At 46.2% G+C, this 57,671-nt stretch carries 48 protein-coding genes (2 of these 48 running past the window's edge); 33 read left to right on the plus strand and 15 right to left on the minus strand.

All coding sequences use genetic code 11. From position 1 onward, the window contains the following. The 3 genes in view from B9Y77_RS02050 to B9Y77_RS02060 are tightly spaced (at most 5 nt apart) and all read right to left on the minus strand, a layout consistent with a single transcriptional unit that may run on beyond the window. On the minus strand, positions 1 to 725 hold the 5' portion of the coding sequence (locus B9Y77_RS02050) for a lysophospholipid acyltransferase family protein (RefSeq protein WP_254899887.1). Its footprint begins 52 nt before the window's first position; the window shows 725 of its 777 coding nt (coding positions 1-725); its start codon is at positions 723 to 725; the stop codon falls past the left edge of the window. Positions 726 to 730: 5 nt separating this feature from the next. Further along, a complete protein-coding gene (locus tag B9Y77_RS02055) occupies positions 731 to 1,423 on the minus strand; it encodes a beta-ketoacyl synthase chain length factor (protein ID WP_085490275.1) in 693 nt (230 codons plus the stop codon). A 2-nt stretch (positions 1,424 to 1,425) separates the two neighbouring features. After that, positions 1,426 to 2,523 (minus strand): methyltransferase, encoded by a 1,098-nt coding sequence (locus B9Y77_RS02060; RefSeq protein ID WP_085490276.1) that lies wholly within the window; start codon positions 2,521 to 2,523, stop codon positions 1,426 to 1,428. 103 nt (positions 2,524 to 2,626) lie between these two features. Here B9Y77_RS02060 and B9Y77_RS02065 point away from each other — a divergent pair, with 103 nt between their 5' ends. The 14 genes from B9Y77_RS02065 to B9Y77_RS02130 all read left to right on the plus strand — a co-directional run bounded on the left by B9Y77_RS02065 (position 2,627) and on the right by B9Y77_RS02130 (position 16,583). Beyond that, positions 2,627 to 2,902 (plus strand): phosphopantetheine-binding protein, encoded by a 276-nt coding sequence (locus tag B9Y77_RS02065; RefSeq protein WP_073424313.1) that lies wholly within the window; start codon positions 2,627 to 2,629, stop codon positions 2,900 to 2,902. A gap of 3 nt (positions 2,903 to 2,905) precedes the next feature. Then, positions 2,906 to 3,160 (plus strand): acyl carrier protein, encoded by a 255-nt coding sequence (locus B9Y77_RS02070; protein ID WP_085490277.1) that lies wholly within the window; start codon positions 2,906 to 2,908, stop codon positions 3,158 to 3,160. Between the two features lie 545 nt (positions 3,161 to 3,705). Continuing rightward, complete coding sequence (locus tag B9Y77_RS02075; RefSeq protein ID WP_254899888.1) at positions 3,706 to 5,508, plus strand: ApeI family dehydratase; 1,803 nt, start codon at positions 3,706 to 3,708, stop codon at positions 5,506 to 5,508. After that, the gene (locus B9Y77_RS02080) at positions 5,501 to 6,268 is read left to right on the plus strand and encodes a glycosyltransferase family 2 protein (protein WP_085490279.1); all 768 of its coding nucleotides are present in this window, start codon (positions 5,501 to 5,503) and stop codon (positions 6,266 to 6,268) included. Before B9Y77_RS02075 ends, B9Y77_RS02080 begins: the two co-directional genes overlap by 8 nt. Position 6,269: 1 nt before the next feature. Beyond that, positions 6,270 to 7,265 (plus strand): LpxL/LpxP family acyltransferase, encoded by a 996-nt coding sequence (locus B9Y77_RS02085; RefSeq protein ID WP_085490280.1) that lies wholly within the window; start codon positions 6,270 to 6,272, stop codon positions 7,263 to 7,265. A gap of 15 nt (positions 7,266 to 7,280) precedes the next feature. Continuing rightward, positions 7,281 to 8,807, plus strand: a complete 1,527-nt coding sequence (gene hutH / locus B9Y77_RS02090; RefSeq protein WP_085491415.1) for an HAL/PAL/TAL family ammonia-lyase — start codon at positions 7,281 to 7,283, stop codon at positions 8,805 to 8,807. 14 nt (positions 8,808 to 8,821) lie between these two features. Further along, entirely contained in the window at positions 8,822 to 9,250 is a 429-nt protein-coding gene (locus B9Y77_RS02095; protein WP_085490281.1) for an acyl-CoA thioesterase, read from the plus strand. Next, positions 9,243 to 9,899 carry a LolA family protein gene (locus B9Y77_RS02100; RefSeq protein ID WP_085490282.1) on the plus strand — a complete coding sequence of 219 codons (657 nt, stop codon included), beginning with the start codon at positions 9,243 to 9,245 and terminating at the stop codon, positions 9,897 to 9,899. Before B9Y77_RS02095 ends, B9Y77_RS02100 begins: the two co-directional genes overlap by 8 nt. A gap of 15 nt (positions 9,900 to 9,914) precedes the next feature. Beyond that, positions 9,915 to 12,248 (plus strand): MMPL family transporter, encoded by a 2,334-nt coding sequence (locus B9Y77_RS02105; protein WP_085490283.1) that lies wholly within the window; start codon positions 9,915 to 9,917, stop codon positions 12,246 to 12,248. Between the two features lie 37 nt (positions 12,249 to 12,285). Next, positions 12,286 to 12,909, plus strand: coding sequence for a DUF3261 domain-containing protein (locus tag B9Y77_RS02110; RefSeq protein ID WP_176221696.1), 624 nt, complete (start codon positions 12,286 to 12,288; stop codon positions 12,907 to 12,909). Further along, positions 12,906 to 14,141, plus strand: a complete 1,236-nt coding sequence (locus tag B9Y77_RS02115; protein ID WP_085490285.1) for a beta-ketoacyl synthase N-terminal-like domain-containing protein — start codon at positions 12,906 to 12,908, stop codon at positions 14,139 to 14,141. The genes B9Y77_RS02110 and B9Y77_RS02115 overlap by 4 nt, the downstream gene beginning before the upstream one ends. 1 nt (position 14,142) lies before the next feature. Continuing rightward, complete coding sequence (locus tag B9Y77_RS02120; RefSeq protein WP_085490286.1) at positions 14,143 to 14,613, plus strand: hotdog family protein; 471 nt, start codon at positions 14,143 to 14,145, stop codon at positions 14,611 to 14,613. 15 nt (positions 14,614 to 14,628) lie between these two features. Beyond that, positions 14,629 to 15,357 carry a 3-oxoacyl-ACP reductase FabG gene (gene fabG / locus B9Y77_RS02125; RefSeq protein WP_170861518.1) on the plus strand — a complete coding sequence of 243 codons (729 nt, stop codon included), beginning with the start codon at positions 14,629 to 14,631 and terminating at the stop codon, positions 15,355 to 15,357. Next, positions 15,354 to 16,583 (plus strand): beta-ketoacyl-ACP synthase, encoded by a 1,230-nt coding sequence (locus tag B9Y77_RS02130; RefSeq protein WP_085490287.1) that lies wholly within the window; start codon positions 15,354 to 15,356, stop codon positions 16,581 to 16,583. The genes fabG and B9Y77_RS02130 overlap by 4 nt, the downstream gene beginning before the upstream one ends. Before the next feature lie 48 nt (positions 16,584 to 16,631). On the opposite strand, the gene B9Y77_RS02135 is transcribed toward B9Y77_RS02130, so the two are convergent. Together B9Y77_RS02135 and B9Y77_RS02140 are read right to left on the minus strand one after the other, a co-directional pair. Then, entirely contained in the window at positions 16,632 to 17,147 is a 516-nt protein-coding gene (locus tag B9Y77_RS02135; RefSeq protein ID WP_085490288.1) for an adenine phosphoribosyltransferase, read from the minus strand. A 98-nt stretch (positions 17,148 to 17,245) separates the two neighbouring features. Beyond that, positions 17,246 to 18,130, minus strand: coding sequence for a tRNA modification radical SAM protein MnmL/YtqA (locus tag B9Y77_RS02140; RefSeq protein ID WP_254899889.1), 885 nt, complete (start codon positions 18,128 to 18,130; stop codon positions 17,246 to 17,248). Between the two features lie 299 nt (positions 18,131 to 18,429). On the opposite strand from B9Y77_RS02140, the gene B9Y77_RS02145 reads away from it, so the two are divergent. Both B9Y77_RS02145 and B9Y77_RS02150 read left to right on the plus strand, forming a co-directional pair. After that, the gene (locus B9Y77_RS02145) at positions 18,430 to 20,082 is read left to right on the plus strand and encodes an endo-1,4-beta-xylanase (RefSeq protein ID WP_085490290.1); all 1,653 of its coding nucleotides are present in this window, start codon (positions 18,430 to 18,432) and stop codon (positions 20,080 to 20,082) included. An 81-nt stretch (positions 20,083 to 20,163) separates the two neighbouring features. Further along, positions 20,164 to 20,343, plus strand: a complete 180-nt coding sequence (locus B9Y77_RS02150) for a hypothetical protein (RefSeq protein ID WP_085490291.1) — start codon at positions 20,164 to 20,166, stop codon at positions 20,341 to 20,343. 45 nt (positions 20,344 to 20,388) lie between these two features. On the opposite strand, the gene B9Y77_RS02155 is transcribed toward B9Y77_RS02150, so the two are convergent. Beyond that, positions 20,389 to 22,389, minus strand: coding sequence for a thrombospondin type 3 repeat-containing protein (locus B9Y77_RS02155; RefSeq protein WP_254899890.1), 2,001 nt, complete (start codon positions 22,387 to 22,389; stop codon positions 20,389 to 20,391). Between the two features lie 380 nt (positions 22,390 to 22,769). Here B9Y77_RS02155 and B9Y77_RS02160 point away from each other — a divergent pair, with 380 nt between their 5' ends. From B9Y77_RS02160 to B9Y77_RS02190, 7 genes are all read left to right on the plus strand, one after another. Then, entirely contained in the window at positions 22,770 to 22,985 is a 216-nt protein-coding gene (locus B9Y77_RS02160; protein WP_015732474.1) for a hypothetical protein, read from the plus strand. Positions 22,986 to 23,035: 50 nt separating this feature from the next. Continuing rightward, on the plus strand, positions 23,036 to 25,354 hold the full coding sequence (locus B9Y77_RS02165; protein ID WP_254899891.1) for a LysM peptidoglycan-binding domain-containing protein: 2,319 nt from the start codon (positions 23,036 to 23,038) through the stop codon (positions 25,352 to 25,354). A gap of 108 nt (positions 25,355 to 25,462) precedes the next feature. Continuing rightward, entirely contained in the window at positions 25,463 to 26,203 is a 741-nt protein-coding gene (locus B9Y77_RS02170) for an ankyrin repeat domain-containing protein (protein ID WP_085490294.1), read from the plus strand. 88 nt (positions 26,204 to 26,291) lie between these two features. Continuing rightward, positions 26,292 to 27,122, plus strand: a complete 831-nt coding sequence (dapB, locus tag B9Y77_RS02175; RefSeq protein WP_085490295.1) for a dihydrodipicolinate reductase — start codon at positions 26,292 to 26,294, stop codon at positions 27,120 to 27,122. Then, positions 27,123 to 28,139 (plus strand): ABC transporter permease subunit, encoded by a 1,017-nt coding sequence (locus tag B9Y77_RS02180; protein WP_014545089.1) that lies wholly within the window; start codon positions 27,123 to 27,125, stop codon positions 28,137 to 28,139. A 116-nt stretch (positions 28,140 to 28,255) separates the two neighbouring features. Continuing rightward, positions 28,256 to 29,278: an aminoglycoside phosphotransferase family protein gene (locus tag B9Y77_RS02185; protein ID WP_085490296.1), complete on the plus strand. Its 1,023-nt coding sequence runs from the start codon at positions 28,256 to 28,258 to the stop codon at positions 29,276 to 29,278. Beyond that, complete coding sequence (locus B9Y77_RS02190; protein WP_085490297.1) at positions 29,278 to 29,700, plus strand: PTS sugar transporter subunit IIA; 423 nt, start codon at positions 29,278 to 29,280, stop codon at positions 29,698 to 29,700. Before B9Y77_RS02185 ends, B9Y77_RS02190 begins: the two co-directional genes overlap by 1 nt. Before the next feature lie 38 nt (positions 29,701 to 29,738). On the opposite strand, the gene B9Y77_RS02195 is transcribed toward B9Y77_RS02190, so the two are convergent. The 7 genes from B9Y77_RS02195 to B9Y77_RS02225 all read right to left on the minus strand — a co-directional run bounded on the left by B9Y77_RS02195 (position 29,739) and on the right by B9Y77_RS02225 (position 37,999). After that, the gene (locus B9Y77_RS02195; RefSeq protein ID WP_085490298.1) at positions 29,739 to 31,169 is read right to left on the minus strand and encodes a hypothetical protein; all 1,431 of its coding nucleotides are present in this window, start codon (positions 31,167 to 31,169) and stop codon (positions 29,739 to 29,741) included. Continuing rightward, positions 31,169 to 31,888, minus strand: coding sequence for a MauE/DoxX family redox-associated membrane protein (locus tag B9Y77_RS02200; protein WP_085490299.1), 720 nt, complete (start codon positions 31,886 to 31,888; stop codon positions 31,169 to 31,171). The genes B9Y77_RS02195 and B9Y77_RS02200 overlap by 1 nt, the downstream gene beginning before the upstream one ends. Before the next feature lie 9 nt (positions 31,889 to 31,897). After that, a complete protein-coding gene (locus B9Y77_RS02205; RefSeq protein WP_139829238.1) occupies positions 31,898 to 32,092 on the minus strand; it encodes a hypothetical protein in 195 nt (64 codons plus the stop codon). A 63-nt stretch (positions 32,093 to 32,155) separates the two neighbouring features. Then, positions 32,156 to 34,228 carry a methionine--tRNA ligase gene (metG, locus tag B9Y77_RS02210; RefSeq protein WP_085490301.1) on the minus strand — a complete coding sequence of 691 codons (2,073 nt, stop codon included), beginning with the start codon at positions 34,226 to 34,228 and terminating at the stop codon, positions 32,156 to 32,158. 116 nt (positions 34,229 to 34,344) lie between these two features. After that, positions 34,345 to 35,445, minus strand: a complete 1,101-nt coding sequence (locus tag B9Y77_RS02215) for a BspA family leucine-rich repeat surface protein (RefSeq protein ID WP_085490302.1) — start codon at positions 35,443 to 35,445, stop codon at positions 34,345 to 34,347. Positions 35,446 to 35,448: 3 nt separating this feature from the next. Next, positions 35,449 to 36,093 carry a hypothetical protein gene (locus B9Y77_RS02220; protein ID WP_073424285.1) on the minus strand — a complete coding sequence of 215 codons (645 nt, stop codon included), beginning with the start codon at positions 36,091 to 36,093 and terminating at the stop codon, positions 35,449 to 35,451. Positions 36,094 to 36,127: 34 nt separating this feature from the next. Next, positions 36,128 to 37,999: a BspA family leucine-rich repeat surface protein gene (locus tag B9Y77_RS02225; protein WP_085490303.1), complete on the minus strand. Its 1,872-nt coding sequence runs from the start codon at positions 37,997 to 37,999 to the stop codon at positions 36,128 to 36,130. Positions 38,000 to 38,236: 237 nt separating this feature from the next. On the opposite strand from B9Y77_RS02225, the gene B9Y77_RS02230 reads away from it, so the two are divergent. The 9 genes from B9Y77_RS02230 to B9Y77_RS02270 all read left to right on the plus strand — a co-directional run bounded on the left by B9Y77_RS02230 (position 38,237) and on the right by B9Y77_RS02270 (position 53,941). After that, positions 38,237 to 38,758 carry a nitroreductase family protein gene (locus B9Y77_RS02230; protein ID WP_085490304.1) on the plus strand — a complete coding sequence of 174 codons (522 nt, stop codon included), beginning with the start codon at positions 38,237 to 38,239 and terminating at the stop codon, positions 38,756 to 38,758. A 32-nt stretch (positions 38,759 to 38,790) separates the two neighbouring features. Further along, positions 38,791 to 40,374 (plus strand): bifunctional metallophosphatase/5'-nucleotidase, encoded by a 1,584-nt coding sequence (locus B9Y77_RS02235; protein ID WP_085490305.1) that lies wholly within the window; start codon positions 38,791 to 38,793, stop codon positions 40,372 to 40,374. Between the two features lie 730 nt (positions 40,375 to 41,104). Beyond that, positions 41,105 to 44,383: a helicase-related protein gene (locus B9Y77_RS02240; RefSeq protein ID WP_085490306.1), complete on the plus strand. Its 3,279-nt coding sequence runs from the start codon at positions 41,105 to 41,107 to the stop codon at positions 44,381 to 44,383. Positions 44,384 to 44,392: 9 nt separating this feature from the next. Next, positions 44,393 to 45,049 (plus strand): DUF4391 domain-containing protein, encoded by a 657-nt coding sequence (locus B9Y77_RS02245; protein ID WP_085490307.1) that lies wholly within the window; start codon positions 44,393 to 44,395, stop codon positions 45,047 to 45,049. Next, positions 45,021 to 46,877 carry a site-specific DNA-methyltransferase gene (locus B9Y77_RS02250; RefSeq protein WP_085490308.1) on the plus strand — a complete coding sequence of 619 codons (1,857 nt, stop codon included), beginning with the start codon at positions 45,021 to 45,023 and terminating at the stop codon, positions 46,875 to 46,877. The genes B9Y77_RS02245 and B9Y77_RS02250 overlap by 29 nt, the downstream gene beginning before the upstream one ends. 17 nt (positions 46,878 to 46,894) lie before the next feature. Beyond that, the gene (locus B9Y77_RS02255) at positions 46,895 to 48,061 is read left to right on the plus strand and encodes an HAD family hydrolase (RefSeq protein ID WP_085490309.1); all 1,167 of its coding nucleotides are present in this window, start codon (positions 46,895 to 46,897) and stop codon (positions 48,059 to 48,061) included. A 19-nt stretch (positions 48,062 to 48,080) separates the two neighbouring features. Further along, positions 48,081 to 51,161 (plus strand): type III restriction-modification system endonuclease, encoded by a 3,081-nt coding sequence (locus tag B9Y77_RS02260; RefSeq protein WP_085491416.1) that lies wholly within the window; start codon positions 48,081 to 48,083, stop codon positions 51,159 to 51,161. Between the two features lie 181 nt (positions 51,162 to 51,342). Next, the gene (gene purB / locus B9Y77_RS02265; RefSeq protein WP_085490310.1) at positions 51,343 to 52,785 is read left to right on the plus strand and encodes an adenylosuccinate lyase; all 1,443 of its coding nucleotides are present in this window, start codon (positions 51,343 to 51,345) and stop codon (positions 52,783 to 52,785) included. A gap of 301 nt (positions 52,786 to 53,086) precedes the next feature. Beyond that, on the plus strand, positions 53,087 to 53,941 hold the full coding sequence (locus B9Y77_RS02270) for a TIGR02172 family protein (RefSeq protein ID WP_254899892.1): 855 nt from the start codon (positions 53,087 to 53,089) through the stop codon (positions 53,939 to 53,941). Between the two features lie 6 nt (positions 53,942 to 53,947). On the opposite strand, the gene B9Y77_RS02275 is transcribed toward B9Y77_RS02270, so the two are convergent. Then, a complete protein-coding gene (locus B9Y77_RS02275; protein ID WP_085490311.1) occupies positions 53,948 to 55,231 on the minus strand; it encodes a glutamate-cysteine ligase family protein in 1,284 nt (427 codons plus the stop codon). 9 nt (positions 55,232 to 55,240) lie between these two features. Further along, positions 55,241 to 56,743 carry a RimK family protein gene (locus tag B9Y77_RS02280; RefSeq protein WP_085491417.1) on the minus strand — a complete coding sequence of 501 codons (1,503 nt, stop codon included), beginning with the start codon at positions 56,741 to 56,743 and terminating at the stop codon, positions 55,241 to 55,243. A 148-nt stretch (positions 56,744 to 56,891) separates the two neighbouring features. Here B9Y77_RS02280 and mfd point away from each other — a divergent pair, with 148 nt between their 5' ends. Next, on the plus strand, positions 56,892 to 57,671 hold the start of the coding sequence (mfd, locus tag B9Y77_RS02285) for a transcription-repair coupling factor (RefSeq protein WP_085490312.1). It continues 2,619 nt past the right edge of the window; the window shows 780 of its 3,399 coding nt (coding positions 1-780); it begins with the start codon at positions 56,892 to 56,894; its stop codon lies off the right edge, out of view.

Consider the following 57,671-nt stretch of genomic DNA (forward strand, 5'->3'; position numbering starts at 1 on the left):
ACGATAGCACTTTTGGTCATAGGGACGTCCTCAAATTCCTTTACCGAAATCGGATCAAGGACCTTAAGGTTGTACTGGTAGCGTTCTGTGGGGTGGTACTGCAATATTTTATCGTGTTTGCGGATGCCAATTTTTTCATTCCCGCCAAAGAAAACAGGAATTATATCATTTTTTGAGTAAAGAGCAAATCTGGCAGCACCTTTCTTAAATTCCCAAGGCTCATTGGGTTTTGAACGGGTACCTTCTGGGAAAATGATGAGGTTATTGCCCTCTTCCATCGATTTTTTGGCAAGTTCTAGCTGGTCGTCGAAAGGAATGTTGTTTGGAATATAGAGGTTTCTGATGATCAGTGAAACGAATTTATTCTTGACGAGATCGCCTTTGACAATGCAATCGGCGTTGGGGACGAGCGAAAACAAGATGACAACATCGAGGATGGAGGGGTGGTTTGCGATGACGACTTTGGAACGGAGGTTGGCGAGGGCTTCCTTGTTTTCGACGCTTACGCGGATGCAGCCGATAAAGCTGATGATTTTGATGTAAATGATGAAAAATAAATGATTTAGCTTGCGTGCTATGGTCTTGAAACGCTTTTCTGAAAAGCCTGCAAAAACGTGCATAATCGGAAAACCGAATACTGCAACTAAAAGGCTAAACGAGCCAAAAAGTGCAAAACTGAACAGTTTGGCGATAACATGCCAGACGTAGTGGATCTTTTGAATCATCGTGGCTAATTCCTTTGCATATCGATAGCGCAGAGGAATGCTATCGCCTGTTCTGCGGCGGTGTCGAAATTGTTCTGCAACATCTTGAGCTGTGCAAGCTGGTTTGTAACATCGACATTCTTAAGAGCTGGGTCAGCCTTAGATTCGTCGGTGGTCAGTCTGAGGGCGAGGGCGCAAACGGCGTTTGGGTAGGGTACTCCTGCAACGGGAGCGTAAGTTTCGGGGATAAGCTCGTCTGCAAAGATGAACGTGCGGGTGTCGCTAGGCTCGTTTTCGAGGGCGGCTAAGCAGTCTGTCAGTCCGGTGGTAAAAGCGTCTTTTCCGGAAAAAACGGCGGAGTAGCCTGCGGTGTTTGTTTCGAGAATGGAGGCGTTTGCGACAGCGGCGTTAAATACGGAAAGGCTGAAATGGGCGGGCGAGACCGTTCCCGTGTCGATGAGCGTTTGGGAAATTTTCAACTGCTGGCTGATTTCGCCAAATTGCGATGCAAATGTGACTTTGCTGGGGGTGAGCTTGTTTCCGTCTTTATCTTGAGAAACCTGGTCACTGACGAGAACGACCATACGAGAAATGTAGCTCAAACGACGTCTTGTGAGCATCGGGACAAATGAAACATCGGGCTTTGGTTTTGCCTCTGTCGGTACAAAACTTGCAATCTTTTCGATATAGATTTTGGGATGAATGGTGTTGTCTGACATGGTTATGCTTGCTTTATGCGGAAACGGAGGAGGGAATGTGTGCTTGGACCAAGGTTGTGGTGAGCCTCTTTGAGTTCGAAGCCCGCGCTTTCTATGGCGTTTTTGAGTTCTGCATAGCGGTACATTTTGCTGTTGCCATTGGCGATACAGGTAAAGTAGAGTGATGTTGCCTGTAATGAATAGGCCGCCGCTTCAAAGCGTTGCTTATCCCAAAGAGTTTCCAATACGTAGATATCTGTTTCTGGCGTGATTGCCTTGCGTATTTTCGTCAAAATCAGTTTAATCTGGTCCAGTGAAAAACAATCCAGGAACTGGCTCATCCAGACGACGTCTGCACCTTGAGGGAATTCGGTGGCGTTGTCGAGGACGTTACAAGGGATGGCGTCGATACGGTCGGCAAAGCCTGCTTCTTTAGCGTTCTTTTCGGCGACAGCGGTCTGACTAGGGAGGTCGATGATGGAAACCTTCACATCCTTGTTGTACTTGCAACAGGAGATTGCCCATTTGGCGGTATTTCCGCCGATATCAAACAGGTGTTGGATCGGCTTTTCGAATACAATGGGAAGGGCGTCGGGAAAGGATTGGTCCGAATAGAAATGGTCAAAGCCGAACCAGCTCTTTTTTTGCTGATCTGTAAGCTTAGATAATCCTTCGTATACGGTTTTCCACGGTCCGAGATGCGGGAGTCCTGCGGGCTTGTCTTCACGGATGGATTCTTCCAGGTTTTCTGCACCGCGGTAGCAGATATTTTGCGAAAAATCCATATTTACTTGAGTCATTTCATCAAACAAGAGAAAAAAGCCGATTTTCCCGAGCGTAAAACGTTCCTTGTTATCTTCGGAATCCTTGTTGATTTTGACAACTCCCATGCCAAGTCCCATCTCGACAAGAACCTTGACACCGTATTCCGAAACGCCTGTTTTTTGCGAAAGCTCCGAAATCGTTATGCCTTTTTTGCGGGCGTTGCTGATTTCGCCAAGAATTCCCATGTTCTTAAGTGCGCGGATTGCCTGAAAACTTAGTGGGGAAAAAGCAATCTTTTGCGCTTCGAATTTGGCGTTCACTGCATCAATGGAGTCGTCTTTGTAAAATTCAAACATTTTAACAATTACAAAATAGAAGTTTTCTATGTTGTAAATTAATATAAAATTAATTTTCTATATTGCGGTACGTGAAATAAAGATTAATTAAGGATAAAAACACATGTCCGATTTGAACAACCGCATTAAGGATGTCATCATTGAATCCTTGGAATTGGAAGATATCACACCTGATGATATCGTAGATTCTGCTCCGATTTTTGGCAAGAACGAAAAGGGTGAAGGTCTTGGCCTGGATTCCATCGACGCCCTTGAACTGGGTATTGCCATCAAGGAAAAGTTTGGTGTCACTTTTTCAACGGTAAAAGAAGAAACGAAGAAGCATTTTGCTTCTGTAGATGCTCTTGCTGCTTATATTTCTGAACATTCTAAGGGTTGATTTATGGAAAAACAGGAAATTTTTGAAAAAATCAAGGCTGCTCTTATCGAAGATTTCGATATTGACGAAGCAAAGCTCGTGCCGGAAGCCAAACTTTACGAAGACTTGGAACTGGATAGCATTGATGCCGTTGACTTGATTGTCAAGTTGAAGTCCTTTTTGCCGAGAAATATTGATCCGGAAGTGTTTAAGGCCGTTCGCACGTTGCAGGATGTGGTGGACGCTATCTACAACTTGATCCACTCGGAAAGCAAGTGATGAAATCGATCGCGGGAAAGGTTCTCTTTACCGCAATTTCTGTTCTGTACCCGTTAATCGTTTATTGCGGGTTAGAATTTTGGGGGCTCTCGCCAAGGCGATTGAGCCTCTTGCTTTTATCGCTTGCGTTTTTTCATTTTCTGAACTTTACGCGCAATTCGTCAAAGTTGGACCGCTTACGCATGGCTGTGCTTATTGCACTTGTACTTGTGTGCGCGGTTATTGCATTTTTTGCAGATAACATTTTATTTGTCAAGTTTTACCCAGTACTTGTCAACTTGAGTTTGCTTGCGTTTTTTGGATTTACGCTTTGGCGGACTCCGAGTTTTGCGTTTCGCATGGCGATGCTTGGGAATAAAAATCTGAAAAATTCTCCGTCGTTAAAATCGGTGGAACGTTATTGCAATAAGGTGACTTTGGCGTGGTGTGTTTTTTTTGTTGTGAATGCATCCATTTCAACAACCACCGTTTTTATTGGGTCTGATAAAGTTTGGTCGTTATATAACGGATTAATTTCCTACATTTTAGTTGGAATTTTTTTTACAGTGGAATTTGGGATTCGAAAAATGGTGCAGAGCAAAATGCAGTCATACGTTCCTGTATGTGATTTGGAACAGGATTCTCGCCCGGATGGAGCGCTTGTCGCTGATGGCAAAACCTGGGGCGATTTCGTGAGCGATGTTTCCAAGGTGCGTTATTACCTTGAAGCTCGTGAAAATACACCATGGATTTTGCATTGCGAAGATTCGTATTTCTTTACGGTATCGCTTTTGGCTATGCTCCAGAGCGGTCGCAAGGCGCTTGTGACGGCGAATCGCCAAGATGCGTTTATCAAGGAAATCAAGAAGCCTGAATACGGATTCTTGACGGATGAACCTTTTACGGGTGATATCGCAGGAATGCCTGCGACGATGATTCAGGATGTGCTCGTTAGTGAAAATGTGCACTGCACGGATGGTGACATTTCTCGCGAAATTAAGTTCGGCAAGTTCGACAAAACCAAGGCTGAAATGGTAATGTACACGTCGGGCACGACAGGAGAGCCGAAAGCCGTATTCAAATTGTTTATGCAATTTGAAAATGAACTTTTTGAACTCGTGAAAGTCTTTGGAAACGACTGGGTTGATCGCAAAGTCTTTAGTACTGTAAACCACCATCATATTTACGGTTTGTTGTTTACGGCGCTTTTGCCTATTGCGACTGGACTTCCGTTCTGTAGGTATCGTATCGATTTCCCAACTGAACTTGCAAACATTGCGGGGGCGGCGGCGGTTGTGGCTTCGAGCCCTGCGTTCTTGAAGCGCTTGGCTGCTGAAGCGGATAAGCCGATTGATTTTAAATGCCCGCCGATTATTTATTCTTCGGGTGGCCCGCTCCCTGTGGAGGTGGCTCAAAAAGCAAGTGAACTCGTTGGCTATTGGCCGATGGAAATTTATGGCAGCACCGAAACTGGTGGCATTGCTTATCGCCAGTCCAAGAATGGCGCTGTTTGGAAACCGTTTGAAGTTTGCAAAATGAGTGTTGCCGAAAATGGATGCTTGAACATCAAGTCGAGCTACATTTTGGAAGCTGAAGGTTTCACGACGGGGGACTTGGTGGACCTTTATGACGACGGTCGTTTCTTGCTCAAGGGACGTTCGGATTCGATTGTGAAAATTGAAGAAAAGCGAATCTCGCTCCCTGAAGTGGAAAATCGCTTGAAGCAGACAGGCTTGGTTCAAGATGTGCGCGTGGTTCCGATGGTGGGCAAACGCCAGTACTTGGCTGCCGCGATTGTGCTGAACGAGGTTGGACGTGAAAAGTTTGCAGGCTTACCGAAACTTGCCATCAATAATTATTTCCATGATTATTTGCTCCAGTTTATAGAGAATACCGTTTCTCCAAAGAAGTGGCGCTATCTTGAAGAATTGCCGCAGAATACCGAAGGCAAAATCCGCATGCGCGATATCCAGGCTTTGTTTAATTTGCCTGAAAGTCAGAACTTTAAGATTTTGAAGTTCCGTCGTGAACCGGGGGCTTTGACAGCAAAGCTTTTGTTCCCGGCGACGAGCGATTACTACGATGGACATTTTCCGGAGTTCAAGTTGCTCCCGGCAGTCGCTCAAGTGGATATGGTGCTTCGCCTTGCCCGAAATTTCTTGGATGTGCCTAAAAAGCTTTCTAAAATTCATCGTACCAAGTTCGCAAGCCCCATTTTGCCTGATGTTCCTGTGATGCTCAAGGTTTCTTATAATGCTGATGCCGCTAAGGTGACGTTTAGCTTTACAAGTATGCCTGATGCACAGGGCAACGAAAAAATGCATTCAAGCGGTTCGTTCACGATGAATCCGGAGGAATCCCTTGGCTAAAGCTGATGCAAAAAATGTCGAAGTTCGACTTTGTGCGATTGTACCTGTGTACAGGCACGAAAAGGCGTCCCGAGCAGTTGTCGAAAAGCTTGTCTCTTACAATTTGCCCGTGATTCTTGTTGATGATGGCAATGCTCCAGAAGGTCATGAAATTCTGGTGCAAATCACCAAGGAATTTCCGAATGTGGAACTTGTAACACACAAAGTCAATCGCGGTAAAGGCGGTGCGGTGCGCTCTGGAATGGAAGCTGCTGTCGCTGCTGGCTATACGCACGCCCTTCAGGTCGATGCCGATGGTCAGCACGATATGGAGGCTATTCCGTTTTTCATGAAGGCGGCGAAAAAGCACCCTGCTGATATGATTTGTGGATTCCCGCAGTACGATGATTCTGTTCCAAAATCTCGTGAAAACGGCCGTAAGGTCACGAATTTCTGGGTGGCTGTCGAAACGCTTTCGAAGGACATTCCCGATGCCATGTGCGGTTTTCGCGTGTACCCGCTGGCAACATCATGGAAAGTGGTTCGCCGTTTCCGTAACAACCGCATGGGCTTTGATATTGAAATTCTGGTGCGACTCTCTTGGGCTGGCTTAAAGATGCGTTTTTACCCGATCAAGGTAAGCTATCCGGAAGACGGAGTCTCGAACTTTAGAATGTTCCATGACAATGTCGCTATTTCGCTCACGCATTCGATGCTCTTCTTTGGCATGTTGATTCGACTGCCTTTGATTCTGGCTCGCCGTCTGTTTAAAAAGAAATAACATGGACGCGAATACCCCAAATTTGAATACAAATGATGTCTTGAAGGCGCATTGGGCGGACATCAAGGAAGTGGGCGGTAGCATGTGGCATTTCCGCTTTATGCTTTGGATGGTATGTCATCTGCCGCTGTTCATGGTCGAAATCATTACGGCTGTGGTTTGCTTCTTCTTTTGGCTGGGAGCGAAGCCTGTTCGTGTTCGTTCTAAAGTTTATCTGGAACATGTGTTCAAGGCGAACGGGAAACGCGTTGATTTATTGGGGACGTATAAGCATATCTATTCGTTTGCCCTTTCGATGATGGAAAAATTGCTTGGCTGGAAGGGGGCTATCAAGCTGAACCAAATTGAAACGCAAAATGATGATTTGCATTCGTTGATGGACGGTTTCGAAAATGGGCAAGGCGCTTTTGCCATTTGTTCACATTTAGGGAATATGGAAATGCTTCGTTCGTTGACTGGGTATGGCGAATACATGACGAAGCGAAAGTTTGAAGTTTTCCCGGTACTTGATTTTTCGGTAACTTCAAAATTTAACAGCCTCTTGCGTGAATTGAATCCAGAATTGATGGACCATGTAGTGGATGCAAACCGCATTGATGTGAATACTGCGGTGTGGATGAAAGAACAAATTCACAATGGCAACTTCGTTGTAATCGCTGGGGATCGCACGTCTGCTAATTCAAGAAATCGCGTGATTGAAACAACGTTTTTAGGGGAACCTGCAAATTTCCCGGAAGGCGCGTTTTCATTGGCGGGCATCCTTGATGCTCCTGTTTATTTCATTTTTGCGATTCGCAAACACGATTTTAATATCCGCTCTGCATATGAAATGCATGTGGTGCGGGCTAAAACGTCTTTAGACTGCTCACGTAAAGAGCGGCCGGAGCGTTTGAAAATGCTTTTGCAGGAATACACTGAGTTGTTGGAAAGGCTGTGCAAAGAACATCCTTATCAGTGGTACAATTTCTACAACTTTTGGGAAAGATTAGAAAAATAGGTGGAGAACAATCTCATGAAAACTGTCGTTATCGGAAGCAAAAAATTAACTATTGAAGATGTGGTCGCTATAGCGAAAAAGCAGGTGGCTGTTGAACTCGATAGCTCTATTGAATTTCAGAAAAAGATTGATTCGGGTGCTGAATTCCTGGATGAAGCACTTGCTGAACACGGCGGCATTTATGGCGTGACGACGGGTTATGGCGATTCCTGCACGCAGGTGTTGCCGCCGGAGCATTATTACCAGCTCCCCATCAACTTGACGCGTTTTCATGGTTGCGGTCTCGGCGATTACTTTGATGCTGAAACGACTCGCGCTATTATGGCGGTTCGCCTGAATACGCTTGCGCAGGGCTTTTCGGGCGTGAGCTACGCTCTTTTGAAAATCATCATGCAGTTCTTGCAGAATGATATCTTGCCGCTGATTCCGCAGGAAGGTTCTGTGGGTGCTAGCGGCGACTTGACTCCGCTTTCGTATTTGGCAGGTGCCGTGATTGGCGAGCGCGATGTGATGTACAAAGGCGAACGCCGTTCTTCTCTGGACGTGATGAAGGAATTGGGAATTACTCCGCACAAGTTCCGCCCGAAAGAAGCAATTGCCATTATGAACGGTACGGCGGCGATGAATGCGGTTGCTTGCATGGCTTATTCCCGTGCCGAATACCTTTCGGATTTGGCTTGCCGCATTACGGCGATGATTACGGTTGCCATGAAGGGCAATGCCTATCACTATTATGAACGCTTGTTCGAAGCGAAGCCGCATCCGGGTCTTGGACTTGCTGCCAAGAAGATGCGTGAAGCCTTGAATCTCGAAGTCGTGCAGAACGTTGTTCCTGAAAAAATTCAGGATCCGTATTCACTGCGTTGCGCTCCGCATGTGATTGGTCTTTTTTACGATTCCAGTGCTTTCTTGCGCCAGCTGATTGAAATTGAACTCAACAGTGCCAATGATAACCCGATTGTCGACCCGTTTACGAAAAACATTTTCCACGGTGGGCATTTCTACGGCGGACACATCTGCCTAGCGATGGATACGCTCAAGAATATGGTTGCAAACATTGCAGACCTTTTGGACCGTCAGCTCGCCATGATTGTCGATATCAAGTTTAACCGCAACTTGCCGCCGAATCTTGCGGGTAGCAAGGGCGATTACGATATCAACCACGGCTTCAAGGCGGTTCAGATTGGCGTTTCTGCTTGGACCGCTGAAGCTTTGCATTTGACGATGCCGATGAGCGTGTTTAGCCGTTCAACGGAATGCCACAACCAGGACAAGGTCAGCATGGGTACGATTGCAGCCCGCGACTGCATCCGCGTATTGGAACTTTCGGAACAGGTGGCAGCGGCAACGCTTTTAGCTTCTGCTCAGGCACTTCGCATCCGCTTGGAACGCAAGGAAATTTCGGAAGACCGCATCAAGAATCTGAAGGATACTTATGATCAGGTGTTCTCCAAGTTTGCGCCGCTAGAATGCGACCGTCAGCTTGAAAAGGATTTGCGTAATACATTGGAACTCATCCGCAATAAATTTTACGCGGTATAAAGGACCTAATTCGTATGGCTGTAAAGAAAATCAAGGAAACGGTTGAATTCCAGATTGAATTTTACGATGTCGATTCCATGCAGGTTGCATGGCACGGCAATTACGTGAAGTTCATGGAAGTTGCCCGATGTGCGTTGTTGCGTAAAATCGGTTACGATTACAACGAAATGACGCGTAGCGGTTACGTTTGGCCCGTTGTGTATATGCATATCAAGTATATCCGCCCCATGATTTTTATGCAAAAAATTCGTGCCGTCGTGACTCTCGAAGAATACGAAGTCTGCATGAAGCTCTCTTATAAATTTATGGATGCTGAATCGGGAACTGTGCTTACAAAGGCTGAAAGTACCCAAATGGCGGTCGATATGCAGACTAAAGAATCCCTTTGGGCATGCCCGGCGTGCTTTGTTGAAAAAGTTAGGGCACTTCTTGAAAATGGCTAGAAGCATTTTTTGTAGATTAAATAGGATGATTCTATTACTTGTCCTAGCTTTGTCCATGTCTTTATCCATGGCTGCCGTTTTTGACCATCCTGTGAACGCAACGTCGAAACAGGAGTTGTCGAGTGTACTCCTCCAAATGACTCGCCATGATGTCGTGACAGGAGATTTCAAGCAGACGAAGTCTATAAAGAAGCTGAATCGTGATTTCGTTTCGACGGGGACGTTCCGCATTTCAAAAACTTCAGGCATTGTCTGGAAGACCCAAAAGCCGTTTCCATCGGAGTTGACAGTTTCTGATGCTGGTATTTCTGAACGAAACGTGAACGGTCAGGTTCGTGTCATTTCTTCGAATGATAATCCTGTTTTTGCTCAGTTTTCAAAAACTATTCAAGCTGTTTTTTCTGGAAATCTCTCAGAACTAGAAACGAACTTTAATATATTTTGTGAAAAGACGTCAAATGGATATACGGTAGGGCTTGTTCCGCGAGAAAAAGCGGTGCAAAAAGTCATTGCTAACATTGTGATGGATGTATCCGAAAATTTGGAAAAAGTCGTTATTACGGATGGTGAGGGGTCCCCTGTGGTATACGAGTTTTCAAATCAAAAAACATCAGATAAAAATTCGGCAGAACAGCCGGGGGCTCCGTAGTACAGGATTCTTATTATGAAAGTTTGGGCTCTTGTTCATATTGTTTTGATTGTTCTCGGCATATCAGTTCCGTGGAAACTTGATTCTAATCTGTATTCCATCTTGCCGGATTTCAATGAAATTCAAAATGTGAGCGAGGCCGAAAATGCCCTCAGTAACCGCACGATGAGAAATATTACGGTTCTCGTCGGGCATGAAAATTTTGAGGTTGCCCGCAAAGTCGCTGTTTCGCTAGATAGTCTTTTTAAGGATGATCCCTCCTTAACGGAAACTCGACTTTTTGTTGATGAAAATACATTGGGCGAGACTCGCAATTTCTTGTTTGACCATCGTTATACAATTCAGGGCGATGATGTCCGAGACGCTCTTTCATCGGGAAATATTGAATCGTTGAAGCTTAGCGCCCTCCAAAAAATATACGGCTCGTTTTCGATGGTCAATTTGAACCGCCTCGAAGAAGATCCGTTTTTGCTTGGAGAATCTTCTTTTGAAAATTACATGAAGAATTCACCGATGACCTCTACGCATTTTAGTTTGCGTGATGGCGTGCTTGCCGCTCAAGATTCCGGGGCTACATACGTGATGTGGAATGCGGTGCTTTCTGAAAGTGTTTCTTCGATGGCGTCAGATGATCATGTGATTGGGCGCGTGAATCGCGTGCTGGATTCTTTAGAAAAAGCAAATTCCGGATTACGTGTTGCGGCGTCGGGAGCTCCGTTCCATAGCTACGAAAGCTCGAAAGAAGCAAAATCTGAAATTGCTCTGATTTCGGGTGTTTCCATCTTTTTGATCTTGCTGTTGCTCCTTTATGTTTACCGCTCGGCTTTGCCTATTGCCGTAACGATATCGACGATTTTACTTGCCGTTTTTACGGCGCTCGTGTTTACGTGGTTTGTTTTTGGGAATGTCCATGTATTTACGTTTGTTTTTGGTACAAGTGTAATCGGTGTCAGCATTGATTACTCGGTGCATTTTTTCACGAACTGGAAGTCTGGCGTTCGAAATATTCGTACCAAGATTTTTAAGGGGCTTTTGCTTGGATTCTTGACAACAGAATTTAGCTATATTGCGCTCACATTTGCGAATTTTCCGTTGTTGCGACAAATGGCGGTATTCTCGATTGTGGGATTGTTGAGCTCGTTCTTGACCATTACGCTTTTGTTCCACGATGTGTTTGAAAGACCGCGAAATGTCAGGGTGAAAAACAATAGCTTGTCTATAAAGAATCTTCCAGTATCTATTCCTAAAAAATTCAATAAGTGCTATTCTAAATTACCTACGTGGGTTGTTGTCCTGTTTTTTGTATTTTTCGTCATTGCTTTGTTGCCGGGGCTTTGCTCTCTCAAAATCCATACAGATTTGGGCAGTCTTTATTCGATGAGCGATAAGCTAAAAGCGGGTGAGACTTTAAATCGTAAATTGAATAATATCGGAATATCGCCCAACTATTTTATTGTAGAAGGCGATAGCGAAGAAGAAGTCTTGCAACGTGAAGAAGTTCTGGCATCGCGTCTTTTGCAGGCTGAAAAGAAAAAACAGCTGAAATCGTATTTAGCGGTGTCCAGCTTTGTTCCGTCGCTTGAAACTCAAAAAAAGACTTTTGTCGATGCCCAGCGTTTGCTTGCAAGTCGGGATTTCTTAACGGAAATTGGTGTGCAGAAAGATTCTCTGTTTGTCGAAGGTTTAAAGGGGGATGCAAAGTACGTCGAGCTTAAAAGCTTGTTCTCTGAAAATTCAAAAATGCTCCCGCACTCATTTCGTTCACTGCTAGAAATGTTGTGGATTGGTGCGGTCGGCGATTCTCAGAGCAAAAAGTATTATAGCGCCGTATTCCCGCTCCATGTCACGGAAAATTTTGATGCTCGACAAATGGCTAAGAATTTGCCTCATGTCTATGCGGTGAATAAAATGCAAAATATCAATGCGTCGCTCACGAAAATTTCACGAATCTCTTTGACGCTTGTTGGTTTGGCGTATATTGTGATGTTTATTATTCTTGTAGTTGTGTATAAGTTTACTGATGCTTTGAGAATTTTGCGAGCTCCAATTTTGGCAAGTTTCTTTGTGGCATCTGCGTTTGGCTATCTGAATATGGAATTTAATTTCTTTGCTATTGTCGGTGTGATTTTGACACTCGGTATAGGTATTGACTATGCTTTGTTCTTTAGAGAAGGCGGTCGTCAAAAATCAGTGACCACTCTAGCGATTATGCTTTCGGCAGCGACGACGCTGATTTCTTTTGGAAGTCTTGTCTGTAGTGCTTTTATCCCTGTAAAAACTTTTGGGCTTGCCGTTTTGCTTGGAATTTTATGTTGTTTTCTACTTTCTCCATTAAGTGCAAAACGTTAAATTTTTCTAACTTTGTGCTTAGAATATGAAACTTGGTATGAGAATTTTTGCTTGGGTAAGCGTTGCGTTAGGTGTGTTCTGCCTTACGTCTTGCCAGCACACTCTTGTCAAGCCCAATTCGATGCCTGTCTATTATTCTGATTCTGGCTTTGTCAATTTGCTGCCGACCACAGCGATGTCAGGAACTATTGACGAGGCTCAACATCTCGAAGGGACTTTCCGAAAAATGAAGTCTCCAGGCAACTCTCTTGCGGATACGTCTACAACGACTTTTAGTGGCGATGTCTGGGTGCGTGCAAATGATACTATCCTTTCGGTCGTTTTCTTTAGCGGTTTTGGCACGACAATTGCAGAGTTGACTTATGCAAAAGATTCTGTTTCGTTTGTAAGTTCGGTCATCGATGTCGAAAAAATGAAAGCGGAATATGTGATTGCCGATTTGCAGACTTGCTTTTATCCTTTTGAGGCGCTAAAGAATAATTTTGAACAGTCTGGTTTTACATTTACCGAAAAGCGCTTGTCGGATGAGTCTCAAGATTTCGAACGCGTATTGTCTGAGAACGGGAAGACTATTTTGCGCGTTACCCGTAAGGCAAGTGAAATTGACTTGGTGAACGAATTGCGCCAATACAAGTACCACATCAATCTTGGTAGCGAATGAATAATCGACCTTTGTACATAAATGATTTTAGCTTCCACTGCATTTTAGGTAGCGATAAAGTACAAGTCTTTGATAAACTGACGAAAGGCATTCGTGGAAATTTTACCACTTATGATGTGGCGGGTGTGATGCGCCCTGCGGCGACTATTGACCCTGCATCGTTACCTCCTGTAAGCGAGAAAAAGTACGACAATCGCGTTAATCGCCTTTCACAGGCTGCGTTGTCTGGAATGGATAAGACCATTCGCAAAGCGGTTGATCTGTTTGGGGCAAATCGCGTTGGTATTTTCATCGGCTCTTGCGACAATGGCTCCGAAGCTTCTGTGGCCGCTCTCAGATGTTTTAAGGAAACAGGTGCGTTCCCTGAGGGGTATTTGCTCGATTACCAGCGTGCTGATTTCCCGCTGCGCTTTATTGCTGATCGTTATGGCATTACTGGAATGACTTCGGTTCATTCTACAGCATGTGCTTCTAGCGCTAGTGCTTTTGTTTCCGCTCGCAATAACCTTTATGCTGGGAATTGCGATATGGCAATTGTGGGTGGCGTGGATATCGCATCTCTGTCGGTGATTCTTGGCTTTGCCTCTCTCGAAGCGATGAGTGACCGCCCGACAAATCCGTTTAGTGCGAACCGTTCCGGGCTTACGCTTGGCGATGCGGCTGTATTTTTGGTGGTCTCACGTGAGCAGTGTGATGAGCTTTGTACGCACGATTGCAGAAATCTCAAGGTGGTTGGCTTTGGCGAAAGCGCTGATGCAGACCACATTACGGCTCCTCGTGCCGATGGGGAAGGGGCGTATCAGGCGATGAAGGCTGCCCTAGAAAATGCGGGGCTTAGCGCATCTGAAATCGGTTACGTGAATTTGCATGGAACCGGTACGGAACTGAACGACGCAATGGAATCTCGTGCCGTAAACCGTCTCTTCGGTGAAGCGAATCATGCTGATGTTCCTGTAAGCTCGACAAAAGCTTTGACGGGACACACGTTAGGCGCTGCGGGGGCTTTGGAATTGGCTTTCTGTTGCCTTGCGTTAAAAAGTGCTGGCGAAAATAACGAATGCATCAGTCGACTCCCGGCGCATCTTTTCGATGGTGTAGTCGATGCAAATCTCCCGCCAGTACATTTGGTAAAACCCGCTGAAACCGCAAAGAATCTCAAATATTGCATGAGTAATTCCTTTGCATTCGGTGGCTGCAATGTGTCTTTGATTGTTGAAAACAGTTTGATTTAATATGAATGAAGAATTTAAAACAAAAGAGGCTACAAGCGAACTCGTTCCGCATAAAGGCAAAATGCTTTTGCTGGATCGCGTTCAAAATTACAGCCTTGAAGATGTAAATATCACGACGGAAATCGATATTTCGCGTAATAGTCTTTTCTACGAAGACGATTTGGGCGGAATCCCAGCTTGGGTCGCATTTGAATACATGGCCCAGAGCATTTCTGCTTTGTCTGGAATTTATGGCCGCACCAAAGGCGATAAGCCAAAGGTGGGATTCATCATGAGTGTGAGCGGTTTCAAAGCCGATATTCCGGTTTTTAAGGATGGCGAAACCGTTGTTGTCACTGTTCATGAAACCGTTCGAATGGATAAAGCGGTCACGTTTGATGGTGTTGCAAAAGTGGGTGATAAAATCGCAGTAATAGCAACTCTGAACACGGTTGAAGTCGATGATCCAAAGGCTACTTTGGGCATGAATTGAATTTGAGGAATGAATATGGATAATGCAAAATCTGTCTTGATTACGGGTGCTAGTGGCGGTATTGGTCTTGCAATTGCCGAAGCGGTTGCAAAAGAAGGCTATACAGTCGTCGCTCATTACAATAGAAACTCCGCTCCGATTGACGCTCTTGCTGAGCGGATTCGTGCCAATGGCGGTAATATTCGCACATTGCAGTTCAATATTTGCGACCGTGAACAGTGCAAGGAAGTTCTTGAAAAAGACATTGCCGAAAATGGCGTGTACTATGGTGTGATTACGAATGCGGGTGTCTGTGCTGATGCCGCTTTCCCTGCCATGACGGATGACTATTGGGACAAAGTCTTGAATACAAACTTGAACGGTTTTTACAATGTCGTTCATCCGCTCGTGATGCCGATGTGCCGTAAACGCAAGGGCCGCATTATCACGATTTCTTCTGTGTCTGGAATTATCGGAAACAGGGGACAGGTCAATTACAGCGCCTCGAAGGCTGGCCTTATTGGCGCCACCAAGGCTTTGGCTACTGAACTCGCGAGTCGCAATATTACGGTAAATAGTGTTGCCCCTGGTGTTATTGAAACTGAAATGATCAAGGATGCACCGCTTGATATGATCTTGCCTGCAATTCCGATGAAACGCGTTGGAAAGCCCGAAGAAGTGGCTGCAACAGTTGTGTTCCTGCTTTCAGAAGGAGCTGCCTACATCACTCGCCAGGTGATTTCTGTGAATGGAGGCTTGGCATGACCCGTCGCGTTGTTGTTACTGGTGGTAGTTGCATTTCGTCCTTGGGCATGGATGTCGAAGATGTTTTTGCTTCGCTCAAGACTTTGAAAAATCGCGTTGTCCGCATGAAAGAATGGGATTTGTATGCGCAAATGAATACGCGCTTGGCATGTCCGATTCTTTATGACTTGCCCGAATATTCCCGCAAAAAGGTTCGCGGTGCAGGTCGTGTGGCTGTGCTTGCGATTGCTTCTGCGGATAAAGCCATTCAGTCGGCAGGGCTTGCCGAAGAAACAGCTCTTTTGAAGTCTGGTCGCGTTGGCGTGGCTTATGGTTCTTCGATGGGCAGTATTAATCCCTTGTTGGATTTCTTCTCGATGCTGAAGCCGCCTCATGATTGTTCCAAGATTACAGCAACGACTTACATCCGTTCCATGCCGCAGACTTGTGCGGTCAACGTCAGTGTTTTCTTTGGTACGACAGGCCGCATTATCACGACGAATACGGCTTGCACAAGCGGTAGCCTTTCGATCGGTTATGCTTATGAAGCTATCAAGTACGGCATGCAAGATGTGATGATTGCCGGTGGCGCTGATGAACTTGACGCTACGGAATCGGCTGTATTTGATACTTTGTTTGCGACAAGCGTCAAGAACGATACTCCTGAATTGACTCCCGCTCCGTTTGATCGCGACCGCGATGGTCTTGTCATTGGCGAAGGTGCCGGGACGCTCATTCTCGAAGAATACGAGCATGCTAAAGCTCGTGGCGCACACATCTACGCGGAACTTGTCGGCTTTGGACACAATACCGATGGCGACCACATCACGCAGCCGAAAAAAGAGACGATGCAGATTGCGCTTGAGCTTGCTCTCAAGAGTGCAGAAATTTCACCGGAAGCGATTGGTTACGTGAGCGGTCACGGTACGGCAACACGCCATGGCGATATTGCAGAAAGTTGGGCTACGTACAACGCCTTTAATGGACACTCTGTCGCTATTTCGAGCCTTAAGAGTTATATCGGACATACGCTTGGCGCATGCGGCGGTATTGAAGCCTGGCTCGGCATCAACATGATGAATCGTGGCTGGTTTAACCCAAACCTAAATCTCAATAATGTTGATGAACAGTGCGCTCCGCTCGATTACATTACCGGTTCCGGCCGTGAAATGGATGTGGAATACCTCATGTCGAACAACTTTGCGTTCGGCGGAGTCAACACTTCGCTTATCTTCAAGCGCGTTTAATCGCTCTGTCACCCCGGACTTGTTCCGGGGTCACCATTTTCATTTGCTTTAAAACTTTGTCAGCGTTTCTACACGATAGCCGTCAAGAACTTCACGACCTTTAAGATCTGTAAGTTCAATAACAAATGCAAAGCATTCAACCTTGCCGCCCATTTTCTCCACGAGATGGGCGGCTGCTTTTGCAGTGCCACCAGTGGCGAGTAGGTCGTCGACGATTACCACGCGTTGCCCAGGTTTTATCGCATCTTTATGGATTTCCATGCAGGCGGTCCCGTATTCAAGATTATAAGTCACTTCGACGGTTTTGCGGGGGAGTTTTCCTTTCTTGCGTTCTGGGACAAATGGCTTATGGAAATGCTCTGCAATTGGTACTCCAAAGAGGAAACCGCGCGCTTCTAGCCCGATAACGACATCAAAATCAACATTTTTAAGCGTTTTGTAGAACGCATCAAGCGTAAGCTTTAGTCCATCGGGGTCGTTCAAAATTCCCGTGATATCACGGAATAAAACTCCCGGCTTCGGAAAATCTGGAACCGCAATAATGTAATCTTCAATACGTTTCATTTACCCCTCTCGTTATAATGGTTAATAGTCAATGGTCATTAGTTATTGGTTGTAATAACCGCGGCTTTTGCCGCCAAATTTAAGCTAGTGACTAACGACTAATTTCTATCTAACAATTTCTCGACTGTCGCAATAATCTTGTCGCGTTCTCCGCACCAGTTCGGTGCAATCAAAAGCTCGCTCGGGCTTTCGCCGCTGAATCGCTCAATCGCGATATCCTTGCCAATAATCTTGATCATCTCGGCAACCGCTTCGCAGTATTCCTCGAACGAAAGCAATTTGACTTCGCCGTTGGCAAAATCTTGCGCCATGACCGTGCCCACGACAATGTGCAGCGGGTGAATTTTGACTGCCGCAAGTTTCAAATCGTGAACGACTTGTGCTGTGTGCTTAAAGTCTTCCATCTTTTCGCCAGGAAGCCCAACAATCACATGTGTCGTGACGGTAAGACCTGCGGCTTGGCAGCGCTTTACGGCGTCTTCAAATTCCGCAAGTGTATGCCTGCGGTTGATGCCCGCGAGCGTCAAGTCGTTTGCTGTCTGAAGCCCGATTTCAACAACAATTGGCTTTTTGCGGTTGAGCTCTGCAAGGTATTCAATCTTTTCGTCTTCAAGGCAATCTGGGCGTGTACCAATTGCAAGCCCTGCAATTTCTTTATGCTTAATAATCGGATCGATGATTTCGCGCAGATGTTCAAGCGGAGCATGCGTATTCGTGTATGGCTGCAAGTAGGCGAGGATGCCTGCATTCGGGTACTTGTCGCGAAGTTTCGGAACGTACTTTTCGAGTTGCTCTTGAATTGAGACTTTTGCTTCGTCAAAAACAGGACTGAAACTGCGGTTGTTGCAGTAGCTGCATCCCGAAAATCCCTTGGTCCCGTCGAGGTTCGGGCAACTCATGCCGCCATTCAGCGGGAGCTTGCGCACCTTGAGGTAATTAGGGAAAAGTTCCAGAAGTAAATCGCGATAAGGTTTGTAATGCATGACCATAAAATAGTTAAATGTTCTTTGCTACTAGATATACATTTATTTCTGCTGGAATGAACATTGATTATTACTTATAAAATCGTTTGCCTACGTTGATACACTTGTTACACTTTTTCGCTCGTTTGTATTATAGTCGGTCTAAAATATGCCCTAAATCGCCCGAAAAACGCACTTCGAGTATATATTTAGACTTGAAAATAAAAGCCCTGGATCCTTCACATTCGTTCAGGATGACGGTGATGCGCATTCTCAACGGCATTTGAATGATCTGACTATAATTAAACCGAGGTGTCCTCATGAATTTTAAAAAGAATAAAGCTCTTGCGATTGCGGCGACCGTTGCCATGGCGCTTTCTGTGCCGTCTTTTGCACAGTTGAACAATGGTGATATGGAGTATGGTGACGGCGGCTGGTATTTGTGGAACAATCCTGATGGTCCAGCTGTAGCCGAATCGCAAATTGCCGTACAGGGGCTCGGCGTTGATGGTTCCCAGGGCGCTAAGGTCGTCGTGAAGGAACTCCCGAATCCGTGGTGGGGCTTGCAGCTCCAGCCGCCTAAATTCTTGGCAGACTCCGGTTTTTATAAGCTCTCGTTCAAGGCAAAAGGCAACATGCCTATCAATTCCGTGGTGCAGGGTGGTCCTCCGGATTACCGCCAAAAGGAAAGCGCTTCGTTTGACTTGACAGACAAGTGGCAGACTTATGAAATGATTTTCCTTGCTGACCAGAAGGGTTACGGCCTCAACAACATTACGTTCCAGATTGGCCTCAAGAAGGGCTGGATCCAGCTCGACGATGTCGAAGTCGAAAAGATGGACGAAATGTCTGACCCGTCCTGGTATAACAATGCCGATGCCCGTATCGATAGCCTCCGCAAGGTGAATTTCACGGTCAAGGCAAATCCGGGCGAAAAAGTCCACGTGAAGCTGTTGCGTCATTCGTTCCCGTTTGGTACAGCGCTCGCTCTCTACGACACCAAGGATAGCACCGAAAATTGGTACCGCAACGCAGCCAAGAAGTACTTCTGGCATGGCGTTTCTGAAAACCAGTTCAAGTGGCCGGAATACGAACCGAAGAAGGGCAAGATCAAGCGTGAAGAAATGAAGGAATACACCGACTTCACCGCCCAGAATCACTGGAAACTTCGCGGTCACGCTCTCATGTGGAGCCACCAAGGCTACGGTTTCGACAAGCACTACAGCAACAAGGGTAGCTGCGAAGAAATGGCTGAAAAGCTCAAGGCACGTATCTATCGCGACCTCAAGGAATACAAGGGCAAGATTACGGAATACGACGTGTGGAACGAACCGATTCACGAATCCTGGACGTTCAACAAGTGCGGCTGGGGCATTCTCGACAGTGCCTTCATTTGGGCTCACAAGGCTGATCCGAGCGCATTCCTTTACATCAACGATTACAACGTCGTGGCTGCAGGTGAAACGGATCGCTATTATGGCTTGATTAAGGGTATGCTCGAACGCAAGGTGCCTGTGATGGGCATTGGCGTGCAGTGCCACTTTGGGCTCCGTCCGGTGGTTGTGCCGAGTCTCATCAAGGAACGCTTGGACAAGCTCGCTTCCCTTGGCCTCCCGATCAAGGTTACAGAATTCGACGTGGGCGACTGGCAGGCTGGTATGAACGATACCGAAGAAGTCCAGGCTGAAAAGTTCGAAACTTTCCTTCGTACCGCATTTAGCCATCCGGCTGTGAACGGCATCGTGTTCTGGGGCTTCTGGGACAATCGTCACTGGGTCAAGAACGGCGGCATGATCGCTTCTGACGGTCGCGAAAAGCCTGCTGCAAAGCGCGTTTATGACTTGTGGCACAAGGTCTGGACGACGGACCTCTACGCTATCGCCGACGAAAATGGCGAAGCCAAGTTCCGTGGTTTCAAGGGCTACTACCAGGTCAACGCTGGCGACAAGAAGTTCCAGATTACCGTGAAGTAATTAACCATGTCATTCCCGCCTCCGAGCGAGAATCTCCTTTTACAAGCCGCGTGATGCGGCTTTTTTACTATCTTGCTTTCCATGAAACAGAAAATCCCCGGAATCCTCTTTTTACTCGCCATGCCTCTTTCCGTCCTCTTGTACATCAAGGTAGAGGCGCTCTCAGGCTCGGAGATTCTCGGGCTTTTATCTGCTGTCGCGCTGTACGTCGTCGTTGCGCTCGTCATCGCGCTTTTGTTCAATAGTAAGGATAGAACATAAAACACGTCGTTGCGAGCGAAGCGCGGCAATCTATCTCAGTTCTGACTATTCTTCTTTAATATGGTACGGCAAGAGACGTACGCCGACAGGGTTTAGCTTGGCGTAGCCATGACTGTTCATCGGTAGCTGCAATCCATATCCAGATGCTTTTAAGCGATCTTCCTTGACGCCCTTGTTCACAAGGAATTCAAAGATGAAGTTCGCTCTAGAATTCGCAAGTTCAATAGGCTCCTTCGATTCTCCTGATTTTACACTGCACTGGATTTCAATGGCGATTTGCTTGTTGTGTCGCATGATGGACACGACATCACTCAATGCTGTGTAAGAAGAATTGAGTGGCATTTCGGAACCTTTATGGAACTGGATACGTCTTGCTATTTTATCCAAATTTAGCTTTTCACGAATAGGGCAGCCATTGGCGTCAACAGCGGTGTGTTCCAGCGTATTCGGGCAGTTGTCGAGGTAGTCCACGACTCCGTCCTTATCAGAGTCGATGGGGCAGCCAGTCTTGTCAACGGGTGCATCTACAGGTGTGTCTGGGCACATGTCGTCTTCATTGAAAATTCCGTCTCGGTCGAAGTCTAGTCTACAGCCAACACTATCTACGCCTACTCCTGGCGGCGTGTTTTCACATTTATCCATAAAGTCCGGGATGCCGTCTTCATCGGAATCAATGGGGCAGCCATACATGTTCACAATCTCGTTCGGGGCGCTGTCGGGGCACTTGTCCCATTCGTCAGGAACGCCGTCTTTATCGTTGTCCATAAAGCATCCGTACTGGTTGACCTTAAGTCCTGCGGGTGTGCTCGGGCAGGAGTCAAGTACGTTCGGAACGCCGTCTTCATCAGTATCGAGAATACATCCTTTTTCGTTGACTTCTTCGCCGGGTTCAGAATCCGGGCATTTGTCTAGTTCGTTCGGGATGCCGTCGTTGTCGTTATCGCGGATACATCCAAATTCATCAACCGGGTATCCTTCCTTTGTATTGGGGCACTTGTCCTTGTAATCCGGAACGCCGTCGTTGTCACGGTCAAAAGGGCAACCGCTTTCGTCAATAAGCACTTCGGCAGGTGTGTCCGGGCACTCGTCCAAGTCGTCTGCAATACCGTCGTTGTCGGAGTCCGGCGCGCAACGGTATTTATTGTCCTTGAACGAAAGACTCGACTTGGGACATGCTTCCATCTTCTTTTTAAAGTCATCGATCCTTCCACCGAGGTCAAATGTACGGTTAAATTTAATAGAGACTGCAATCGGAGGACTTCCTGGGACGGTGTAAGAATATTCGTGTCCCTTGTTCTTAACTGTGATTTCATGTCCTCTACTGATTTTCCTTTTTCTGAACAAGTCCATGCCGAGGTCTGCATTGATAGACATCGTCGTGAATTTCGGAAGTCTGACTTTCAATCCAGGAGAAAATCTCAGCTGATCATTCAAGAACCCGCGCCACACATCTTTGGTTCGGATCTTTGTTTCACCGGATGCTTCGAGGACAAGCGAAACCCATTCGTAAGGGAAGAGTGTGATGCCTGAACCCCAAGTGAATATATTTTCGCCGTTTTCAAATGCTCTAAGAACGCCTGCGTAATTATTCCAGCGCAGATTCCTGTGGATGTTGATCGATAAGTAGAGCGTTCCTGCCACAGCAAAGTCTGCGGCAGAATAGGGGTTGGTATAGTCGCCTTTATGGATGTACCAAAGGTGCCTCGGACGGACGCCCTTCTCGTTTGTTCCGGTCGGAATGAATACCTCGAGCGCTGCAGCTAAGTTGAACAGGTCCTTTAAGGACTGGTTTGGAAGTTGAGCCTTGACCATGAGTCCGATGTCGCCAAAGCCCACACCTTTGAGCTTGGTTCCTCCAGCGTCACCGTCATAGTGGACATTCAGGTTGAGTCCCGCTTCGAGATAATCAAGGATGCCGTAGCCGACATAGCCAAGAATCGTGTTCGAAGGGGTGGTGGTCAGCGTGTATTCCTTGCCCGTTTCATCAGTGAGGAATCCTTCGAGACTGGCAGGCTTGTTGCTGCTCGCCATTTCGAATCCGCCCATGACAAAAAGGTCTCCTGGGTTGAGCGTTCGTGCTCCAGGAACATGGATTCCACTGCTATTAAAGGAAAATCCAGATTGCGCAAACAGAAAAACGGCGCAAAAGAGAAGTGTTGATAGAAATAGTTTCATTTTTTCATAAAGAATTTAGACATTTTTTTAGATTATCTGTTTGCATTTTCAAATTTATGTATATATTTCACTTCCGAAGTGAGAAACAATAACTCCGCAAATAAATTGCCGTCATGGCACCGAAAGTCGCAAAAGGCGTATAAGATTAACAGAGTGATTATCATTCTGCAAATCGTGACTGCTTTTGTGATGTGTGGGGTTATCCTATATGGCATGAACAGATTGATGCAATAAATTGGAGGAAAGCTTATATGAATAAAGCTTACTATTGTGGTCGTCGTCCTAAGAGTGATGCGTTCGATGATACCCCGGATCCAACCTATTTGGGCGAAGAAGATGATCTGATCAAGGAAGAAGAAGAACCGCAGGAAGAAGAAGTTGACGAAGAAGTCGATTTTGACAAGCCATCCTTTGGCCGTAACCCCATTTGGTCTGACTACGGCGAGGACATGGATTTCGACCAGTGATATGGTCGGATAAATTCGTTAGACTCGGTCTTGCATTAGTTCTTTTATTTTTGAGCGCCTGCGCTCCCAAGCAGGCGAAGCTTGCCGCGTCATCTCAGGGAAAACCTATCCAGCCGGAGAAGGTTTCTATTGATGTACCTGCTCCAAACCCAGGTAAGGAAATTGTTGGGGATTCGACGAGGCCTTCGTGGGTCTATTATCAGTATGGACTTCAGGCAATTGATAATAATCAATGGGCTGTTTCCAAGCATTATCTTGAAGAATCTCTGCGTTTGCTCGTAACTGAGAAGTTCGATTCTACAAAGAGCAAGCTAACACGTTCTGAAGATTCCATTTATAAAATGCAGATGCCTGTGCGCATTGTCCAGGCTTTAGAAGATGTCTATCCGAACCTCGCCGAACAGGAGGGGAGTGATTCTACCAATACGGACAGCCTCACTATTGAAGGTGTAGACGCTTACGACGAAAATGCGGCCGACAGCGCATCGATGCGCGTTATCGAAAATTTCCTCGACACTGTTGATGCCGGGCGTTTCTCGCTCCCGATCCGCTTTAACGAACGCGTCATGCAGGAAATCTATTACATGACGACGTCTGCACGCGGCTTTATCACTCGCTCGCTCTCCCGCAAGACGGCGTACGATTCCTTGATCTATACAAAGCTTGCCCAGAAGCGCATGCCACGAGACCTTATCTACCTTGCATTGGTGGAATCTGGCTTTAATGTGAAGGCGTATAGCCGTGCAAAAGCGGCGGGCATGTGGCAGTTTATCCCGGAAACCGGCATCCGCTATGGTCTAGAAGTTGATTTTTGGGTTGATATGCGCCGCAATCCAGAAATGGCGACTGAGGCCGCTTTGAGCTATCTTTCAACCTTGTACGCCGAATTTGGCGACTGGCTTTTGTCGATGGCTGCCTACAACTGCGGTGAAGGCAGAATCCGTCGATTGATTCGTGAGAAAAAGGCTGATTCTACGTGGGGCAACCGCCCTGTAACATACTGGGATTTGCAGCTCCCGCAAGAAACCATGCATTACGTGCCGCGAATCCTTGCGGCGATGGTCATTGGTCATTATCCAAGTCATTACGATGTGGAAGTTAACAAGCGTCAGCTGCCGGCATACGATACGGTTACCGTTTACGATTCGTTCTCTCTAGATGAAATTGCGAAGTTCCTGAAGGTTCCTGAAGATACGCTTCGCACGTTGAACATGGAATTGACCATGTGGTGTACACCGCCTAATCGCGATGCGTACTTGCTCCGTTTGCCATACGGTACGCGAGCCGCCTTTGTGCAGAACTACGACCGCATGGAAAAAAACGGCTTTTCGAGCTGGAAAGAGCACAAGGTGCGTAAGGGTGAGTCTATAGGCGTTATTGCGCAACAGTATGGCGTGCGTGTAGCAGAAATTCAGCGTGCCAACGACATGAAAAAGACAAAGCTTAAGCCGGGTCGTACGCTGCTCATCCCGATCAAGGTCGCTCCGCGCAGGTCTACAGGCAAAAAGCCGACGAAGGTCCGCACATATGTGGTGCAGCTGGGCGATAATCTCGGTTCCATTTCCCGTCGCTTTGGCGTTTCTCAAGAATCATTGCGTGTCTGGAATAATATTGAAACGGGTTATAACGTCAAGAAGGGCGATACAATTTACGTTTCCAAGCCAGATCTCAAGCCGACGAGCTTTATCCAACAACGCGTTGCCCTCAAGAAAGGCGAAATGTATGTGGTCAAGGCGGGGGATACCTATGCCGAAATCGCAAAGAAGTATAAAGTCCCTGTGTTTCTCCTGTTGCAGGCAAACAGCGGCTTTACCAAGCGACTCACGATTGGCGATTCTCTTGCTATTCCTGCTTATGTCCGTCCGCCGCGCAAAATGTCCAAGGCGACTGACGAAGAATTCCCTGTCGAGCCCGCTAAGGTTGTAGAATCTTCGGATTCCAAGACCTCGAGTAAGTCATCCAAAAAGACCGCAGAAAAGTCTTCGAATTCTAATTCTAAGTCTTCGAAAAAAGCTCCGGTCAGCACGACGATTATCTACACGGTTGAAGCTGGTGACAATTTGTTTGCTATCGCCAAAAAGTTCTCGACGACGGTTGCCGCCATCCGTGAAATGAACGAAATGGGCAATTCCTCGAACATCAAGGTCGGACAAAAGATCAAGATTCCGGGAACTTCCACGCCGGCTCCAAGCACCCCGAAGATCGAAGAGATTACTCATGTCGTCAAGAAGGGCGAGGGACTTTGGGATATTTCGCGCCAGTATGGTGTGACGATTGAAGATATAGTGAAGTGGAACGGGCTTAAAGACACGAAAATCAAGATCAATGAGAAGCTGAAAATTAAAACGACCAAGAAAAGCAAGAAATAATCGTTTGTTTTTGAAAAAAAATGTGTAAATTCGTGTTTTTTATGGAATAATTTGAAAAAAATAGTGTAGTTTTAACTTGGAAAAATCAAAAATTCATTGGAGTATAATATGAAGAAGAAAATCTTGGCTCTCTGTGCTGCTGGTCTTATTTTTTCTTTGACCGGTTGTGAAGAAACCATGGACCCGAACGACCCGCAGTCTGTTCGTAGATATTTGACGAAGAAGCAGATTGGCTTTACGCCGAATCAGTTCGTCTCTTATGCGGTCAATAGCGATACCGCCAAGATGACTTTGTTCCTCCAGGCTTCTTTCGAAATTGACCAGCCGGCAGATAACGGCAATAATGCTGTCGCTATCGCAGCAAACAAGGGCAACATGATGGTGCTCAACTACTTGTTTGATCATGGCGCAAAGGCTAATGTCAACAACGGCAATGGCGAACCGGTTATCGATAACGCTGTCATGATGGGCAACAAGGAAGTTGTCGTCCGCATCTTGGATCAGCTCAAGAAGGAAGGCGTTGAACCGCAGAACCTCGCTACCGCAGTTCTTATCGCCGCAAAGACTGGCAAGGCTGACATGCTCGAAGTGCTCGCTAACGCTGGTGCTCCGCTTGAAAACCGTAGCCCGGATGGCTATATGCCGATTCATTGGGCTGTCAAGTCTGGTAACTACGACGCTATGATGTTCCTCATCAACAAGGGTGTCGATGTGAACGCCAAGTGCGGTCAGGGTTACTCTGTGCTCGACTGGGCTACGAATGAAGGTTATACTCGCCTCATCAAGGCTTTAAAGAAGCACGGTGCCAAGAATACTGCAAAGTATAAGATTGACTCTCGTGGCAAATAAGCTAATCTTTTAGCTTGAGTTTACAGGACGGGTCTAAAGCCCGCCCTTTTTTTCTATCTTGTCAAACGGAAAAACAACAGGAGATTTTATGTCTATCCAAGTGATGGTTAATGGTATTCCGGGAAGCATGGGCCGCATCGTGGCCGAAACTTGTGTTGCCCGTGGTTTGGAACTTGTCCCGTATTCTTTGACGGGTGAAATTATCGTCGAAAACGAAGCCGAAGTTGCAGGCAAGACGATTCAGCTCTTGAAGCCATCCAACCGAGAAGCCCGCATTGGCGAAGTGCTTGCCAAGTATCCGAACATGATTTGCATTGACTACACGCATCCGACGGCAGTGAACGACAACGCCGCTTTCTACGTGAAGCACAAGATCCCGTTCGTGATGGGAACGACCGGCGGTGACCGCGAAGCCCTTGCAAAGCTCGTTGCCGATGCCAACCATCCGAGCGTCATCGCTCCGAACATGGCTAAGCAGATTGTCGCTTTCCAGATGATGATTGAATTCTTGGCCAAGGAATTCCCGACCGCATTTGAAGGCTACAAGCTTTCCGTGGTTGAAAGCCACCAGAAGACTAAGGCTGATACAAGCGGTACAGCTCGTGCAGTCGTAAGCACCTTCCAGAAGATGGGTTTTGACTACACGCCGGACGATATTGAAAAGGTCCGTAACGAAAAAGAACAGATGGAACGCATGCACGTGCCCGAAGAATATCTCGGCGGTCACGCATTCCATACCTACAGCCTCGATAGCGCTGACGGCACGGTTCACTTTGAATTCCAGCACAATGTTTGCGGTCGCAAGATTTATGCCGAAGGCACTGTTGATGCTGTGAACTTCCTCGCCGACCAGATTGCCGCCGGTACCGCAAAGCCGTTCAACATGATGGACGTCTTGCGTTCTGGAAAAATGAGATAAATGCGATCCTATATCCTTCGTCGTTTGCTGCTGATGATCCCGACGCTTATCGGGATTTCGTTGGTGTGCTTTATCTTGATTCAGCTCTTGCCGGGTGGACCTGTCGAAGAGCTGATTTCTCGTGCGCAACAGGCGGCTTCGATGAAGGGTGGCGTGGATGCGTCCAAGGCGCTCTCGCCGGACCAGATTGCGCAAATTCAGGCGTACTTTGGTTTTGACCAGCCTGCGTGGAAACGTTACCTCACGTGGCTTTGGAATGTTTTGCATTTGAATCTTGGGGAAAGCTACACGTACGGACTTCCGGTCTGGGATGTGATTGTAAGCCGTTTCCCGATTTCTTTGTTCTTTGGCGTGACCTCGTTCTTCTTGAGCTACCTTATTTGCATTCCGCTTGGGCTCTGGAAGGCGGTGCATCACGGAAGCAAGCTTGATTCTTTTACGAGCGGTCTTATTTTCTCGGGTTACGTGATGCCGGGTTATGCGCTTGGCATTTTGCTCATCATCTTTTTGGCGGGTGGTTCGTACTTGGACATTTTCCCGCTCGGTGGGCTTACAAGCGATGACTTTGAGGATTTCACGTTCTTCGGGAAGGTCTTTGACTTGGCGCAACATTTGGCGCTCCCGATTTTCTGTTACATGATTAGCGAATTTGCGTTCCTCACGTTCCTCATGAAAAACTCCGCACTTGAGGAACTGGGCCGCGATTACATGCGTACGGCTTTGGCAAAGGGGTTGAGCTTTAAGCAGGCTCTTGTGCGTCACGCGCTCCGCAATGCGCTTATCCCGATTGCAACGCGCCTTTCGGAAATTTGCACGCTTATGTTTGCGGGTGCACTCCTCATCGAAAAAGTCTTTGATATCGATGGTATGGGGCTTTTGTATTACAATTCGATGGTCAACCGCGATTATAACGTGGTGATGGGGATCATCTTCCTCAGCAGCCTTATGGCAATGGTGGGGCGCCTCTTTAGCGATATCCTTTATACGCTAGTCGACCCGAGAATTAAGTTCTCGTAAGATAGTCTTTAGTTGTTAGTCCATAGTCTTTGGTTTATTGCTTATAACTAGCAACTAATGACCAATAACCTACATTTTCTTTGTCATTTTCCTCTTTCTTATTGTATATTAAAAGCATGCAAAACGATATTATTAAAATTTCTCCGAGTATTCATGAGTATCTCTTGACTCATGGTTATACTGAAAACTTTACTGTGACTCCCATTGCCGGTGCAGGCTCTGGAAGGCGTTATTTCCGTATCGCTAGCGATGAACGTAAAAGCGTCTTGCAGGTAAGTGCCGAAGTGAATGAAGATTTCAAGCACTTTGTCGAGTATTCCAAGACGTTCAGGGAGTACGGCTTGCCGGTCCCGCGCGTTTATTGCGTTGACGAAGATGCTTGCCAGGTGTTGCAAGAAGACTTGGGCAAACGCAGCCTCTTGGACGAAGCTTTCCCGAATGGCACGAAGGTTCTTTCGGGCAGTGCGCGTATTCTGTACCCGGAAGTGATTGATGCGCTTATCCAGTGGCAGAATGCAAGCCATCAGCTGTTCAGCCATCACACCGAAATTTGGCTCCGCCGCTTTGACTTTGCCGCCCTCAAGTGGGAATCCGATTACTTTACTGAGAATTACCTCAAGCTCCACAAGGGCATTACGGAAATTCCGGAATCGGTCCGCAATTTCTATTCGCTCGTGGCAGTTTCCGTCGAAGCTCAGACGAAGGTCTTGATGCATCGCGATTTCCAGAGCCAGAACATTATGATCCGTCCGAATTCCGAAGTCGCATTTGTCGATTTCCAGGGTGCTCGTCGCGGTTCCATGTTCTATGATATCGCATCGCTCTTGTGGGACCCGTACGTGAGCTTGCCGCTTCCGATGATCAAGGACTTCTTTGAATATTGGCGCAGCCAGTACCGCGGTACAAGAATTTATACGAAGGACGATGCCTGGGAAGGCTTTGTGCATGCTAGCTTGCAGCGCTTGATGCAGGCTCTCGGTGCTTACTGCTTCCTCTCCAAGGTGAAGAAGATTGAAAAGTTCGAACAGTACATTGAACCGGGCAAGGCTCAGCTCCGTGTGCTGTTTGACGAATTCAAGCAGATCGCCAAGGCTACAGATCCTGAAGTGTTCAAGTTCATGGATTGGGCTCTCCAGTAATGGCTCTCATCTATACGCGTATTTACGCGCAGCCTGTGGAGTTCAATCGTGCTTTGGGTTACGCTTATGACGCGCTTGTGAAAAGTCCTTATCCGTTCGACGCCATGTCGACATGGAAAGGGCTTTCTGAGCGTGTGGCTCAGGGCATTTATATGGGGCAGGGACTTTTGCTCCCGCATACGCGCGTTCCTGGTTTGAAGGAACCGCTGATGGCTTTTGTCGTCGCCCGTGAAGGTATTACGGGGATTAAAACTCGTAATGACGAGAAGGCGCAATTTATGTGCGTGCTTCTCTCTCCGGCGGAATCGGCAATGGCGCATACGGTTACGATTGCTAATGTGGCAAAGCGCTTGCTCGACCCCGAATGGAAAGAAAAAGTCCTCGCCGCCACCGACGAGGAAGAGTTGAAAAAGATGTTTTAAGATGGAGATGCCCGCTCAAGGCGGGCATGACAAAAACATCACCACTGGAGGCTACCGACGGCATAAGTGCGGTAGCCTTTAAAGTCTCCGAAGAATCTTGTGTAGCTTGTTCTAAAGCTGAACCATTCCCACGGAGTCAAGCTCAATGTCAATCCAAGTTCTTTGTAGCGAATAGTAGTCTCTTCGTTCAGGAACTTTTTGTCCATAGCGCTTTCGGGAGTGTGCAAATCATTGATATTCCCGCCGAAAGCGGTATCTTTGGCTACAGCGCCAAAGAAGAGTGTTGCCTTGATAAAGTTGTATGTGGCGGTCACTTCGGTATGGACTTCTTGGCTATTCGGGCCGAGGTCGCTGCCGAGGCTTTTGGCATAGCTTGCGTATGTGTAAGCTTTCCCTTTGTGGTGTGTGTAGACCCAGGGCTCAATGCGCGTGTATTCGAACATCCAGTCGAGATTCACGGGGCCGACCTCGATATTGTCACGGGCGACGCCGAGCGTTGTAGCCCACTTGTTGCCCCACCAGCTATCGTCAAACATGCTTGTCGGGGACTTCATATCGTCCCACAAAAGTTCAGCGTAAAATTCCCAATTCGGGAGTGTTTTCACGCTCAAGTCAAATGCTAGCGAGATGTTGTCCTGATCGCCCTGCAGGTGTTCCTGAAAAACGTAAGGGATGAAGGGGAGAACGTAAGCCCATTCAAATTCACGACCCGTGCTATCGCTATCGGGGTTCGGATTTGAGCCCGCTGCTTCAGTAGTAGTGCCATAAAGCGATGTTTCAGAAATTCCGAGTGTGATTTCTTTTGGAAGGTTTAAGTTCAGGCGATGCGCATGGAAATACTTGCCAAAGTTCTTCTTCTCGAAAAGTTTGGCTGCATATTGCGTGTATTCAATAGGGCCTAACGTGAACTGGTAGCCAAAATAAGGAGTCGGGGCAGCATCGGGAATGCGGCTGGAGCTGTCTTGCCAAGGACGGTAAAAATTGCGTTCTCCGCGTAAAATCACGTGGTTACGGCGGGCTGGGCCCCATTCCAAAAAGTCAAATCCGGCGAGGAGCTTGACCGGCTCAAGGTTGTAGCTTACGTTTGCGGCGAAGAGGTCCCAAGTGCGTTTGTGTTCGCTCTGCTTGTTGTAGGGGAGTCCTTCGTCGGGATTGTAGTAATTGAAATTGATGTAGCGGTTTGTGTAGTCCGTGTTGACTTTGACACGGGTATCAAACAGGAACGCGTCGGTGAATTTGCCGCTTGCGAAAAGGCGTATGGACATGGAATTGTCGTAATGCGTTTTCGCCCTACTGAAATTCGTAATGGCAAGAGAATCCAGGAGCTGGACGTTGATGTTCAGCTCTTTGGAGTGTGCCGAATCCGCTAGGGTAACGTGGTGTGGCATGTCGACCGGGTGCGCCGAGCAGGCGAGTGCGGTTCCAAAGATAATGCTAAGGATAGACGGGGTCTTGTGCCACGATTGCATTACTTCACTTCCTTGTCTTTTTTCCAGATGCCGATGATGCTCTTGTTTTTGCGGAAGGCGAGCCAGAGCGTCGGCCAAATGAGGATGAGGTCACGGATGAGGCTAGTCCAGGCTTCTGCCTTATCCTGTGCGCCTTCGAGTTCAAAGCAACCGCAAGTGATGCCGAGGTCGTTCCAAAGAGCCCAGGCGAGTGCGATGATGAAACTTACGAACATCCAGAAAATCGCAAATGCCGATTCGCGGACAAACGGCGACACGATCATCGCAAGCCCGAACCAGAATTCAAATTGCGGGTACACGAGCGCAAAGAAATTGTTCACGAAGTCGAGGTGCAATGCCGAGAAAAACTGGTACTGCGCAACGAGCGTTGCAAACTGATGCGGGTCCTGGATCTTGAAAATGGAGGCGAAAATGAACATGCCACCAATGCCTACGCGGCAAAGCGTTTCAAGAGCGCGGATGGCAAAGTCCTTTTGAATCTTGATGGCCGGGAAGATGAGCGCACAAGCGAGAACGATTGCGCCAACGCCAACGTGGATGTTGTAGCGGTATGCCTTCGGCCAAATGTCGAGGAGCCATTCTTGGTCGGTGAACGTGAGAATCGTTTCGGGGAAGCTGATTTCGGCAACGCCAACGGTCACGAAGAATGTTGCTACGAGAAGGAGAATGCCCGCGATAATGGTCTTCTTGAGATTTTCTTTTTCAAAACATGCAATCATGGGAACTCCTTAAAGAATGTCTGCCGGCTTTTCGAGGACATCTTGGGTGCCAATCCAATCGACGGATTTGGCGTCATCGACGCGGATGTTGTTGATGATGGCGAGTGCGATGCTGAATGCGGCAATGCCGAGCAGGACAATCCAATTTAAGGATTTGAGATAGACGAGTGCGTCTTGATAAATCTTCTGAATTTTTTCTTTCATGTTGTTCAATATACAAAAAAAGAACCCGCCGTTTGGCAGGCTCTCTTTCGTTCTTTCTATTAACTAGTGTATCCCAGCGCCGTCAGCGACGTCGCAAGTCACCGGCTTGCCGTTCACTTCAAGAGCGAGCGCGTCACAGAACACAGCGCCACCCTTTGCGGTGAGAGCAATCTTTTCGAAGTCCTTGACCTTGAGCTCGCGCGGTTCGCTCGGAGCAACACCCTTGAACAAAGCGCGGTCACCCGGCTTTGCATCTTCCGGGACGCTCACGAGTCTGCACTTGTGCGTTTCCGGTTCGAGGTCGCCTGCAAAGAGCATACCCTGGCTCATGATGCCACGGAGGGCGCTCGGCTTCAAGTTTGCGAACAAGAGAATCTTGCGGTCCTGGAGTTCGTTTGCCTGGTAGCTGCTCTTAAGGCCACTGCAAATCGTGCGGAGTTCGCCTTCGCCTGCATCGACCTTGAGTACGTACAAGCTGCTTGCGTCCGGATGGTCGGCGACTTCCTTAATTTGTGCAACACGGAGGTCCATAGCGGCCGGAACGTCTGCTGCCATAAGCGGCTTGTTCTGCTTCGGCTTGGCCTGCTGCGGTTCAGCCTTCTTGACTTCTTCTTCGATACGCGGGAAGAGCGGCTTGCCTTCGCCGAACTTTTCGCCACCCTTGAGGATGCCCCACACGAGGTCGTTCTGGTCGGTGAACTTGCTGCCGATCATGGCGAGACCTTCTTCGCTCTTGCCCGGGATGACCGGCCAGAGCATGCTGAGCGAGAGACGCACGGCTTCAGCAGAAATGTAAAGCACGGTTGCGAGTTCGTCCTTCTTGGATTCGTCCTTGGCGAGTTTCCACGGAGCCTTGATTTCGAGGTAGCGGTTGATGCTGCGGACGAGCGTCATGATTTCTTCGACGACCTGGGAAAGCTTGACCTGCGGAACCCATTCCATCACGTTTGTGCGGACGCGGTTTGCAATCGTAATCACTTCGTTTGCGGCATCATCGAGAGCGTTCGGAGCCGGGAGTACGCCACCGAAGTTCGTGAGCACCAAGCGGTGGACGCGGTTCAAAACGTTACCGAGATCGTTAGCAAGGTCGCTGTTGATGCGGCGGACAAAGCCTTCGTGCGTGAAGTTCGCGTCTTGACCGACAACCATTTCTCGAGCGAGGAAGTAGCGGAAGGCGTCGATGCCGTACTTTTCCATGTAGTCCATCGGGTTCACGACGTTGCCTGCGGACTTGCTCATCTTTTCGCCACCGTTCACGAGCCACCAGCCGTGGGCGAGGATGTGCTGCGGGAGCGGAATGTCGAGAGCCATGAGCATGGTCGGCCAATAGACGCTATGAGTTGTCAAAATGTCCTTACCGATGAGGTGGTAAGAGGCGGGCCAAATCGGAGTGCCATCAGCATAAGTCTTGTGGAAGGCGGTGGAGGCGCTCACATAGTTGAGGAGAGCGTCAAACCAGACGTAAGTCACGTAGTCCGGGTCGAACGGCAGCGGAATGCCCCAGCTGAGGCGGATCTTCGGACGGCTGATGCAGAGGTCGTTCAGCGGCTGGCGGAGGAATCCTCGGATTTCGTTCCAGCGGTAGTCCGGCACAATCCAGTCCTTGTGGCTTTCCAAGAAGTCAATCAACTTCTGCTGGTAGGCGCTCATCTTGAAGAAGTAATTCTTTTCCTTGAGCCATTCCACCGGGCGGTGGCTGATCGGGTCGCACTTGTTTTCGTCGAGTTCGTCTTCGCTGAAGAAGCGTTCTTCGCCAACGGAGTACCAGCCTTCGTATTCCTTCGAGTAAATTTCACCCTTGTCCCAGAGTTTCTGCAAACATTCCTGCACAAATGCCTTGTGTTCCGGCATCGTCGTGCGGATGAAGAAGTCGTTCTGGATGTTCATCTTCTTCCAGAGGTCTTCGAAGCGGTGGTAGTATTCGTCCACGTGTTCCTGCGGAGTCACGTTGCGCTTGGCAGCGGCGCGCTGCACCTTCTGACCGTGTTCGTCGGTACCGGTCAAGAAGAATGTCTGGTAGCCGATGATCTTGTGGAAACGGGTAAGGATATCTGCGAGAACGGTCGTGTAGGAATGCCCGATATGCGGGGCATCATTTACATAATAAATTGGGGTTGTAACGTAAAAATTCTTCATGTGCGTAAATATAGTAATTAGAGCTTAGAACTTAGAACTTAGATTTTTATGTTTTGTTCGTTTAATGAAGAATTTTTAAATGAAAAATTGTACCGTTATTCGGACACCGTAGGTGCCTAAATCAACGATTCGTCATACCACTTGGGAATTTTGCCGAGTTTTTCGAGTGCAGAACCTTCAAACATGTCGTACATGCATTTCACTTTTGAGACGTTCCAATTACTGATGTCTCCAGAGAAATGAGAATTTGTGAACATGGAGTACATTGAATTCACTTTGGATACATCCCATTTGCTGATATCGCCGTTAAACGGAGAGCCATAGAACAACTCGTCCATCACTGTTACATTGGATGTGTCGATAAAGTTCAAGTCGCAATTTGGACCATGCAACCACATTGAAGCCTCGATTAAATTGAGCAGATGTTCGCGGTTCAACGCGGTAACGTGACCATCGAAATCGGTAGAGCTTTCGATCATGAGCGGATAAACTCGATCGAGCCACTCTTTTGCTTTCCCTGATTTTTCAAATTCAGAATCGCGGAACATTCCGTGGAGGTCTAGCAAACGTTCTGTTTCCCACTTGCTGATGTCTCCTTTGAATTCTGAACATTCGAACATGCCGTTCATATCTTTCACATGGGAAACGTCCCAGTTACTGATGTCGCCATTGAACTTGGATCCGGCGAACATGCTGTGCATGTTTTTGACTTTGGATACGTTCCATTTGCTGATATCGCCATTGAAAGGGCTATTGCAGAACATGGAATACATGTATTCGACATTGGACACATTCCACTTGCTTATATCGCCATTGAATTGCGATTCAGCGAACATGGAATGCATGTCTTTGACATTGGAAACGTTCCAGTTACTAATGTCTCCGTTGAACAGGGATTCGATAAACATGGAATGCATATCTTGGACATTTGATACATTCCACTTGCTTATATCGCCATTGAATACGGATTCAAAGAACATGCCGTCCATGCGTTTGACATTGGATACATCCCATTTGCTGATGTCGCCGTTGAATTTATGAAACTCATTGTTGAAAAAGCTAAATCTACTGAACAATCCTGACATATCCGTTATGTTGGATACGTCAATAAAGTTCAAATCGCAATTGGGACCATCTTTTTCGATGGCTTTTTTGATTAGTTGTTCTAGGTGATCGCGGTCGCGGGCGATGATTGAGGTGTGGGGGGATGAGAGCATGGGTTATATTTCAAGCAGATAATACCAAAAATTTTCGTTTGCCTTATTCCATTTGATATTGTAAGATCCTTCAATTTTTACAAATGGTGGTTCAGTTGATTTTTTTGAATTTATTGGATTATTGATTTTTCCATGGATCGGCTGTTGTGCAAAAAATTGGTCGCTGTTATTATAAGAATTCTCTGATGATCGGAAAAGAGAATAAATCGGTTTTAGTTCGTCATTGGTATTTTTTTTGCCAATCACCATAAATGGTCCGCCTTTTCTGTCTGTATTTATTAGAGCTAGACAAAAAGTCTTGGTGAAAGAAAGATTCTTTTTTACAGATTCCATAAACTGAATATCTGCTAAAAATTGAAACATTCGTTTTGGGTATGCTCCATTTGTAGGATATTTTAACTCAATAGCGTATTTTTCATTATCTTTGCCGATTACGTAAAGATCCATTTCTTTTTTTATGAAATCTTTAGAATATTCTTTGCCGAATTCGGCCATAACGTTCTTTTCAAAATAAACATTGAATCCGTTGTTCCTTAAGAATATTCCAAGCTCAAACTGCAACGAAAATTCGTTGTAGATATACTCGGTGTTTAAATTTTTTTTGAGAAAGTCTTCAATACATTGTTTGATATTATTTTCTTCATTCATTTTTATTTTCTTTGCTTGTTATTCAATGTGGTGTTTACTTCATGCCCAACAGTTTTTTCCACTTAGCAATTGCTTCTTGGGTGAGTGTTTTGTTCTTGGATTTCTTTTCAAAATCGCTTGCTGGAACAGGATAATAGACATCACCGTTTTTATCTGGTTCGCTATGGTCAAAGTCGAGGATGCTTTTGATTTTCTGTCCTTTTTTATCCAAAAGGTAAAGTTCTTTTTTGCTGTCTTTGGATGTGCAACGAAGGTTGTCGCTAAAATCTTTGCAACTGCGACCTGCGGAATCGTAGTTGCCTTCCAAATAATAAGGAATTTTGAAAATAACGAGTCCTTTTTCTGTGCTTTTGTTTGGTTCAAGCAATTTTTTGACGGGCAACGCGAAAATTTTTTGCTGGCTATCGCCATGGACTACAACTTGGAATTTTTTGATTTCGCAGTTGTTGCCATATTCGTCCATGTGCTTTACAAATTCACTAGATTGAGGATTCCAATCTTGGTCGTAATCTTCTAAGAATTTTGCTCTAGTTTCGTTAAAGTCTATGCAATACCAGAAATTTCCGCCTTTTGCATTGCCGTTGCCGACACCCCAAGATTCGAGTTCTGTAAATTCTGTGCCTTCCCAGTGGATGTTGAATTCAAGACCCTTTTCTGCCATATCTTTATAGACTTCGATTGGCGGTGTTTTAGCTGTTTTGAATGTTGTTTTTCCACTTAAAATTTTGTTTAATGCAGCACCTTTTTTGCCAAAAATTTCAGGAATGTTTTTTTCATTATAGATGCTGTTGAATTTTTTGATTTGAGCATCGCTCATGGTGATTGTATTCAACATAAACAAGTTTTCGGGCTTTTTTGTGGATGGCTTTTTTTGTGATGCATTCTTGCTTTTAGAGACCCCTTTGGGAAGGTTATCGCTTTTTTCAAGCAAAGAATCACTGAAAATGACCTTCTTGTTTTTTACTTTTGAAACATCCCACTTGCTGATGTCACCGTTGAATTGAGAACGTGCGAACATGTAGTCCATGTCGGTCACGTTAGACACGTTCCAGTTGCTGATGTCGCCGTTGAATATAGATTCAGCAAACATTCCTTGCATGTTTGTGACTTTTGATACGTCCCAGTTGCTGATGTCGCCGTTGAATTGAGATCGTCCGAACATGAAACTCATGTTGGTCACGTTAGACACGTCCCAGTTGCTGATGTTGCCGTTGAATTGAGATCGTCCGAACATGAAATTCTTGCCGGCTTCGAACATGAAACTCATGTCGGTCACGTTAGACACGTTCCAGTTGCTGATGTCGCCGTTGAATTGCGAATCAGTGAACATGTTGCTCATGTTGGTCACGTTAGACACGTTCCAGTTGCTGATGTCGCCGTTGAATTGAGAACCTGCGAACATGTAGCTCATGTTGGTCACGTTAGACACGTTCCAGTTGCTGATGTCGCCGTTGAATTGAGAACCTGCGAACATGTAGCTCATGTTGGTCACGTTAGACACGTCCCATTTGCTGATATCGCCGTTGAATTGAGATTCATCGAACATGTAGCTCATGTTGGTCACGTTAGACACGTCCCATTTGCTGATATCGCCGTTGAATTGAGATTCATCGAACATGTAGCTCATGTTGGTCACGTTAGACACGTCCCATTTGCTGATATCGCCGTTGAATTGAGATTCATCGAACATGTAGCTCATGTTGGTCACGTTAGACACGTCCCACTTGCTGATGTCTCCGTTAAATTCCGATGAATGAAATAACCAACACATGTCTGTTATGTTAGAAACATCGATGAAATTGAGATTGCAATTAATACCTTTTTCTTTTATGGAGTCTTCAATCAATTTTTTTAGATGCTCTTTGTCTTTTGCGACGACTTTTTCTTCGGTCTTTTTTGTTGCCATTGTTTAATTCCTTATTTTACCTAATGGAATATATCCTTTTTTCGTAAGAATATTATAGAATTTTGACGCACCTCGTTTTATTATCGTTCGTGAAGTGGTCTTTTGTCGAGATATTTTTGGAAATATTTTAATATAATTGCTAAGAGGAATGCTTTCTATAAACATTGTTGACAGAGGTATATTGTTTTTATAGATATACAGAAAAAGGAAAGATACAGAAAAAGGAAAGGAGTACTTATGTCATTTATTGAATTGGCCAGAAATCGTTTTAGTTGCCGTGCTTTTAGCGAAAAAGAAGTTGAACCCGAAAAACTGATGCAGGTTCTCGAAGCGGGCCGTATCGCTCCGACGGCGGTAAACGGTCAACCGGTGTTTATCAAGGTTCTCCAGTCTCCCGAAGCGCTCAAGAAGATTCGTGGCATCACGCGCATGGCGTATAACGCTCCTGTGGTGCTTATGGTCTGTTATGACGACAATAAGGTCTACTCTCCGACGACCTACATGGACGATTTCAAAAGTGGCATTATGGATTCTAGCATCGTCACGACTTCGATGATGATGCAGGCGACAGACCTTGGGCTTGCAACGCTTTGGGCTCGCGGTTTCAATGCTTCTCACATTGAACATGAATTTGGCTTCCCGGAAAACATCAAGCTTGCTTGCCTTTTGGACGTTGGCTATGCCGACCCGCAGAACGGTGTGCCGTCACCTCGTCATGACGTGCGCAAGCCGATGAGTGAATTTGCCGAAAAGCTTTAATACGGGCAAAAATTTGCAATTATAGAGGGGTTATGAATAAGCTAAAGTACTTGTTGCCTTTGGTTGTTTTTGGCGTATTTTCTTGTTCAGGGAAACAGCCTCAAGTTGAAGGGCGTTCGAATGCTTTGGCTTCGCCTCGGAGCATCGTAGTTGTTTACGAAAACGATGTTCATTGCAATATGGATGGCTATGCAAAATTTGCGGGTCTTCGCGATGCGATTGCGGATACGGCGGATGTCTTGACGGTTTCGTCCGGCGATTTCTTGCAGGGCGGAGCGATGGGGAGCATTTCTCGTGGCGGCTATGTTGTAGCGCTCATGAATGCTGTCGGTTACGATGTCGTGACGCTTGGTAACCATGAATTTGATTATAAGATTCCTCGCTTGATGGAACTTTCTGATTCCTTGAACGCAGCAATTGTTTGTGCGAACCTTGTGCAGAAAGGAACTTTGACGCCGCTGTTTAAGCCCTACGTTTTAAAGCAGATTGGCGCAAAAAAAATTGCATTTGTCGGAGTGCTGACACCGCAAACTTTAGTGGGGGAGGCTTACGCGTTTACGGATGAATCGCTAAAGACTTTGTACGATATTCCTACAAAGGAAATTTTCAATTTAGTGCAGTCGGCGGTTGATGATGCGCGTAAAGCAGGCGCAGATTACGTGATTTTGCTTTCGCACTTGGGGCTTGTGCCACCGGTGAGTTCTGTTGAAGTTGTTCAGAAAACGATGGGGATAAACGCTGTGTTGGACGGGCATTCGCATAGTGTTGTTGTCGAAGAGTTTATTGCAAACGCCAATGGCGACAGCGTTCTTGTTTCGCAGACGGGAACGAAATTCCAGAATGTCGGGGTGCTGGATATTACTCGCAATGGGAAATTCCACTCTCGGTTGATTCCGATGGATAGCGTCGTTGCAGAGAACCAGAAAGTCGCAGCAGCACACGATAGCTTGCGTTCTTTGACAGCCGCCGATTTACAGAAGGTTGTCTCGAATACGAAATTTGATTTGACAATCAATGGCGATGACGGAAAACGTTTGGTTCGCAAGGGCGAAACGAACTTGGGCGATTTGGCGGCGGATGCCATGCGCTTTTCAGTAGGGGCGCAAATTGGAATTGAAAATGGCGGGAGTGTCCGCGTGACGATTCCTGCGGGCGCAGTGAAATATCAAGACATTCTGAATGTGATGCCATTTGCAAACGGCATGTGCTTGATTCGTGCAACCGGGCGTCAGATCAAGGAGGCGCTTGCTCAAGGAGCTTCGAAATTGCCTGAGGAATCCGGCGGATTCTTGCAAGTTTCGGGACTCCGCTATACGGTTGTCGTTGATACGAAAAATGGTGGTGATGCGGCGCGAGTACGCGTTGAAAATGTGCAGGTAGAAACCGAGAACGGCTTAGTCGCTATTGACGAGGAGGCTTTATATACGGTCGGATTGTCATCTTATGTGGCGTATGAGGGCGGTGAAATTACAGCCTTCCGCGGAAGTGAAATCATTATGGATAAGGTGATGACCGATGATGAAGCGATGGTGAAATTCTTGAAAAGCTTGGGCGACGATATCCCTGAAGCTTATCGAAAACCACAGGGGCGGATTGCGGTGAAATATGATAGGTAGGGGGTGAATTATGGTTTATAAAGGCGGTTTCCGCATGATTCCTGCTATCGTTTGTTCAATCTGAACGATAATCAGTATAACGGATTTTTTCAAGGGACTTTGGGACTAAGTTGTAAATTATGCATTTTTTGTTTTTTTTGCAATCTATCGTTTGCATTTTTTTCTTATATTACGCTTTGACATAGGGTAATGCAGGAATTTTGGGTTCAGTTGGCGGTTGTCTTTTATGCCATTCCGGCTTCCGAACAGGAATCTGTTTCTGCAACACTCGTTTGAAGAGTTTATTAGCTCTTGTTCTCACATTGAAATCGGGAAAATTTCAAATTACACGAGGACAAGGCGAACGCTCACGTGAATACGATTTTCAAGCCGTAGCAATGCGGTTCGTTTAGGCGTATTTCGACAAGAACAGCAACGTTCATCGTGTCATTGCGAGCCGAAGGCGAAGCAATCTATACGAAACTTGCTGTGTTTTCTGTCGCCCGCTTTGGGACGTGGGTCGTTTGCTTTTATCGTGTAAGGGCCCTTTCCCGAGCCTCAATGTGGTAAATTGCAGCGACCTGCGTCCTTTTCTTTTTTCAAAGAAAATCGCTAGTTCGGGAATTATTTGTTCCGCCTGTAAATTTCATCGAGCAAGAGCGCAAAGTGCGATTTGTGGTTTTGCGTAATTTGTCTGACGCCGTCGGCTTTTATCGCTTTGCTACGGATTGTGCAAAGGGCGATTTGAAAGATGACGGTGATAGACAATATCAACCAGAAGTTACGCGATGACCTGGCTTTGGAAATCAAACAAGGCAGCAAGGTTTCGATAGCTGCATCCTGTTTTTCGATTTATGCTTATCAGGAACTCAAGAAGCAATTAGAAAACATCGAAGAGCTTCGCTTCATTTTTACATCGCCGACATTTATCTCAGAAAGTTTTCCCAAAGAGAAAAAAGAATTCTTTATTCCGCGATTGAACCGCGAACGCAGTCTTTACGGCTCTGATTTTGAGGTACGACTTCGTAACGAATTGTCTCAGAAGGCAATTGCACGCGAATGTGCGGAATGGATTCGTGAAAAGGCTCGTTTTAAATCGAACTTTACAAGCGAACACATGCTCGGATTTGCGAACGTGGATTCCACATCTTATTCTCCACTGCGAGGATTTACAACGGTTGACTTGGGTTGCGAACGAGGCGACAACATTTACAACTTTGTGACCAAGCTTGAAGCCCCTCATTCGTCACAATTTTTGCAGCTGTTTGATTCCTTATGGAATGATTCAGGCAAAATGCAAGATGTGACGGAAACAGTCATTGAAAACATTTCCGCAGCCTATAACGAAAATTCCCCTGCGTTCATTTACTTTGTCACGCTTTACCATATCTTTAGCGAGTTCTTGCAAGACATTTCCGAAGACACTCTTCCGAATGAAAAATCGGGTTTTAAGCAGAGCAAAATCTGGAATATGCTTTACAATTTCCAAAAAGATGCTGCTCTTGGTGTTATCAATAAGCTTGAAAAATACAATGGATGCATTTTAGCCGATAGCGTTGGTCTTGGGAAAACGTTCACCGCTCTGGCTGTCATCAAGTATTACGAAAACAGGAACAAGTCTGTATTGGTTCTATGCCCTAAAAAGCTTGCGAACAACTGGAATACGTACAGAGGTTTTTACGAAGATAATCCTGTTTATGAAGATCGCCTCGGTTATACGGTTCTTTTTCATACGGACTTGAACCGAGAATCTGGAGATTCCAATGGAACGGACCTTTCGCGTATTAAATGGAGTGCGTTTGATTTAGTTGTGATTGATGAATCGCACAACTTTAGAAACGGTAGCAAGTACAAAACGTCAAAAGGGAAAATGGTCGATGATGATTTCGAGCTTGACGAAATCGACAAGATGAACCGTTATGCGACTCTTTTAAATAACGTAATCAAACAGGGTGTAAAGACTAAAGTTTTGATGCTTTCGGCAACGCCTGTGAACAATCGTTTTAACGACTTGAAAAATCAGCTTGCGCTCGCTTACGAAGGCAAAGAAGAAAACATTAATGACAAACTTTCGACAGATAAAGGAATTGGAGAAGTTTTCAGAAATGCACAAAAAGCCTATAACACGTGGAGTAAGTTTGAAGCAAAAGACCGAATGACCGAAAATCTGTTAAAGCTTCTCGATAGCGATTTTTTCCGTGTACTCGATGCCGTGACAATTGCACGTTCCCGTAAACATATCCAGCGCTATTACGATACCGCTGATATCGGCAAATTCCCGGAACGCTTAAAGCCGATTAGCAAAAGTCCAAAGCTGACCGATGTTTCCGGCGTTTGCGATTACAATAAGGTTTATGAGCTTCTCTGCAAATTAGACCTGAGCGTTTATACACCGACTAGTTTTATACTCCCCAGTTGCCGAGAAAAATACGAATTGGCCGATGATGAATATCGTTCACTTTCGCAGGCTGGGCGTGAACAGGGCATTCGCCGATTAATGAGCATCAACTTGCTCAAACGTATGGAAAGTTCTGTCTATTCATTTAACATTACAGTCAAGAAAATTAAAAAACTAATTGATTCTAAAATTCAGGAAATCGATGAATTTATTAAGCAAAAGACTAGTCATCAAAAAATTGAATTAGCGGAATTTGCAACTGGAAATTTTGTAGATGATTTTGATGCGGATGACCAAAACGATGACGTTCTTTATGGAGTAAAAAAGCACCTTCGCATTGATTTGGCTGACATGGATTATGTTTCGTGGCGAGCTTCACTTGCAACGGACTCCGCTTTGTTAGATAGTCTGCTTTCGATGACATCTGTCGTGACGCCTGAACACGACGGAAAATTGCAAGAATTGCTTTCACTCATTAAGAATAAAGTTGAAAGTCCTATTAATGATGGCAACAAGAAAGTCATTGTATTTACTGCATTCGCCGATACTGCAGATTACCTTTACACGCATGTTTCTGCATTTGTAAAAGCGAAATTTGGCTTAGAAACCGCAATGATTTCGGGAACCGAAGAAGGCCGCACCACCGCTAAGCTCAAAAAGCGTGACATGAACACAGTCCTGACTTGTTTTTCTCCGATTTCAAAAAATAAGGCGGCCATGAAATCCAAGGAGACTGCGGTCATTGATATATTGATTGCGACAGATTGTATTAGTGAAGGCCAAAACTTGCAGGACTCGGATTACTTGGTGAATTACGACATCCATTGGAATCCGGTTCGTATTATTCAGCGATTTGGACGTATTGACCGCATTGGTTCAAAGAATGATAAAATTCAACTGGTGAATTTTTGGCCCGACGTGACTTTGGACGAATATATCCAGCTTAAAGCACGTGTTGAAGCGCGTATGAAAATCGTCGATATGACCAGTACGGGTGACGACAATATCATCGATGAAAATGAAAAAGCCGATTTGGAATATCGTAAATCACAACTTCAAAAACTCCGTGAAGAAGTTGTGGATCTTGAAGAGATGAACGGTGGCATTAGCATTACCGATTTAGGCTTGAATGAATTCCATTTGGATTTGCTGGATTACGTCAAGAAACATCCCGACATTGAAAACGCTCCGCTAGGTTTGCATTCTGTGGTTCAAGCGACAAAAGAGAATCCGCCTGGCGTGATATACGTACTAAAAAATCGTGTAAAAGACGTGAATATCGATAAGCGGAATCCAATTCATCCCTTTTACATGGTGTATATCACCGATGACGGCAACATTGTTTGCAATCATCTGAATCCGAAAAAGTTACTCGACGAAATGCGTCTCTTATGCAGGAACCAAGCGGAACCTATAGCTGGCTTATATCGGTTGTTTAATAAAGAAACGCGAGATGGTCGCGATATGAAGAAGTATTCCAAGTTGCTAGGGGAAGCTATTGTATCGCTTGTGGCAAAAAAGGAGGAGTCGCAAATGGATTGTTTCTTGAATGGCGACTTTGTGGATTTCAAGAGTGAAGTTGTCAAAGGTCTTGACGATTTTGAATTGATTTGCTTTTTGGTGGTACGCTAGGATTTATCGATGTTTGGATTCCCTGTAGATTCTGAAATTAAAAAGATTGTGGCAAAAGATGCCCTGCTGGGACGCGTGGGGCTGCTTGCACCATCATCTACATCTCAAAAGGCGACTTTTAATGAGGATATTGCCCAAGTCGTCATTACAAACGTCATTTCTACAAAGAGCTTGCCCGTAGCAGCGGGCGCCCGCGTAAAGGGCTTTTATGTGGCTCGGGTTACGATGAAGCGAAAACAGTTCAACCCGAAGAATGTGGAGACCCTGCTTCACCGCATTGGACAAAAGAACATCCTTCTCGCTTTGAGTTATGGCGATGTGGTCCGTTTTGCGCTGAAGTATGACGAACATATTGTGGTATCAAAGGATTGGGTGTTTGCTGAAGAATTCTGCTTCGTTTTTAGCGGCCTCAACCTGGATGATGTTTGGAACGGAATTGTGAAACAGGTGGCGGGCAACCCTTGGAACGATGCCTTGAGTGTTTCCGAAAACTTGGATATTCAGGAACATATCGCCAAGTTGCAGAAGGAAATTGCGAACCTTGAAAAGAAGGCTCGCACCGAAAACCAACCCGCCCGCAAACTTGAATTTTTTAACCGCAAGCGAGACATGGAATCTCAACTCACGGAGTACCAAAATGGAAAAAGCGAACATGCACAGCCTTGATATGGTGAACGAGAACATCAAGAAAATCGGGAACCTTTTCCCAGAATGTGTCACCGAGACAGTTGACGAAAATGGCAACGTCAAGGCCGCTATTGATTTTGAAAAATTGCAGGAAAACCTGAGCCACGCTACCATTGGCGAAGGTGAAGAACGTTATCAGTTTACTTGGCCCGGCAAACGCGAAGCTATCCACAATGCGAATGCTCCCACCAACATGACGCTGCGCCCCTGCAAGGAAGAATCCGTGGATTTTGACAACACGGAAAACCTTTACATTGAAGGCGACAACCTTGAAGTACTCAAGCTACTCCAGGAAAATTACTTGGGAAAGGTCAAGATGATTTACATTGACCCGCCTTACAATACGGGCAACGACTTCGTATATAACGACGACTTCAAGGAAGATACGGAATCGTTCCAATCGAAGAGCGGAATGTATGACGAAGATGGAAACATGCTTTTGCAGAACTTCGAGAAGAATACCGAAAGCAACGGCCGTTTCCATACTGACTGGCTGAACATGATGTATCCGCGCCTGAAGATTGCAAGGAATTTGCTAAGCGATGACGGCGTGATATTTATCAGTATTGATGATAATGAAGTTGAAAATCTTCGTAAAGTTTGTGATGAAATTTATGGAGAAGGTAATTTCATTGCTTGTATTTCGTGGCGAAGAACAGACAACCAACCTAATATAGGTTTTTTTGCAAGAGTAAAAGAATACATACTAATCTACGCAAAAACTTCAAATTTTAGTTTAGGAAGGCTTCCCTTAACAGAAAAAGCTAAGGCTGAGTATAGATACAAAGATGCAAAAGGGTTGTTTCGTAGATCAATTCTTTTGCATAAAACTCGTGGGCGCAGGTTTTATCCAAAAGTAACTAAACTAGGAAATACTCTAAATGGTCCTTGGATGGTTTCAGAGGAAGAATTTGATAGAATGGATGCTAATGATGAAATCTATTGGACTGAAAATGGTGATGGCCAACCTTATGGAAAAATCTATTTGTCAGAATCCAAAGGTCAAATTGCAAATGATTTTTGGGGTATAGAGTATGGAACCAATCAGAGAGCTAGTTTGGAAGTCGAAAAAATATTTAATAAGAGATTTTTTGATTTTCCCAAACCCATTAGCTTACTCTCATTTCTAGTGACTCTAGGATCCAATAAAAATTCCATCATCCTCGACTTCTTCTCCGGCTCTGCCACCACCGCTCATGCGGTAATGCAGCTCAATGCCGAAGATGGTGGCAAACGTAAATTCATCTGCGTTCAGCTTCCCGAAGCGACTGTGGAAGATTCCGAGGCCTATAAGGCTGGCTACAAGAACATCTGTGAAATCGGCAAGGAACGTATCCGTCGTGCAGGCAATAAAATCAAGGAAGAATTTGGCGAAAAGGCAAAAGACCTTGATATCGGTTTCCGTGTGTTGAAACTTGCCGATAGCAACATGAAGGACGTGTATTATAGCCCTGCAGAAACAGATTCCGCAGACATTTTTGACGTAAACAACGTCAAGGAGGACCGTACCCCGCTTGACCTGCTTTTCCAGGTCATGCCCGAATGCAATCTGCCGCTCTTCAGCAAGATTGAAGAGCGCTCCATTGAGGGTAAGACTGTCTATTTCGTGAACGGCAACTATCTCGTCGCCTGTTTTGATGAAGGAATCACCGAAAAACTCATCAAGTCTGTCATAGACGTTCCCGATAGCGAAAAACCTTACTATTTCTATATGCGCAATCTCGGTCTCGAAAGCGACAAGGTTCTCGACAACTTCGAACAACTCTTTGTCCATTACAGCCCTACCACCAAACGCAAGGTCATCTAGCTTTAGAAAGGATTTATATGTCAAGTAAAAATGATGAAAACAACGATAATCCAATTGTCGCCATTTGTTATGATTTTGATAAAACTTTATCTCCCGACGATATGCAGGCGCAGGGTTTTATTCAGGCTGTCGGATATGACGTTCAGACTTTTTGGAAAAAATCAAATGATTTGGCAAAGCAAAATGGAATGGATCAAAATTTGGCCTATATGTATACGATGTTGAAGACGGCAATCGGAAAAACTCAGGTCACGAAAAAATCTTTAAAAGATTATGGCGCTAAAGTTGAACTTTTTCCTGGTGTAAAAGAGTGGTTTTCTAGAATTCGTGATTTTGGAAAAGAAAATAATGTAACAGTTGAACATTATATCATTTCTTCAGGGCTGAAAGAAATGATTGAAGGGAATTGTATAGCAAATGAATTTACTCGAATTTATGCAAGCTCGTTCTTTTTTGAAGATGATATTGCGATGTGGCCTGCTCAAACTGTAAACTATACAAATAAAACTCAATTTTTGTTTAGAATAGAGAAGGGAACGCTTGATGTTAATGATCAAGATGTGAATAAAAAATTTTCAAACAGTGAAATAAGGATTCCTTTCCGCAATATGATTTACATTGGAGATAGCGATACGGACATTCCCTGCATGAAACTTATAAATACTAATGGAGGGCATTCTATTGGCGTTTATGATAAATCGACTATGGATAAAACAAAAGTCTATAGAATGATGCGTGATGACCGGATTCGGTATTTCGCTTCTGCGGATTATAGCGAAAATTCAGAATTAGACAAACTTGTTAAACAAATAATTTTACGTACAAAAGAAAATGAAAAATTGGAGTCCATTCATATAGAAAATTTGCAGGAACAAATGGATTATGATAGTGGACTAGATGAAAATAAAAAACATAAACAAGATTTGATTTTGGCTTTGGAATGTAGCAGTAGTTTTGCTAAAACTCATGATGTTATAAGCGATTTGCGTAAAATTCAAGATTGGGATAGCAATGAAATAGAAAGTCTCTTTAGAATTGGTCATCTTAATAGCCAAGTAAGTGCAATTTTAGATGATGACGATGTGAAATTATTCTTTAGCAATCTATTGGATAGTAAAGAATGCGATAAAACGCGAAAATACGCAAAGAGAATTATAGACGATATGAATGAATCGGAAAACTAAAACGAAGGATTATCACATCATGAAATTCAAGTTCAAGATTCAGCAATACCAGACCGATGCTGTCGAAAATACCGTAAACGTTTTTTCGGGGCAACCTTGCTATGACAATACCGTTTATCGCCGTGACTTGGGCAAGCGCAAAGGTCAAGTAAACGTATTCGACCAGGACGATGCGGGCTTCCGTAACCACGATATCGAACTTTCCGAAAGTGAACTGCTCGCTAACATCCACAAGTCGCAGGATATCTGCGACATCAAGCGCTCTGCAAGCGTCGTAAAGTCCGGCGTGGAAGCTTGCCGCCTCGATATCGAAATGGAAACGGGTACAGGCAAGACTTACGTGTATCTCAAGACCATGTTCGAACTCAACAAGCGTTATGGCTGGAGCAAGTTCGTGGTCATTGTCCCGAGTAAGGCCATCCGCGAAGGTGTCTATAAGAGTTTCCAGACGCTCGAAGACCACTTTATGGAATATTACGGCAAAAAGGCCCGCTATTTCATCTATAACAGCGACCATTTGCAGCAGATTGATTCCTATTCGAGCGATGCCGGCATTAATGTAATGATTATCAACGCCCAGGCGTTTGCATCTTCGTTCAACGAAGAAGATTACAAGAAGAAAATTGCCGAAGGCAAGAAAATTCCCGAAGCGAACAGGAAAATTTTTGACAGGCGCGATGAATTCGGGAGCCGTAGGCCCATTGACGTGCTGGCGGCAAACCATCCGATTGTCATTCTGGATGAACCTCAGAAACTTGAAGGAACTGTCACGCAGAAGACCATGCAGGCGTTCAAGCCGCTGTTCATCTTGAACTACTCTGCAACGCACAAGGTTCAGCACAATCTCATCTATGCCTTGGACGCTCTTGACGCCTACCGCCAAAAACTCGTGAAGAAAATTCAGGTCAAGACGCTTACTGCAAAGAACCTGGCGGGAACGGCTGCATACATGTATCTGGATGATATCATCTTAGATCCGAAAAAGGCTCCTGTTGCAAAAATTCAACTTGAAGTCAAGAAGGGTACGGGAATCAGCCGGGAATATCGCAAGTTTGAATATGGTGACAAACTTTCTGTTGCTAGCGGGACCAATGCGTATGACGGTTTCACCATTGCGGAAATTGATCCGCTCGCAAACCAGGTTGTATTTACTAACGGAAAAGTAATTTACAAGGGCCAAGTCGTAAACGATACGGACGCAAAGACGATGCAGCGTCTGCAAATCCGCGAAACTATCGAAGCTCACTTAAAAAAAGAAGAAGAACTCTTCAAGAAAGGAATCAAGTGCCTTTCGCTGTTTTTCATTGATGAAGTCGCAAATTACAAGAGCTATGAAGGCGATGACGAGGTCAAGGGTTTCCTCTGGAAAACGTTCGAAGAAGAATACAACAATATCGTTTCAGAAAAACTGACTTTTTTCGATGACGATTATCAAAAGTATCTAAAGGGAATCTCTGCCGAAGATACGCACAAGGGTTATTTCTCTATCGACAAGAAAGGCCACGCCTGCGATAGCAAGGCCGAAAAGAAACTGGACGGAATGAGTGATGATGTTTCCGCTTACGACCTTATTCTAAAGAATAAAGAACTCCTGCTCAGTTTCAAGAATCCCGTGCGATTCATTTTTAGCCATTCCGCATTGCAGGAAGGCTGGGATAACCCGAACGTATTCCAGATTTGTACGCTCCGCCACGCCAGTTCCAATGTCCGCCGCCGGCAAGAGGTGGGGCGTGGGCTACGCCTTTGCGTCAATCAGGATGGTGACCGCCAGGATTTGGAAGTCTTGGGCGAAAACATCCATAATCTGAACAAACTGACTGTCATTGCTAACGAAGATTACGCCGCATTTGTAAGTGGCTTGCAATCCGAAATCAGGGAAGCGCTTCGCGATAGGCCGACGCTGGCCAACAAGGATTACTTCTTCGGGAAATCGATTGAAATGGTCGGTGGTGAAAAGCATACGCTTTCGGATGCCGAAGCAAGCCTTGTATTTGCATACCTTTACAGCAACGATTATGTCGATGAAAAGGGGCATGTTACAGAAACATATAAAGTCGCCAAAGATACCGGAACGCTTGCCGCAATGGGCGGTAAATTGGCCGGAATGGAAACAAGTATCCATAGACTTGTGCAGGCGACATTCGATACGGAACTTGCGCTCGAAACGATGGTCGAAGACGGAAACGCAACCGAGGTTCCGGCAAGCGTCTTGAACGCGAACTACTACAAGCAGGAATTTCAGGATTTGTGGAAACGCTTAAACCACAAGTATGTCTATACCGTCGATTATGACAGTGCAGAACTTGTGGAAAAGGCCGCCAAGAGTATCAATGACAATTTGATGGTGAGCGAACTGACATACGTGATTACCGAAGCCGACCAGACCGGAGTTGATGCGTTCGGTGCGACAAAGACTGTCCGCAAGAAGGCTTCTACAGTATCTTCATCAACGGTAAAATATGACCTAGTAGGTGAAATTGCCGAAGGTGCAAAACTTACCCGCAAGACGGTCGTTGAAATCCTGAAAAAGACCGAAGGCAAGTTGTTCATGTTCCGCAACAATCCCGAAGAGTACATCAAGAATGTGGTGAAACTCATCAAGGAACAGAAAGCGACCATGATTGTGGAACACATCGGTTATTCTGTGATTGACGGAACTTACGATAGCGGTATCTTTACCGCCGAGAAACACGCCACGCTCGACAAGGCGTTCCTTACGGAAAAGCATATCACCGACTACATCTTTACTGACGGCTATGCCAAAAAGCCCGAAGAAAGCGTAGAAGCGCGCTTCGCAAAGCAGCTTGAATCTGCTGACGAAGTGGCCGTGTACGCAAAGCTCCCGAAGGCATTCCAGATTCCGACTCCGGTTGGCAACTACTCGCCCGATTGGGCCATTGCCTTCAAGAAGGATTCCGTGAAGCACATCTTCTTTGTCGCCGAAACCAAGGGCAGCATGGATTCCATGCAGCTCAAGGCCATCGAAGATGCAAAGATTCACTGCGCCGAACGCCTCTTCAACGAAATCTCGACCGAAGACGTGAAATACCACAAAGTCGCAAGCTATGAAGATTTGTTGAATGCTATGGAGGCTGTGTAAAAATAATTGAAATGTTTTTAAGTGTAGTTTCTCGACTGCACTTTTTAGTATGACATTCGCTTGCAACTCGGCGAATTTATCGCCTCTGAATGGAACGGGTGAATCTTCAATGGGGAATATTTCCCTACTTGGCTTAAAATTTCTACATTTGCCTTTGTAAAAACTTAAAAAAGGATAAATCATGCGTGATCAATTCGAAAGCCCGCTTATCAAGCGTTATGCTAGCAAGGAAATGAGTTTCATCTTCAGCCCGCAGTACAAGTTCCAGACTTGGCGCAAGCTGTGGATTTACCTCGCTGAATCCGAAATGGAGCTCGGCCTCCCGATTACGCAGGAGCAAGTCGATGAATTGAAGGCTCACGAAAAGGACATCAACTTCGAAGTTGCCGAAGAAGAAGAAAAGCGTCGCCGTCACGATGTGATGAGCCACGTCTATGCTTACGGCGTGCAGTGCCCGAAGGCGAAGGGCATCATTCACCTCGGTGCAACGTCTGCATTCGTGGGTGACAACACCGACCTCATCCAAATGCAGCAGGCTATGATCCTCGTTCGCAAGCGTCTTTGCCGCGTGATGGACAAGCTTTCCAAGTTTGCTATGGAATACAAGGACATGGCCCAGCTCGGCGCCACCCACTTCCAGGCCGCCCAGCTCACGACTGTGGGTAAGCGCGCTTGCCTCTGGCTCCAGGACATGCTCATCGACCTCGAAGAATTGAACTTCCTCATCGAAGTGCTTCCGTTCCGTGGCGTGAAGGGTACGACCGGTACGCAGGCAAGCTTCATGGACCTGTTCAATGGCGACGAAGAAAAGATTATGGAACTCGACCGCCGCGTGACCGCCAAGGCAGGCTTCAAGCGCGTGCTCACCATCACCGGCCAGACTTACACCCGCAAGTGGGACAACCGCGTGAACCAGGTGCTCAGCTCCATCGCTCAGAGTTTGCACAAGTTCGCCACCGACATGCGCCTCATGCAGGGCGTCAAGGAAGTGGAAGAACCGTTCGAAAAGACTCAGATTGGTTCTTCTGCCATGGCTTACAAGCGTAACCCGATGCGTAGCGAACGCATTTGCTCCCTTGCCCGTTTCGTGATGGCCCAGGTGAACAGCACCGCCTTCACGCAGGCAACGCAGTGGTTCGAACGTACGCTTGACGACAGTGCGAACAAGCGCCTCGCCATTCCGGAAGCATTCCTCGCTATGGATGCCATGCTCATCATCGCTGAAAACGTCACGAACGGTCTCGTCGTTTATCCGAAGGTCATCGAAAAGCGCATCATGGCTGAACTCCCGTTCATGGCTACCGAAAACATCATCATGGAAGGCGTGAAGAATGGCGGCGACCGTCAGGAACTCCACGAAGAAATCCGCGTGATGTCCATGGAAGCTGGCAAGGTCGTCAAGGAACAGGGCAAGGACAACGACTTGCTTGAACGCGTGCTGAAGAACGAAAAGTTCCAGAAACTCGGTATCACCGAAGCCAAGCTCAAGGAAATCCTCGATCTCCGCAAGTTCGTGGGGCGCGCTCCTGGTCAGGTCGTGAAGTTCGTGACTGAAGAAGTTCGCCCAGCTATCGAAGCTGTGAAGGACTGGGCAAATATCGACGCCGGTGAATTGAAGGTTTAATTAGCTTCGGTTCTAAAGCGATTTTGATAATGTTATTTATGCAAAAAAAACGAGTCCTTGCGGGCTCGTTTTTTGCATTGTAACTAAATGATGTTACGGCTTGAATGGCGGAATATAATCATCGCCTTCGTTACTGCGATTATGCGGTTCCATATACACCCTCCTTTCCTTTTTGGATGACGAAAATATATTTAGTTTTGCGTGTTTTTTAATGTGAATTCCATCACTGTGTGATTTTGTTCACTTTTGAAAAAGTGAATTTTTTTGTGATTTCTCCAATAAAATGGTTTATTTTACCATTATGGAGAAAATTGACTTATCACAATGGACGATGTTCAGCAATCGTCACAATTCCGAGAACTACAACAGTCCGGATGGCAAATGGATGCTGAAATTGGGTTTTCCGGGGTTTTGCTCGACGAAGGAGGAATTGCTCCGCGAGCAGGATATTTGCCGGAAAGTGGTTTCACTTGGAATCCCGACGCCGCATGTGGGCGATATTGTCGAACAGGACGGTCGTTTGGGCCTGATTTATGAACGCATCGTGGGGAAACGTTCTATTTCAAAATGCGTGGGTGAAAATCCAGAACATCTTGAGAAATACATCAAGGTTTTTGCAGAGCATTGCAAAAAGCTGCACTCCACGTCGTGCATTCCCGGCACGTTCCAAGATGCAGAGGAGAAGTATTCGCGCTTGATCGAAGAATCGAAGATGTTCCCTGAGAATGTCAAGGAATTTGCGCGTAACCTCATTAAGGAAACGCCAAAGGTTTCTCGTTGCGTCCATGGTGACATGCAGACTGGCAACCTAATTGTTAATGACAATGGCGCGTACTTTATCGATTTGGGCGAGTTTGCCTGCGGTAACCCGCTTTTCGATTTAGGTTGCTATTTCTATTTCTGCCATTATCTGCCGGATGATTATTTGCTGGCGGCCCACTACATGAATGCGGCGATGATGCACAAGTGCTGGGACGTGTTTGCAAAGTATTATTTTGGTGCCGATACTCCGGAGAAATTGGCGGCGGTGGATGCTCGCGTCAAACCGTACGTGCTGTTCTCGATTCTCGACTTTGAGCATTTGATGGCTGAAGATGCAAATTTAAAATACCTGGAAATGAATTTCCAGGTAGCTCGAAAAGACTTGGGATTGTAAGCGATTTTACTCGCTAATTCCATAGAGCCGGTTGTGCGCAAGGCAATCGGCTAATTTTTTGTATTCCGTGACAAACGCTTCGTGGGCGGGGGCATCGCCGAGTGCTTTGTAGAGGGCGCTGGAGAGCGTTCCGCGTTCGAGCATTTTTTCCATGAAGCTCTGTGAGACTTCGGTGAGATTGTTTTTCACGACGCTGTAGATGTGCTTCCAGATGTCGCCCGCGGAAACCGCGGAATCCATGCCAAATACGGAGAGGTATTCTTGCCAGTCGATGGTCGCGTTTTCAGCATCCTTTGTGGTCTTGGCGAGGAGTTCAGCAAGGCGTGTCGTGTCGAAGTTGCGCAAAAATTCACGGTATTCCTTGAGCGTGTGCGGCACGGAATTTGCGGCGGATGCGTTTTCGCGAGATGCCGCGAACTTGCCATTCACAATCGCCTTGAGTGTTGCTATTTCAAGCTCTACAATGGCGATGTCGGCATTCGGGCATTCTTGAATATCGACAAGGCGTATTTCAATGGCTCCACGATCAAAGCGGGCGATGGCACCACGACTGTTCAAGAAGAAATGATTGAGCAAGTGTTCGGTATCGTACGGGGCGATAGCCTTCTTGACTTTGTCAAAAATCATCTTGTTGTATTCATCGTAGCTGTACGCCTGTTCCGGGATGACTTGGCCTGTGATTTCAGGGACCTTGTCTTGGTTGTGGCGGTAAACTTCGATGCGGGCGTCACGATAGCCGGTGTATTTGCCGTCGAGATACGGGCTGCTGGCTGCAATGGCTGGAATCAGCGGCAACAGCAAGCGAATTGCTGCGTGAAGCTCGCCAAATTCTTCGTCACCGTCAAAAGAAAGGTTCAGGTGCGTGCTTTGCAAGTTTGCCCAGCCGTGTCCTTTGCAGTTGAAAATGCGGTCATAAGTCTGGTAAATGTCGAGACAATCGTACGGCCAGAGTTGCATCTCTGCCGGGTCCATGAACGGATGGCAGGCGCTCGGCAAAAGCATCGCGTTGATCTTTTCGAGCTTCTTGTTTGCACGACGAATCTCGTGGAAGAATCGCTTGCCGAGCCCATCAAATGTGGATTTGGGGTGTGCGCACTTGAATTCCAGCACATGGCTTACGAGTTCGTTCGAAAGCCCGATATCATCGTATTCAATGTCAGAAAGCTGATTGCCGTCTTTATCTTTTCCGAGCGGGACATCGGCGCGAGGCAGCACGTTCAGCGTGTCGCGATCGACAATCATGAATTCCATTTCGACGCCGAAGCGTTCCCAAAGTTTGTAATTGCTCATGATTGCCCCCTATAAAAACATATCTCTTTCGTGTTGGAGCACTTTTTGTTGTGCTGCGTTTTGGCGGTCTTCGATGCGGTGGCGCAGGCTCCTCATGATGGCAAGATAAATCTTCTTTTTGCCAACTTGGTCTTCGATACCATGGTCAATACTTGGGTTGTCGTTTACTTCAATTACGACCGGGTGACCGTTGATTTCCTTGAGGTCCACGCCGTAAAGGCCGTTACCGATAAGGCTTGCGACGCGGAGAGCCGTTTTCACGATGCCATGCGGAACGCTTTCTATCGGGAGACAATCCCACTTGCCGCAGACCTCGTTCTTGTCCTTGCTATCCCAGTTGTAGATTTGCCAGTGGTCCTTCGCCATGTAGTATTTGCAGGCAAAGAGCGGTTTTCCGTCGAGAATGCCGATTCTCCAGTCGAATTCCGTGGGCGTAAATTCTTGAGCGATGAGCAAGTCGCTATGCTCGAACATCGTGTCGAGAATTTTTTCAAGTTCTTCCTTGTTGTTTGCCTTTTTGACGCCCATGCTGAAGCTTGAATCCGGCGTCTTGATGACCATCGGGAATCCGATTTCCTTGGCGAGCGTGTGTCGGTTTTCGCTGTGGGCAATAATCGTCTTCGGGGAGGGAATCTTGCCGACTGTCATCAGTTCTTGCAAATAAACTTTGTTGGAACAACGTAAAATACTGTCGGGATCGTCAATGACGGCGATGCCTTCGCTCTGGGCGCGGCGTGCAAATGCGTATGTGTGGTGGTTGACGTTTGTCGTTTCGCGGATGAAGATGGCATCAAATTCACCAACGCGGTGGTAGTCCGTCTTGGTAATCATTTCCACGCGGAAACCTGTATCCTGAGCGGCTTCGATAAAGAGCTGGATGGCTTCCTTGTTGCTCGGCGGTTCCACTTCATCGGGATTCGTTAAAATGCCTAGATCATACACGTAGTCTTCCGTCTTGGGGGAAACGTAGCGGTCTTTCTGGAAATATTCAATGGCAAACTGGTCTACCATTTCCTTGTGCGTTTCGGGAATTTCGTCAACGCTAATCGGGCGGATAGACTGGATGAACCATTTTTGCTTGAAGACAAATTTTGCACGCAGGAGCGGTGCCTGGAAAACGCGGTAAAGAGCCTGCGAAAGTTCTAGGTATTGCGCGCTGACGTTTTGCCCAAAGTAAATGGAAAGCACGAATTCTGTGCCGGTCAGCTTGTGAAGGCTCTTCTGGATCAGCTCGTCGATTTCGTCGCTGATGATTTTTACGACTGCCGGGGCCTTGAAATCGCGGATGTTCTTGACGTTCGGGATGACCTTGTGACCGCGCGCTTCGGCAAGCAGGCTTACATAATAACCCTTGCTCTGGTAGCTGTAGTCTTTGCACAAGTTGAAAACACGAACGTTTTTCTGGGTTGTAAATTCTGGATTAGTAAGGTAGTCTTTTGCCGAGACAATTTCGGCTTCGGGAATGTGGAACTTCCAATTCTTTGGCGTGTTCACGACAATTATTTTTTTCATAATGTTTGCACGTGTGGCGTCTTCATGGCGAAGTTGCGTCGTGCGTGCCAAAAACCTCTTTGCTTTTTGACGCTATAAAGATAGCTCAATATTTCAAGAATTGTAAAGCGTGGCGAGGAAAAGGGAGATTTTTTCTACATTTCCCTCTATGCTTACCATTTCGGAATTCCTTCAAGAAAATTCGTTCCCTGCGATTTCGCTTTTTGAAAATGCTGATAACGAGGCCATTCACGTCAATGGCGCGTCGGTTCCGCTTGCATCGATGATGGTGGCGAACCGCTTTTTGAAAAGCCCGCAGAACATTCTGGTGATTGCAAAGGATTACCGCAGTGCCGAAGTTTGGGTAGAGAATCTCGAAAGCATGGTAGGCGAGGAGTTTGTTCGTTTTTTCCCGTCGCTCGGCTTGAAGCCTTACGAAATCAAGGTGCCATTCGAGGGCGTGCTTGAAGAACGTCTGAAGTTCTTCCGCGATGTTTCGCATACCGAAAAGCCGTTCGTTGTCGTTTGTCCGCTTGATGCGTTCTTGATGAAACTCCCGGAACCGGGCGAAATTATGCGTCAGGTGCGTTCGCTTCGCGTGGGCGACCAACTGGAACCTTCGTCTTTACGCCCGTGGTTCTTGGACCATGGCTTTGTAGAACAGCCGATGGTGAGCGGCGTGGGTGAGTTTTCGATTCGTGGTTGCATTGTCGATGTGAACTGTCTTTTGTATCCACATCCGATTCGTATTGAATTTTACGGCGACGAAATTGAATCCATCCGTGCGTTCGATATTTTCTCGCAGCGCTCGTTGGAGCAGATGACGCATATCGAGTTCTTCCCGATGGGGGAATTTACGGTGCCGGAATCGGTGATGGCGGGCGAGGAATGTTCCAAAGAATCGCTGTGGTGGCATCGACCGAATCACCAGCGTTTGGTCGCGAGCCTC

The sequence above is a fragment of the Fibrobacter sp. UWB13 genome (assembly GCF_900177805.1).
In the GTDB taxonomy this organism is placed as follows: domain Bacteria; phylum Fibrobacterota; class Fibrobacteria; order Fibrobacterales; family Fibrobacteraceae; genus Fibrobacter.

What these genes read in the sequence shown, in the direction of transcription:
- B9Y77_RS02235 (WP_085490305.1), top strand. Translation starts at nt 38,791, where the DNA reads ATGAATAAGCTAAAGTACTTGTTGCCTTTGGTTGTTTTTGGCGTATTT.
- B9Y77_RS02095 (WP_085490281.1), top strand. Translation starts at nt 8,822, where the DNA reads ATGGCTGTAAAGAAAATCAAGGAAACGGTTGAATTCCAGATTGAATTT.
- B9Y77_RS02130 (WP_085490287.1), top strand. Translation starts at nt 15,354, where the DNA reads ATGACCCGTCGCGTTGTTGTTACTGGTGGTAGTTGCATTTCGTCCTTG.
- B9Y77_RS02065 (WP_073424313.1), top strand. Translation starts at nt 2,627, where the DNA reads ATGTCCGATTTGAACAACCGCATTAAGGATGTCATCATTGAATCCTTG.
- B9Y77_RS02185 (WP_085490296.1), top strand. Translation starts at nt 28,256, where the DNA reads ATGCAAAACGATATTATTAAAATTTCTCCGAGTATTCATGAGTATCTC.
- B9Y77_RS02195 (WP_085490298.1), bottom strand. Translation starts at nt 31,169, where the DNA reads ATGCAATCGTGGCACAAGACCCCGTCTATCCTTAGCATTATCTTTGGA.
- B9Y77_RS02120 (WP_085490286.1), top strand. Translation starts at nt 14,143, where the DNA reads ATGAATGAAGAATTTAAAACAAAAGAGGCTACAAGCGAACTCGTTCCG.
- hutH (WP_085491415.1), top strand. Translation starts at nt 7,281, where the DNA reads ATGAAAACTGTCGTTATCGGAAGCAAAAAATTAACTATTGAAGATGTG.
- B9Y77_RS02280 (WP_085491417.1), bottom strand. Translation starts at nt 56,743, where the DNA reads ATGAAAAAAATAATTGTCGTGAACACGCCAAAGAATTGGAAGTTCCAC.
- B9Y77_RS02245 (WP_085490307.1), top strand. Translation starts at nt 44,393, where the DNA reads ATGTTTGGATTCCCTGTAGATTCTGAAATTAAAAAGATTGTGGCAAAA.
- B9Y77_RS02260 (WP_085491416.1), top strand. Translation starts at nt 48,081, where the DNA reads ATGAAATTCAAGTTCAAGATTCAGCAATACCAGACCGATGCTGTCGAA.
- B9Y77_RS02150 (WP_085490291.1), top strand. Translation starts at nt 20,164, where the DNA reads ATGAAACAGAAAATCCCCGGAATCCTCTTTTTACTCGCCATGCCTCTT.
- B9Y77_RS02140 (WP_254899889.1), bottom strand. Translation starts at nt 18,130, where the DNA reads ATGCATTACAAACCTTATCGCGATTTACTTCTGGAACTTTTCCCTAAT.
- B9Y77_RS02060 (WP_085490276.1), bottom strand. Translation starts at nt 2,523, where the DNA reads ATGTTTGAATTTTACAAAGACGACTCCATTGATGCAGTGAACGCCAAA.
- fabG (WP_170861518.1), top strand. Translation starts at nt 14,629, where the DNA reads ATGGATAATGCAAAATCTGTCTTGATTACGGGTGCTAGTGGCGGTATT.
- B9Y77_RS02070 (WP_085490277.1), top strand. Translation starts at nt 2,906, where the DNA reads ATGGAAAAACAGGAAATTTTTGAAAAAATCAAGGCTGCTCTTATCGAA.
- B9Y77_RS02275 (WP_085490311.1), bottom strand. Translation starts at nt 55,231, where the DNA reads ATGAGCAATTACAAACTTTGGGAACGCTTCGGCGTCGAAATGGAATTC.
- B9Y77_RS02170 (WP_085490294.1), top strand. Translation starts at nt 25,463, where the DNA reads ATGAAGAAGAAAATCTTGGCTCTCTGTGCTGCTGGTCTTATTTTTTCT.
- B9Y77_RS02055 (WP_085490275.1), bottom strand. Translation starts at nt 1,423, where the DNA reads ATGTCAGACAACACCATTCATCCCAAAATCTATATCGAAAAGATTGCA.
- B9Y77_RS02250 (WP_085490308.1), top strand. Translation starts at nt 45,021, where the DNA reads ATGGAAAAAGCGAACATGCACAGCCTTGATATGGTGAACGAGAACATC.
- B9Y77_RS02135 (WP_085490288.1), bottom strand. Translation starts at nt 17,147, where the DNA reads ATGAAACGTATTGAAGATTACATTATTGCGGTTCCAGATTTTCCGAAG.
- B9Y77_RS02255 (WP_085490309.1), top strand. Translation starts at nt 46,895, where the DNA reads ATGTCAAGTAAAAATGATGAAAACAACGATAATCCAATTGTCGCCATT.
- B9Y77_RS02100 (WP_085490282.1), top strand. Translation starts at nt 9,243, where the DNA reads ATGGCTAGAAGCATTTTTTGTAGATTAAATAGGATGATTCTATTACTT.
- B9Y77_RS02200 (WP_085490299.1), bottom strand. Translation starts at nt 31,888, where the DNA reads ATGATTGCATGTTTTGAAAAAGAAAATCTCAAGAAGACCATTATCGCG.
- purB (WP_085490310.1), top strand. Translation starts at nt 51,343, where the DNA reads ATGCGTGATCAATTCGAAAGCCCGCTTATCAAGCGTTATGCTAGCAAG.
- B9Y77_RS02205 (WP_139829238.1), bottom strand. Translation starts at nt 32,092, where the DNA reads ATGAAAGAAAAAATTCAGAAGATTTATCAAGACGCACTCGTCTATCTC.
- B9Y77_RS02105 (WP_085490283.1), top strand. Translation starts at nt 9,915, where the DNA reads ATGAAAGTTTGGGCTCTTGTTCATATTGTTTTGATTGTTCTCGGCATA.
- metG (WP_085490301.1), bottom strand. Translation starts at nt 34,228, where the DNA reads ATGAAGAATTTTTACGTTACAACCCCAATTTATTATGTAAATGATGCC.
- B9Y77_RS02240 (WP_085490306.1), top strand. Translation starts at nt 41,105, where the DNA reads ATGACGGTGATAGACAATATCAACCAGAAGTTACGCGATGACCTGGCT.
- B9Y77_RS02155 (WP_254899890.1), bottom strand. Translation starts at nt 22,389, where the DNA reads ATGGGCGGATTCGAAATGGCGAGCAGCAACAAGCCTGCCAGTCTCGAA.
- B9Y77_RS02270 (WP_254899892.1), top strand. Translation starts at nt 53,087, where the DNA reads ATGGAGAAAATTGACTTATCACAATGGACGATGTTCAGCAATCGTCAC.
- B9Y77_RS02230 (WP_085490304.1), top strand. Translation starts at nt 38,237, where the DNA reads ATGTCATTTATTGAATTGGCCAGAAATCGTTTTAGTTGCCGTGCTTTT.
- dapB (WP_085490295.1), top strand. Translation starts at nt 26,292, where the DNA reads ATGTCTATCCAAGTGATGGTTAATGGTATTCCGGGAAGCATGGGCCGC.
- B9Y77_RS02110 (WP_176221696.1), top strand. Translation starts at nt 12,286, where the DNA reads ATGAGAATTTTTGCTTGGGTAAGCGTTGCGTTAGGTGTGTTCTGCCTT.
- B9Y77_RS02225 (WP_085490303.1), bottom strand. Translation starts at nt 37,999, where the DNA reads ATGGCAACAAAAAAGACCGAAGAAAAAGTCGTCGCAAAAGACAAAGAG.
- B9Y77_RS02180 (WP_014545089.1), top strand. Translation starts at nt 27,123, where the DNA reads ATGCGATCCTATATCCTTCGTCGTTTGCTGCTGATGATCCCGACGCTT.
- B9Y77_RS02145 (WP_085490290.1), top strand. Translation starts at nt 18,430, where the DNA reads ATGAATTTTAAAAAGAATAAAGCTCTTGCGATTGCGGCGACCGTTGCC.
- B9Y77_RS02190 (WP_085490297.1), top strand. Translation starts at nt 29,278, where the DNA reads ATGGCTCTCATCTATACGCGTATTTACGCGCAGCCTGTGGAGTTCAAT.
- B9Y77_RS02115 (WP_085490285.1), top strand. Translation starts at nt 12,906, where the DNA reads ATGAATAATCGACCTTTGTACATAAATGATTTTAGCTTCCACTGCATT.
- B9Y77_RS02215 (WP_085490302.1), bottom strand. Translation starts at nt 35,445, where the DNA reads ATGCTCTCATCCCCCCACACCTCAATCATCGCCCGCGACCGCGATCAC.
- B9Y77_RS02160 (WP_015732474.1), top strand. Translation starts at nt 22,770, where the DNA reads ATGAATAAAGCTTACTATTGTGGTCGTCGTCCTAAGAGTGATGCGTTC.
- B9Y77_RS02085 (WP_085490280.1), top strand. Translation starts at nt 6,270, where the DNA reads ATGGACGCGAATACCCCAAATTTGAATACAAATGATGTCTTGAAGGCG.
- B9Y77_RS02220 (WP_073424285.1), bottom strand. Translation starts at nt 36,093, where the DNA reads ATGAATGAAGAAAATAATATCAAACAATGTATTGAAGACTTTCTCAAA.